Genomic DNA, 57,671 nt, shown 5'->3' on the forward strand with positions numbered 1-57,671 from the left:
CCAACAGCGCAGGAAGTGAGTTCTGAATTGCGACTAAAGATGGCTTTAGTCAAGTTTGGGTAAGTTTTACGAAGCAGCGCATTGAAGTACCCTAGTATGGAGCAATCCCAGCAACGGACAGATCCAACTTGATTTGGAATAGTTAAAGGGCAAATAATGGCAGGGTATGGAGCGTTCAAACTTAAACATAGGAAGGACTCAGAAAGTATACGCAATCTCAGCTTTAAGCTGTTTGAGTGAGTAGAGGGATACTTGAATGTCCCGTTGTCGCCTTGATTGGTGGGCAAGAATCCCCCGGCTTTAGACGTGGGGAGGTTCAATTCCTGGTAGAATTTTTAGTGTTTCTCAAACATTGGTCAATGGGATCGACACGCGCAAGAATTGCAATAGACGCTATGGGTGGGGATCATGCCCCCGCCGAAGTTGTAGCTGGAGCGCTTAAGGCACAAGAAGAATTAGGCGTAGAGATTTTGCTTGTGGGCGACCCACAGCAAATAGAAGACTCGCTCCGGCAACAAGACGCGATCGGCCGCGTCTGTACAGGTCAGCTAGAAATCGTTCCTTCTGAAGGAGCGGTGGAAATGCACGAAGAACCTTTGAGTGCCCTCAAACGCAAGCCCAACGCTTCGATTAACGTAGCGATGAACTTGGTAAAGCAGCAGCAAGCTGATGCTGTGGTGTCCGCCGGTCACTCCGGCGCGGCAATGGCTGCTGCCCTGCTCAGATTGGGCCGGCTCCCCGGAATCGATCGCCCTGCGATCGGTGCGGTTTTGCCGACAATGATACCGGGCAGCTCTGTACTTATTCTCGATGTTGGCGCTAATGTGGACTGCCGCCCCAAATTTTTGGAGCAGTTCGCTCTTATGGGAACTATTTACAGCCAGTGCGTTCTCGGCGTCGCCGAACCTAAAATCGGCCTGCTCAACATTGGCGAAGAACCTTCTAAAGGCAACGACGCCGCAGTGCGAACTCACCAGTTATTGGTGGACAACCCGAACATTCCTTTTGTGGGCAATGCCGAAGGCCGCGACGTGCTGTCGGGGAAATTCGACGTGATTGTCTGCGACGGGTTTGTCGGCAACGTGTTGTTGAAGTTTGCGGAAGCAGTGGGCGAAGTCGTAGTCCAGGTGCTTAAGGAAGAGTTGGTCAAAGGACTCCAACATCAAATTAACGACCCTATGCTGCAAAAAAGCTTGCAAGGATTCAAGCAGCGGGTAGACCACGTTGAACACGGCGGCGGTTTGCTGTTGGGCGTTGCTGGAGTTTGCATTATCAGCCACGGTTCGTCTCAAGCTGCTTCAATTTTCAATGCCATTCGTTTGGCGAAGGAGGCAGTTGACAACCAAGTGCTGGAGCGAATTCGATCGTCCAATCACCAAAGCGCTCTGGAACAAGAAGCTGTGAATTAGAGGCAGTAAGTAGAAATTAAAAATTAAAAATGTAAAATTAAAAATGTCAGCTTAAACAAGCGGTTTTGCTTTAAAAAAAGTAATCTCAGCAGTTTAAAAAATAATTTTAATTGGTAGTTTTTAATTTTTAATTTCTAGATCGAACAGCGAGTAAATGGAGAGGAATGTTGCAGCAATCAGGGTTCGGCATTGCCGTCACGGGTAGCGGTTCTTGTACACCGCAGGTTTCACTGGATAATAACGGTTTGAGTCAGATAGTAGAAACGAATGACGAGTGGATTGGGGCGCGGACGGGCATTCGTTCCCGCAGGCTGGCGGACGATCGCACTTCTTTGTGCGATTTAGCCACAGAGGCATCTCAAAAGGCGATCGCAATGGCAGAAATTTCGCCGACAGATATCGATTTAATTATTTTGGCGACTTCCAGTCCTGACGATTTGTTTGGCACGGCCAGTAAAATTCAATATCAGTTAGGCGCGACAAAAGCTGTGGCTTTTGATTTGACAGCAGCTTGTTCGGGCTTTATTTTTGGTTTAGTTACAGCCTCGCAGTTCATTCGGACAGGGGTTTATCAAAATGTTTTGCTAATCGGAGCAGATATTTTGTCTCGCTGGGTGAATTGGTCGGATCGGGGTACTTGCATTCTATTTGGAGACGGTGCAGGTGCGGTGGTATTACAAGCTTCAGAAGTCGATCGCTTTTTGGGATTTGAAATTCGCAGCGACGGCACACAAAATTCGTCTCTCAATTTGGCTTACAAAGCCGAGTCAAAAGAATTAATTGAGGGCGTCAGCGTCGGAGTTGGCGGATTTGAACCCATCACAATGAATGGTCAAGAAATCTATCGCTTTGCCGTGAGAAAAGTGCCGGAAGTCATAGAAAAAGCTATGTTTCGGGCAAATGTCAACGTCGCCGAAATTGACTGGCTGTTGTTGCACCAAGCCAATCAGCGGATTCTTGATGCAGTTGCCCAAAGGCTAAAGATTCCCCCCGAAAAAGTAATCAGCAATTTGGCGAATTACGGCAATACCTCAGCGGCTTCAATTCCCCTTGCCTTAGACGAAGCCGTGCGTATGGGTAAAGTTAAAGCGGGCGATACTATTGCTGCTGCTGGTTTCGGTGCAGGTTTGACTTGGGGGGCTGCGATTTTTCAATGGGGAAGGTAAAGCGATTTTCGATTTTCGATTGGCGATTTTCGATTGGGGAATCATGGTAATACCATTTTTGATTTTCGATTGGCGATTTTCGATTTTAGATGGGGAATTACTGAGGAACTATGGGTTTGGAGCTGGTAAAGCAGTTTCATTCTTTTTGGGAACTGGTATAATGTTTGGCGGCTTTAAACTTTGGCTAATGATTGTGGGGAGTGCGACCGTTGCATAATACAAATCCTTTAACAAGCCATACATAGGGCAAGGGGCGCAGCCGTACTCCCTCGGGACAGGAGTTCTTGACAAGCCCGCCCTGAGATTGAAAATCCTCTATTCTTCGATCGACTTTCCCCGGCTTGAAGGTTAAAAATTTTGTTACGGCTATTAATTAAATTAAAGTAGCAAAAAAAATATAAACCTGGTTAAAATCGCAATTATATGTTATAGTTGTGAGTCGCGAGTAGATAGTTCGTTAACCGAAAGATAGCGGATACCAGCGAGCGAAGTTAGAAGCGGGAAAGAAATAATTTTTGCAATCACCAATTAGCAACCACCAATTAGCAGATTACCGGAAAAATGACTAAAACAGCATGGGTATTTCCCGGACAAGGTTCCCAGGCGATCGGGATGGGTGCAGACTTATTAAACTTGCCAACAGCCAAAGCCAAATTTGAGCTCGCTAAAGAAATTTTAGGCTGGTCTGTCCCGGAAGTTTGCCAAAAAGAAGAAGCAAAACTATCTCGGACGCTCTACACTCAGCCTTGCTTGTTCGTAGTAGAAAGTATTTTGGCCGACTTAGTGCGAGAAAAAAGCGATCGACCAGCGGTAGTTGCCGGTCACAGTTTAGGAGAATACGTTGCCCTCTACGCAGCAGGCGTCTTTGACTTTGAAACCGGATTGCGCTTAGTCAAACGCCGCGCCGAACTCATGGACACTGCCTCCGGCGGTCAAATGGTGGCTTTGATCGGGTTCGACAGGCAGGAACTAGAACTGCAAATTCAATACAGCCGAGACGTAGTGCTGGCAAACGACAACAGCGAAGCACAAGTCGTGATTTCTGGAACGCCCGCAGCAGTAGAAGATTTGCTTGCCAAAATCAAAGTCAAACGCGCCGTTAAATTGAATGTTTCCGGTGCATTTCACTCTCCCCTGATGGCCGGAGTGGCAGCAGAGTTTCAACTAGCCTTAAAGTCTGCAAGGTTTTCCGATGCTAAAATGCTGGTGCTCTCGAACTCAGAACCGTCAGCCACTACCAGCGCAGCCACTTTAAAGCAGCGGTTGACTCAGCAGATGACCAAAGGCGTGCGCTGGCGAGAAATTTCCATGCAATTGCCCCAACAAGGAATCGATCGCGTAGTAGAAATTGGCCCCGGCAAAGTTCTCACAGGTTTGATCAAACGGACTTGTCCCGATTTAGCGCTGGTAAATGTGAGCAGTTTTGCAGATTTGCCCGCTTAATCTATTTTTAGCTAAACAGACGGGAATCCCCACACTATACCGAGCGAAGGTTAGTGTGGGATGAAAGGCGCGCAAGACTCCTGATTGCACCCGTTCATAACCTCAAAGCTATGCTTGCGATCTCATTTCCGGTAACACTCATACATGATGTTGACGGTTGACGGTTGACGGTTGACAGTCAACGCTGTCAACCGTCAACCGTCAAAGCCGTGAACTCGAATTTACTATTCCGATGCTAACGGATTTGATATGAGGTTATGAACGGGTGGATGACGACATCAAAGCACAAGAAGTCTCTTTATTCAGCAGGTCTATCTTGCTCATTAATGTATTTTTTCAATTGTTCAACAGTCACGCCACCACATGATATAATTTCCCGTAACACTCATACATGATATTGACTGTTGACCACGAATTTCAAAGGTGGTATCCGCCACGTGATTTATCCGTGGAATCAATCCCAAATCGCAAATCGAAAATCCTCAAGCCCCCCGCATTTATCTCGCGCAAGTCAATTCTTTAATCTAAAATCTAAAATCTAAAATCGATTGACGGTTGACAGTCAACGCCGTGAACAGTGAACTCGAATTTACTATTCCGATGCTAAAGGATTTGATATGAAGCGATGAAATAGCCATTTGTCCATAACACATCCTTCCAATAAAATTGGTTGATTTCAGGAGCGAAATATGTTCTCAAGTACCGACTAGACAAGGTTTTTAAATTGTTAATCAATTTACTTGGTTCGGTCTGTGCAGTGTACTGTAACAACAAATGAACACGATCGCTTTCCCCATTGAATTCTACCAGCCTTCCCTGTCATTTTTCCATCAAATCCCTAAATATCGCCTCAAGTCTTGTCAGCATTGGGTCTGGAAGCTTACAAAACCGATATGCAAAATATGAAAGATATGGCCGAGATTAACGAAGCCCTCTGAGCCATATCCAAAGTCAACAACGACCTCAGTATCGATTCAGCTCGATCGCAATTTGAGCAAGCCAAAAACGCCGTCCACGGCCGCAACCTCAAACAGCAAGCTTTAGCAGAAATATCTGAGAACCCCCAAGAAAGACTTCAGGCAGAATTAGAAAATATGACCTTAGACGATGAAGTTAATCGCAGGCTACAAATGTTAGACGACTCCAACAACAAAGAACTTCCCAGCTAAGGACAATTTTATGGCTAAGAGCGGGCCTCCCCCCATAGTTTTTATCCTGTTATTTCTCTTGCTAGCCGGTGGCGGCTGGTTCTTTTTTCTCAACAAACCAGCGTCGCAAGATGTTAGTAACAATCCCCCCACTCCCACACCCGCAGGCGATGTCGTCCCACTTCCCGTCGCGCCAGTAGTCGGCGGTGCTTCTTCGCCTGTTGCAGCTAGTTCCTTTGCACTTCCAGCTTCTGTTCCTGCGGGTACGACTGTCAGGATTCAAGGTTCTACCAGTATGGTGACAATCAACCTCAATCTTAAGAATGGCTTTCAAGCCAAGTTTCCTGGCACTAGAGTTGATTCCAAAGCTAACGGTTCTGCAAAGGGAATTCAAGATTTGGTGGCAGGAACAGCCGATATTGCTGCGGTATCGCAGCCTTTGACGGCTCAACAACAAGGTCAGGGTTTGGCAGCGGTGCCTGTTGCCCTAGATACGATCGCCCTTGTAGTCGGCATTAACAACCCCTTCAAAGGAGGTTTAACCTCGGCTCAAGTTCAAGATATTTTTAAGGGAAATACTCAAGACTGGTCGAAAGTCGGCGGCCCGGCGGGCCCGATGAAAGTAATTAACAGACCCGCAGTTAGTGGCACTCACCAAACGTTTAAAGAACAAGTGCTCGGAGGTGGCGAGTTTGGCACGACGGCAAATATTACCACGCTCGATCGAGATGCGACAACTCCTCTGCTGCAAGCTTTAGGCAATAACGGTATTGGCTATGCGACTTTCGCTCAAGTAGCCAATCAGAGAACAGTGCGCGTTGTTCCCGTCAACGGTGCGACGCCGGATGCGGGTAACTATCCTTACAAGCGGCAGTTATACTACGCCTACAAAAATCCTCCTAGCCAAACAGTTAAGGATTTCTTGGGCTACGCGACTGCTTCGGAAGGACAAAAAGCTATGCTGGCCGGAAATTGAGCCTTTGCAAAGAATTCGCCAGAATAAATTCGGGCGCTACAGAAGCTTGCAAAGCGGTTTCAACCGCCAAACCATCTAACAGCACGACACGCATAAACACGGATACAGTGATGATAGTCAACTTAGCCAATTAGCTAAACAGTCCGATCGCTCGACCTATCCGTGTATCCGTGTCAAAATCCGTGTAGTGCTACTTTTTTGATTGCTGAACTGATAGGCTAATATTCGATGTAATTTAAAATTTAAGGTTTTTCTGTGAGCAAAAGTCGCGAACCAGTCGAAAGTTTACTTCTCTACTATTTATTCAAATGGTCAATTGTCAGCCCGATGCTGCACCTTTACTTTCGGGGCCGCATCTACGGTGCAGAAAATGTTCCGACAGAAGGGCCTGTGGTAGTAGTCAGCAATCACGCCAGCGATTTTGACCCGCCGATTTTGTCTAATTGCATGAGGCGACCGGTCGCATTTATGGCAAAGGAAGAGTTATTTAAAGTTCCTATTTTGAAGCAGGCAATTACGCTTTACGGTGCTTATCCAGTCAAGCGGGAAAGTGCCGATCGCAGTGCAATTCGCTCGGCGATCAACTCTTTGGAAAATGGCTGGGCGACGGGTGTATTTTTGCAGGGAACTCGCACGCCAGACGGCAGAATTACTGAACCGAAATTAGGTGCGGCGCTGATAGCTGCTAAGGCAAAAGCGCCGCTCTTACCTGTTAGTTTGTGGGGAACTCACGCGATTTCGTCGAAAGGTTCGGCAGTGCCGCGTCCGGTGCCGCTGACGGTGCGAATTGGCAAGCTAATTGAAGCGCCCGGTTCCTCGGATCGCGAGGAGTTGCAAGCGCTGACTCAAAGATGTGCGATCGAGATCAATGCGATGCACGATTTGGGGCGCTGATTTGCTTGGAGGATGTTTTGTATAACTTACGAAGAAAGCTGGTTTGATAGATAAAAAACATCGTTACAGGTTTGTAGTGAGAACGAAGACTCCTCGTTACAAACCTATTTTATTGCGATTGTACGATGCCTCTGACATAAGCAACAGCTAAGGGGGAAATTTTTTCTGTAACCGCTGCGATAACTTGGCGATCGAAGTCAGTCCAAACTCTGGGGCGATCGAACATACAAGGCTGCAAAACCCCCCACAATAAGCCGTCAGCACAAAGGTGAGCGTGGATCAAAGCTCGATGTCCGAACTCTTTGGCTTCAAAATCTTTGTTGACAACTTCAGGATTCGCTGTTTCAACATCCTCAACAAAAATCGACGGTTCAGTTCGCAAAGCTGCTGCAAACAAAGGGTCTTCTTCCCCTAAAGATTCGGGTTCTTTTTTCCATTCCGCGTCGCCAATCTCAGGAAAGTTCGAGTTACGACGCCAGCAGTAAGGTACTCTGCCTCTTTGCGTTTCAGGATTGCGGAGGTAGAGAAAGACCCGATCGCAATTTAACACCTCGCCTAAAGCCGGCACCAAAGCGGAAAAAACAGCATCCGGCGTTTTGCTGTCACTCAAAATTTGCTCCAGAACTTGCGGCAGAATTTGGTCGGTCATTAACTTTAGCTTGTGAATTTCATCTATTAATTTTAAACTACTCCTTCTCTTCTCTTCTCTTCTCTTCTTTTACGCATTTGTCATCAGTGTCTTCGCGTTTCGTTAAATCGCTAGAGGAGACAAGTTTTAAAACCAGAGGGAATGGAAAAAATTTAAAACTTGCTCAATGCTTTCCTTTGTTTATTCCATTCTGGCTGGGCTGAAGTTAGCACCCGTATAACCGGTTGTCAGCCAAAGAATAGCCCTAGCGCCGTCGCGAACAGCTTTTTGCATCGGTTCGGGGGTTCGCCCAGACGGAACTGCCACAGGCTTAAAGGTAATGCCTCGACTACCGAGTACGATTTCGCCGATAATCTGAGCTCGCCGCATATGATCGTCAGAAGTGATCAGATACACGCTCTCAATCCCTCTAGCTTTCAATTCATCTACCAGGGTGGTAAAATTTGTTACCGTATCCACCGCTCTGTAGTCTAAGTGCAGGCGATCGGACTCAATTCCCGCTTCTGAAAATACCCATTCCGCGAACTCAGGATTGCTCCCAGACGACACCCAAATCGGCAATTCAGGGTGATCCTGAGCAAATTTGGCGGCAAACACCTCTCGCTCAGTAGCCCCACCTAGAACTAACAAAGCTTGGGGTCTCTGAAATTCGCTCTTAACCTGCTGATAGCCCAACCAACACGCCATCAAAAGTCCTACTAGGAACCAAAAACTGCGTGAAGTGTTCAAACGCTTGTAACGCTGCGTGTTTGAATTGATTCTTAACCACATCTAAACCTATAAAAATTTTATGTAACTGACAAAGGAACCATAACAAAAAATACCGCACCTATAGCCCACTAACAGGAATTAAAAATTAAAAATTAAAAAAGGGTCGGCGGATCATAGGATTTTAGATTTTAGATTTTAGATTTTAGATTTTAGATTTTAGATTTTAGATTTTAGATTGACTCTACGCTTGTGGTGCGGCTTCAATGGGGGATTTTAGATTTTAGCTTTCAGATTTTATACCAATCGCCTTGGCGGTTGGTATAAAATCTGGGAGCCAATTCCTTAGCGGATATGCAAAAAAGAGGGGCAAAACTTAAGCTTTCCCCTCCTGCTGTTAATTTTTCTTGATTTTTAACGGGACTGGCCGGGTTCGAACCGGCGACCTAGCGCTTCAGATTTGTGTGAGTTTCCCCACTCTCTGGACTATACCTTCACCATATGCTTGCAGCTTTTAGGTGGTGACCGTCTAGTCTCTAAACCTTCCTGATTTCCATATAGGCGATTGTTTAATCGCCCTGAACTCAGGCTTGGCTTGGTATTGCCTTAGAGTCATAGGAACCCATAAACTCTTTAGGTTTCACCAAATTTGACCACATTCACTCCTAGAGTTTCCTCGCAGGGTGCCCGATTCTTCAGGAGGCGCTTGCTCTATCCATCTGAGCCACAGCCCCAGTTGCTAAACCGTTTTGATTATAGCAGTTAATGTCGATTTTGATTTTTTTTTTCATGATTGCCGATCGCCAGTTGCGAGTTTCGCAGCGATGCGGGCCAAGTTTTCTGCTGCGGTGAGTTTACCAGCACCGTAACAGGCGCGCTGTCTCCATGCGGTGACAGGGAGATGTCCGGGGGGAGCATCTTCGTTGAAGGAGAGCTCGCTGTAATATTTCCAATTTTCCTTGACTCGCCAGCCGACTCGATCGCAAAATTCAGTATAGTTAGCCCCGGTACTTTCCCAAATCTGCTGCTGCACGCTCAACCCGAACCGCCCGCTGCTGTATTGTTGCCAAAGTCGGTCGATCGTGCGAAGGTCTGTAGGAGGAAAACTGTCAATATCGGCTGCACTCAGCCAACCTTCGTCTTCCCTGACAGCGATTTGCAGCAAGATTTCCCAAGTGTGTTCATCAGCTTTGCGCCATTTTCCAGTTTCTAATAGCTTTGTCAGTTGGCGGTAGTCCATCCCCACTTCCGAGATAGCCGCAGTTGACTCAGGTATGGCGCCGATTTTGTCTTCTAGTCGCAGTAGAGTGCTGACAATCAATTCGGGGTTTAGTTGTTCTAGGCGGTACAGAACCCATTCTAACTGAGATTGAATGTGTGTGCGGGCGATCGCACCTTGCTGCACTTCCCCCTGCAACTCATCAAATTTAGCTAACCAATTTTGTTGATTGCGGGCCAATTCCCACATTTGTTTGGCCCACTGCAATCTAACTTGTTCTTTTTTTAAATAAGTTTTGGAAGGCTTAGCACGTTGCGGGTAGGGAGTCAAATCCCAGCCGCAAATCGAGCAAAACTCTGCTTTTTCTTCTATGTATTCAGCACCGCACACTGGACAGTTAGACATATTGCCATCAATTCGGTTGCCAAGTCATTATATGACATCTGGTAAATTAACCATAATTCGATTAGGTACGCACTTCGCACCCTACAATTACAGTTTATCTGTACTAATGTTCGCTTTTCACACCCCAAAGTTAGACTTACAGCATATTCCATGTATATGCGGTACACACAATCTTGTCGTAAGCATCGGTGCGTCGCCACCAGTCAATCTGCAAGTTTCATTAAACATGAGCAGATCCGCACCCTACATAAAAATGTACCAACAATTAAGGCGGATACTGTACTTCATGAATCACCGAATCTGCTGTATTTATAAGCTGTTGCGGCCTTTAAATTGTATGTCAAAAAAAATCAAAGTCTTGTGGGGAGTAGGGGCCCTAGCGTCCCGCCCGCCCTGAATATACAATTTAAATGCGCGACAGCTTACCGCTCTAACAAGGCAAGCGAATAGTAAACAAACTGCCTTTGCCCAACTCGGATTTTACCTCGATCGTGCCGCGGTGAGCTTCGACTATTTGGCGGCAGAGGTGTAGTCCCAAACCTGTACTGGACTTCTTATGAGTTCCCGAGCTAAACCTTTCAAATAACTTTGCTTGTTCGGTGGGAGAAATGCCGGCACCGGTGTCTTTGATGTCTATAATTACCCATGCCAGCGGTTGGTTTTTGAAGCTAGTATAAGCAGGGGAATTAGCAGCTTTTAAGCTGACATCTATTGAGCCGTTGTCGGTGAATTTAATTGCATTTCCGATTAAATTTGTCAGCAAACGGTGTAGCTCCAGACGATCGCCCGGATACTTCGCAATCGGTGCACTTTCTGCACTTTCTGTCAAGTCTAAATTTACCGACAAACCTTTAGCATCCGCTAGGGGAGCTAGTTCTTCAGCTACCTCAGTAATAAGCTGGCGCAAGTCCACGGCCGCGAAACTTAGGGATTTGCGGCCTGCTTCGTACCGATATACTTCCAGCAACATATTTACCATCGCGATCAGGTTTTTGTTGCTGCGAACCATCGTCCCGAAAGCGTCGCGCATGGGAAGGGAAATTTCTCCCAAAGCTCCCTGCTGCATTAAAGTTAGCATTCGATCGGCTGCTACCAGGGGTGTTCGCAAGTCGTGAGCCAGTCGGGAGACAAAATCTTCGCGCTGGAGGGCGATCGAATTGCGCTCGTCTACGCTGTGTTTTAGCCGCAGGAGCGATCGAACCCTCGCCAGCAGTTCGTCCATTTCGACTGGTTTGCGGATGAAATCGTCTGCTCCCATGTCCAATCCCTGCACTACGCTGGCACTGTCGTGAGCAGTGATCAGCAAAATCGGCATAAAGGGCAATTCCTTATTTTCTCGGATTCGTTTAGTGACTTCGTAACCATCCATTCCCGGCATCATCACGTCTAGCAGTACCAAATCCGGGGGTGACTTGTCAATTTGACTCAAGGCCGAAAAGCCGTTTTCTGCCGTGCTAATTTCGTAACCTTCTTCTTCCAGGATTGTCTGCACCAACAAAACATTATCTGGTGCGTCATCTACAACCAGAATCCGATCGGCTTTTGTGGCATTGGGAACAGATAAATAACTCATTTAATTGCTAGCCTGGAAATATTTTTTCAACTTTAATATGGTATCCAACCTATGATTTCACATTTTTACACTTGTTAACTCTGTCATAAGGAATATCTCACAACTTTATCAAATCTTTTTACTTTTTATCAGTCGGATGTAATATAATCTACTACTTAGTTGTCATCGTATGCACACCGTCCCAATCATCGGGCGGGGGTACTTCCAAATAGCTCAGGGATCGGTCGAGGTGAACTTCCACAGGTCGATCGCTGGGTCGCATTGCTAAAGCCGCTTCAAAATAACTAATAGCTTTCTGAAAATTTCTAGCAATATAAGCATCCCTACCGTTACTATAAAGTTCCAAAAACCGAACGGTTTCCCCATCAATGGGTTCAGAACTATTTTGCAGCAACTCGTAAATACCAACTGGTTGATTTTTGCCCTTAACCCGCACCTTGTCTAACTCTCGCACCCAAATTCCTTCGCGACACAAACTGTATGTAAATTCGCTCAAAATTATATCGCATCCGTACTCCTTTGTAAGCTGTTCCAATCGCGAACTCAAATTCACCGCATCCCCAATTACCGTGTAATCCATGCGCTTTTGGGAACCAATATTTCCCGAAACCACCTCTCCGGAACTAATTCCAATTCCGAAGCGAAATGGATCTTCGCCGGGGCGAGAATCATTAAACTCTTTCAAACGCCGGCGCATATCTAAAGCCGACTGCACCGCCATCCAACCGTGGCTTTCCGGGGGATTCAGCGGCAGGGGCGCGCCGAACACGGCCATTAAAGCATCGCCGATAAACTTGTCTAAAGTGCCTTCGTAGTGGAAAACGGCCTCCACCATCGTCTCAAAATATTCGTTCAGCAGGGATACCACATCGGAGGCTCCCAAATTTTCGGTCAGCGTGGTGTAGCCGCGAATGTCGGAAAATAAAATAGTCACTTCTTTGCGTTCGCCCACCATCAGGGCGCCTTCACCCAAGGCCATCACTTTATCTACGACTCCAGGAGTCAGATAGCGGTACATCGTATTTTTCATCCGCTTTTCGCGGCTGATGTCTTCGAGTACCACTAAACCGCCGCGCACGCCGCCCTCTGGATTGATCAGCGGGTTGACAGTCAAATTCAAACTACGTTCAATTAGTTTAATTCGAGAGGCGGGGATGGGTAGCGGACAATAAGGGTGATACAGGGCAGAATTTCGCAGCGCAAATAGAGATTGGGCATTAGCTAATTCTGCCAGCGCTACTTCCTCAGTCCACGCGCGGTTTTCTCCCCAAGCGTAATATAAATTAGGGTCAGTGCGATCGGGCACGGCCAAAATATAACTTTCTTCTTGTTCTTCTTCTTCTTTTTGTTGGGAATTTAGCGTTTTTTCTACCAACAGTCCCACCGTTAAACTTTGTTCGGGAACGTAATGTCTGGCAGCATGGTTGAGACTGTCTTCGAGTCGAAATTGCAAATTTTCGATCGGCACAACTTCCCAAACATAGCGATTCACCAGTTTATCTTCCCAAATCTGGGGATTGTGTTTGCTTTTAGCTTGATTTACCGGACAGCCCAACAATTCTAGGGCTGCTTCGTTGATAGTTACAACTCGCCCCTGTAAATCGGTGGAAATTACTGCATCTGAAAGACTTTGCAGCATATCTTTTTGATACTGCTTTTCCACCATCACGTTTTGAAACAGTTGAGAATTTTGCAGCGCCATTCCCGCTTGGGAATTAAACGCTCGCAAAAACTCTTCGTCGGAAGGGGTGAAACTACCTTGGTTCTTATTAATTAGCTGAGTCACCCCGATCAGCTCACCTTTAGCGTTATGCACCGGCATACACAAGACAGTCCGAGTGCGGTATCCCGTTTGCCCGTCTGTAGAGGGGTCAAAGCGGGGATCGTCGTAAGCATCTGTAATATTTAGAGGTTGACCGGTCGAAGCCACGTAGCCAGCAATTCCCTTATTAGCAGGAATGCGGAGATCTACCATCGTTTTGCCGTCAGCCTTGGCGACTTTTGTCCAAAGTTCGTTGGTTTCCCGATTTAACAAAAATAGCGTGCTGCGATCGGCCTGCATCAAGTCGCGAGCTTGATCCATGACAGAGCGCAAAGTTGTTTCCAAGTCAAGACTTTGACCCAAAGTAGTGGTGGCTCTCAACAGTGCGGCAACCCCTCGCTGGTTGCGGGCGACGACGTAGAAAGACTGACAGCTTTCGAGAATAATCCCGATCGAATCTGCAAAAGCCTGGAACTGCTGTTCGTCTTCCTCGCTAAAGGGGGCATCTCCAGCTTTATTTAACAGTCTGACCACCGCCACGGGTTCCTGTTGGCTCTTGCTGCTAAAAATCGGCATACAGAGGATGGTCTCGATGTGGTAGCCCGGTGGTTCGTCTACTTCGGTATTAAAATACTCGTGGGATCGAGCTTCGGCGACATTGATCGATTTTCCGGTTGTTGCTACGTAGCCTAAAATGCCTGCATCCATCGGCAATCGCACTTCTACATCTTCGCCCGTAAGTGGATCGACTGTTTTGTGCCACAGTTGATTTTTGTTCGAGTCCACCAAAAAAATTGTTGTCCGGTCTGCTTGCAAAATTTGACCAATTTTCACAGTGAAGGCATCTAAAAGTTGCTCTAAGAGACTTTCGAGTGCTTCATTGTTAATCAGGTCCATCGCCCGGATAAATTGCTGAAATTCAGCCGTGATAAAGTCCAGCAGGCACACTAATTCAGGAACTGGCAAGCTCTTAACACGGGAGGTCAATGCCCCCATAAAATTGACTTGAGTCAGTGTAGCCAGAACGCTACCAGTATTGGAGAATGTCATGATTAACTGCTTGCTCAGATGGGTAGACTGACCGCAGGTCGATCTGCGCGAGATTCGGCGGCGGTGCAAACTCTTGAATTTGTTTGCAAGCGCATCGGCACTCGCTTGTCGCTTTGATGAATCGTGAGTTCAAAAGTGGCGCACGCAACTTCAGTTTGCTTGTTATGTATGCTCGATCGATCTTTTTTCCAACCTCGATACTGATGAGGGTTCGTCAATTCAAGCTGAACTTGAGTTCGCAAAACAGAAGGCCTGAAAATTAGGTTACAGGCTTTAGTTCGATCGACAGTGCAATGTAGATTTGACGTTCTGTGCTCGGCCCCAGCGCGCGGTGTTACTGTTTTAGCGCACTCGGCGACCGTATCCGGTCAGGTAAAGGGCGCTATGAAAGCAGCGCGCAAGGCATTCCTACAGAGCTTACTCATAGTTTAATGGTAAACGCAACAGCAGGATAGCGACGGTAATTTATGCAGCAAAAAAGTTCGATCGGTCTTTGAAAACATCCCTCCTCACTACCAACTGACGATCGAACAGGGAAGCTAAGCTGGCGGTGATGTTTAAAGGTGCTACAGATCCTGACATTTAGGCCGCTCTGGGCACAGACTGGGCAAACACCACTGATTGATAGTAGCGCTGCAGTTGTGCGGCAGCAGCGGCCCAACCCCAGCGTTCAGCTTCTCGGCGAGCGTTATGGCGTAGGGTTTCCCGTTCTTCAGGATTCGCAAACAGACGCTTGGTGGCGACGAGTGCTCCTTCTTCGTCGGCGGGGTCAAATAAATATCCGTTAACACCGTCAGTGACGATATCGGGAATTCCGCCGCTGCGCGCCGCCACTACAGGCGTCCCCGCAGCCATTGCTTCTAGGAGCACTAAGCCCAGGGTTTCGGTGCGGGAGGGAAAAATGAAGGCGTCGGCAGATGCGTAAGCTCTTGCGAGTTCTTGCCCCTTGAGGTAGCCGACAAAATTGGTGGGTGTACCGGCAAAATATTGTTCAAGGGTTTGCCGATGCGGGCCGTCTCCCACTAAGGCGAGGCGGGCATCGGGAATCGCTGCGAGGACTGGTTTGATGCGTTCGATTTCTTTTTCTGCACCGAGGCGGCCGACGTACAGCAGCAGGGGGCTGTCTGGGTTATTTGCAGAAAGGCGCGATCGCATTTCTCGACTTGCCAATTCCGGGACAAACATTTCAGTATCTACGCCCCGCTGCCACAAATCTACTCGCTCAATGCCGTGGGTTCTCAATTCTTCCACCATTGCTGTAGAAGTACACAGATTCAATTCTGCTTGGTTGTGGGCACCTTTGAGCAATTCCCACAATAAAGGTTCGAGGACTCCAAAACCGTAATGGTGCAAATATTTCGGCAAATGCGTGTGGTAAGAAGCCAAAATCGGAATGTTGAACTTTTTCCCGTAATATATACCCCCCAATCCCAAAATAGCGGGATTGACAACGTGAATAATATCCGGTTTAAACTGCTCTAATTGGCGACCGACAGCCGGAGAAGGAAGTGCCATTTTCAGTTCCGGGTACATCGGCAAAGGCAAGCCCTCCACACCGTAAACTCGGGCGCCTTTGTATTCTTTGATCCCGTAATCTGGAGAAAATATCAGAACTTGTTCGCCCGATCGCTGCAAGTGATCTACAGTGTGAATCAGGCGCGTCACAATGCCGTCTATTTTCGGCAAAAATGTTTCAGTGAACAGAGCAATTTTCATAAAAATAAGTTACTTAGGGAGCCGATAATCATAGCCAGAGGCCAAGGTCATCGGTAACAGGATACACTGTGTCGCGGGGAGTAAGTCATGGCGCGCGATCGGCTGCTTTTCTACACTTCTTCTTTCTGTTGCACTACCGCTAATTCCGAGCGAGAGGTTTTTGGGGTAAGATCCAAATTCCCTGAATGCGAATAGATAAAATTATCCCACCTAAAAGCAATCCCACACCTTTGGCAAAGCAATTAATTCTGTGAATTTCCTGTGCAGTTTTAGCAATTAACATTTCTTTTTCCGCAGCATAAGGCGCTTCGCTAACAGGCGCGGTAATTTTGATAACTCGCGGTTAGTGCAGCCCATTCCGGTATTAAATAATAATAACGAACTGCACTGGCTGAAAATCTCGGCAGAACAACGAAAAGCAACAGAATAATATTGCGAATTTCTACGACATTTTTTTCCAAAAAGCCAGCATTAAAAACCTTATGGATTTTTTTTAATTAACCGCAGAGGACACAGAGGACACAGAGAAAGAGATAAAAAAGATAGATTATCGTAATATACAGCAAACTCCATTCAGAACTTGCGAACCCTTCTCCTCTCTTCCCTTCTTTTCTCTTACTTCGCGCCCTTCGCGCCTTCGCGGTTCGTTAAAAAGCTCTTTCCCCGCAGGTAGAGGTCTGAACTTACTTCCAAGAAACCTTCGGCAAAATCTGGTTTTTATCGACACGGTGCTGATATTTTGTAGCAAAATTCAGCAGAGAATCGAGCAGGGAATCTGAGAGATAGTGCGGTTGCAAACCGAGGTCTAGCAAATTGGTGTTTTTGGCATTGAAATAATGTTCTTCTTTCTCGACTCTGGGATTTTCGATGTTGTTGATTTCTACTTTTAATCCCATTGCCATGCCTGCTTTTTGCACCAAGGAGGCTAAGTCGCCGACGCTGAATTGTTCGGTGAATTGGTTGAAGACGCGGAATTGTCCGGCTTCGGCGGGGTTGGCTAGAGCCAATTCCACGCACCGCACGGTATCCCGAATGTCTAAGAAGCTGCGGGTTTGTCCGCCACTGCCATAAACTGTCAGAGGATGACCGATCGCAGCTTGGATGCAAAATCTGTTCAATGCTGTCCCGAATACTCCGTCGTAGTCCAAACGGTTGATCAACAGTTCGTCCATGCCGGTTTCATCTGTGAGCACGCCGTAGACTACGCCCTGATTTAAGTCGGTGGCTCTTAAACCCCAGATTTTGCAAGCAAAATGGATGTTGTGGGAGTCGTGGACTTTTGACAGGTGGTAGAAACTGCCTGGTTGTTTGGGATAGGGTAGTGTATCCTTGCGACCGTTGTGTTCGATCGTGATGTAGCCTTCTTCAATGTCAATATTCGGCGTGCCGTATTCGCCCATTGTCCCTAATTTCACTAGGTGACAATCGGGGAAGTCTTCGCGGATGGCGTACAGCAGGTTGAGTGTCCCGACGACGTTATTGACTTGGGTGAGGACTGCGTGTTCGCGATCGATCATTGAGAAAGGTGCCGAACGCTGTTCGCCGAAATGGACGATCGCCTCTGGTGCAAATTTTCTCATGCTTTTGCTGAGAAAATCGTAGTTGGTGATGTCACCGACGAACAAGTCGATCGACTTGCCCGTTAAATCTTGCCATCGCTGGAGTCGTTGCTGAATCGGTGCGATGGGAGTGAGGGTGTCGCTGCACAGTTCCAGATCCCAGTGCCGCCTCACGAAGCTGTCGAGGATGCCAACTTCGTAACCTTTGTTAGAAAGGTAGAGTGCGGTTGCCCAACCGCAATAGCCATCGCCACCAATAACCAGGACTTTCATAAATCAACGGTGAATCTTGCTTGCCAATACTGGGTTAATGTACCAGGTATTGGTGCATTCTGAACCTTTAATAAGCGCGTGTTCGCCCAGGAAGGACTCTGTTTTTTTGGATTAACCCGGAATTTCGTCGGCGAAACTGGCCCGGCGGGTGAATTCAAAGGGGCCAGCCTGGGCTCCCCAGACGTGGGCGTCGGTTTCTGGGTCGCGCCCGCGATCGTGGCTAATAAATTTGTCTTGGTCAATCTCGAATTCGCTGTCTAGATAGGTTTTTTTGCCCTTTCTGACCACCATGCAGCCTTTTCCGGGTTCGACAGACCCTTTGAAGCTGTTGCCCGTCCACTGCGTAATAAAGGTGCAGCCAGGAAGTAGAGTCAGTTGTTCTTTTTTGATTTCTTGCAGCCGTTGCGGGTCGCGGGCCGCGCCGTAGAATTGTTCTTCGTTTTCTATGGCATAATTTTCGATGTCGATTCGATCGCCCACTGGGACTAATTTCAAAACTCGGACTCGGTACGGTACGTGCAGTTCAATATCGTAGGCTTGTTCTAGGTACAAGCTGATCCCATCCAGAACTTCGATCGGCAAAGGCCTCATGCAGACGCGGATGTGGGCGAAGAATGGCGGGTTTTCAAAGGCTTGGGCTTGGTTGCTGAAGTCGGCGGCCATCCAGCGGGCGAGGGTGACGATATCGGTGGAATGAGACATATCGATTTTCGATTTTAGATTTTAGATTTTGGATTGGGGGAGTAGAAGTTATTTTAGGGGATAGCGGGCGATCGGCTATAGAAGGTAGTTATATGCTTTACGAACCAGTAAAGAAAAGGTGGCGATAAGTACGGCATTAATCAACGTATCCCATTAGCGAGATCGTCCTTTTCTTCTACCAGCGCTGGAATTTTTAGTCTAACTCGCCCCATTGGTGCGCCTTCAATCTTCCAAAATCTCGACCAAATCTTCCATTGTCAAGTCGAAGGCGCGGGCAATTTTGTAGACAGCAGAAAGATCGACTGTATTCAAAGCATCGCGCCTCCCCTAGCTTCTGACAGTGTTGTAGTTGACTCCCGAGCGATCGGCAACTTCTTTGAACGTCCAACCCTTTTGCTCAGCTAGTTCTCGAATCCGCAATCTAACATATCCCATTAGCGCGAGCGCCCTTACTATTCCAAAAACTCGACCAAATCTTCAATCATGACATCAAAAGCAAGGGCGATCTTCTGAACGGCACTCAGATCGACCATACTCATCCCATCATCGCGTCTAGCGTACCCTTTAACCGTGTTGTAATTAACCCCTGAGCGATCTGCCACGTCTTGCAGCGTCCAGCCCTTTTCTTCTGCCAACTCTCGAATCTTTAGTCTAACTCGCCCCATTTTGCCCTTGACAACAGGTTAGATTTAACCTTAAACTGTAAAAAATTCAAAACGATCGCCCTCCTAGCCTCGAAAACTTAAGGGCGATCGCCTTTTCTATCACACCCCGCGTTTGCGGGGAACGATTACCCTATGATACCAACATCCAAGCCCAAATTAAACACTCATCCCTGGTGTATCGTGCGACAATTGCCAAATATGCAGCGATTGGTGGTTGCTCGGTTCCACCGTCGGGGCGATGCGGAGGGATATATCCAGATTTTACAGCGGTTGTTGCCGACGGCTAAACACGCGATCGTTTTTGATACGACTGGGGCTGAGAAATTGCCACAAGTGCGATCGACTCAATTAGAACGAATCTTGTAATTAATCAGGAGCGATCGTGTTTTATAGCAAGTGCGATCGCTCTTTCCTTAAATTCACTTAACAACGGATAAGCTACAATATTCCAAGAGTATCTGAGAGCTGTTATTCCTATGAATACTCAATTAATGGTAAAACCTTCTTCTTTGATACCCCAAGGCATCAAAATGGTAGAATTTGGGAATATTTACTTATTCAGATTTACCGACGATATCCAATCTCGCATGGAAGAACTGCTAGAGAGAAAAAGACTAGATTTGTTAACTGTCGATGAAATTCCCGAATTAGCTGGCATCATCGAACTATCCCGAATTTTTACCTTGATTAACGCCCAACTTTCCACTCAAGCTAAATGGTGTCCGATCGCACTCGACAATTTATACGACAACGAGCTAAATATCTCTGCGAATACTGCCACTCTCCAGAATATCTAAGCCCAGATCGCTTTACCATAGATCATCTCATGCCCAAATCTCTAGGCGGATCTGATGACAGTGAAAATTTAGCATTAGCTTGCCGTCGCTGCAACGAACGCCACTACAATTTTACCAACGGAATTGACCAGGAAACTCAGCAAGAATGTTTATTATTTAATCCTCGTCAGCAGCAGTGGTCAGAACATTTTATCTGGACAGCAGATGGCCTAAATATTGTCCCTAAAACTCCCATAGGTCGAGCAACTTGCAATCGGCTTGACCTTAATGATGAACGTTATGATGAAGAGGATTCGATTCGGCGATCGCGCAGGTTTTGGGTAGAAGGTGGTTGGCATCCACCTGCTGAAGATGCTCGTCAATTAGAATAAGCACGATCGTTCAATCCAAAAGTTTTATGAAATGAAGCATTTGCGCCGTCAATCTACAGATAAACCTAGAGATTTTTGGCGCAAATACGTTGTCGAACTGATACTTTTGCCAGAGATTAAATCCTCTGGTTGAAACATCTAAATTAGCAAATTAGATGAGTTTGACAGCCCGCAGACCAAACATCAGCACTGTCGCCAAGCCGATCATGCCGCCAAAGATCCCAAAATAAGTTATTGCTCCGCTAAGAGTCATGGCAATTTCTCCAAAACAATCAATAAAAAGACATATAAGAACTATAATCTAAAATCTAATATCTAAATTAGATAAATATGCAATCCATAATTAAAGTTGACTTGGGGCCACAATCTTACAATGTTTGCGTGCGATCGGGCGGTTTAGACGAACTCGGCAGTCTGATGGGCGATTTAAGTTTGGGCAAAAAAGTGCTGCTGGTGTCGAATCAGTCGATTTTTCGGCAGTACGGCGAAAGAGCAACAGCAGCCCTCGAATCAGCCGGTCTGGAAGTCAGTAGCTGCATTTTACCACCGGGAGAACAGTACAAAACTTTAAATTCGGTACAGAAAATTTACGGTGCGGCTTTGGAAAACCGCTTAGAACGTTCCTCGACAATGGTGGCTTTGGGCGGCGGGGTGGTTGGCGATATGACGGGTTTTGCGGCGGCGACTTGGCTGCGGGGAATTAATGTCGTGCAGGTTCCGACTTCGCTGCTGGCGATGGTTGATGCTTCTATCGGCGGCAAAACGGGGGTAAATCATCCTTTAGGGAAGAATTTAATCGGGGCTTTTCACCAGCCACGTTTGGTTTTGATTGACCCGGATGTACTCAAAACTCTGCCGGCGAGGGAGTTTCGGTCGGCGATGGCGGAAGTCATCAAGTACGGGGTGATTTGGGATGCTGAACTTTTCGGGAAGTTGGAGAATTGCAAGCGTTTGGATCAAATGCGCTATGTGAAGGCGGATTTGTTGGCAGAAATTTTGAGCAGGTCTTGCCAAGCTAAGGCTGAGGTGGTCAGCAAAGACGAGAAGGAATCGGGTTTGCGGGCGATTTTGAATTACGGACACACCATCGGTCATGCTGTGGAAAGTTTGACCAATTACAAGGTGATCAATCACGGGGAAGGAGTGGCTATCGGCATGGCTGCGTCAAGCCGGTTGGCTGTGGAGTTGGGAATGTGGGATGCTGAGTACGATCGCCGCCAGTCTGCTTTACTTGAAAAAGCGGGTTTACCTGCCAAATTGCCGGCGGGTGTGGATGTTGAGGAAATTTTGCATACTTTGCAACTGGACAAGAAGGTGCAGGATGGCAAGGTGCGGTTTGTGCTGCCGGTGCGCTTGGGTGAGGCTGCTGTGAGCGATCGGGTGGATGGGGATTTGATTATACAAGTTTTGAAGGAAATGCTTTAGATTCTCGTTTTTGGGGGTGTTTAACCGCCGCTGAACGCTGATTCACGCCGATCGCCCAAGATTTTTTTTCTTTCAATCGGCGATCGGCGGTTGAGTTTAGGATTCGCTGGATCGCGAATTAATTTCCTCCAAGATTTTCTCTACTCTGTTAGCAGCTTGAGTTCTACCTTGCTTGATAAATAACTCCTTAGCTTTTTTGAGGCTGGCTACCGCCTCCGCTTGGTTTTCCTTGTCTCCTTGCTGGTACAAACCGACTCCTAAATTGTTTAAAGCATCGGGATATCGATCGTTAATTTTAACGGCTTGTCTCCACTGAACAATTGCCTCGGGCAACTGCCCCTGACTTGCCATCGCCACGCCTAAATCGTTGTGAGCTTTGGCGTGCTTCGGGTTGACTTCAATTGCTTTTTGGAATAGAACGATCGCCTCGCTCATTTTACCTTGCCCCGACAGCATAGTTCCCAACTTGTAATAAGCATCCGCTTCTTTGGGATAGCGAGCGATTAGTTGTCGGTACAAAGCTTCGGCATTGACAGCGTTTCCTTGACCGTAAAGGTCGTTGGCAGTTCTCAAACCCACGGTGTAGCCTTTACCTACAACTTGGCACTTTTTCTCGGAGTTGCCTTCCTGCTTGCAAATCCTGAGTTCGTCTCCCTTCATCTCGTAGGACATAACTTCCCGAACAGCAGGGCCTCGGCGTGGGGGCTGCAAGTTCTGCGACTGCAAGTTTTGCGAGAGTTGCAGGGCGATTGTCTCAGCCCCGGCCGGTTCGGCCACTGCGACACTCCAGATTCCTGCACCCACCAAAATGCTTGGGGCAATCCACCTCAAAGGTTTTAACCAGGGAAACTCTCGATCGTTTTTCATGTCTTTTGTGGAAACGTGTTGTTGATATCCTGGGTTTCACTAGCGCCGTAAGAGTCGGAGCCGATGGGGCCCACCCGATGAAATAGTTAGTTATTAACAGATACATTTAACCCGGCAATTCCCGGAAGTCCGAGATTGCTGAGTATGGTAAGACTTGGAAATCAGCAAGAATTCCAGTCAAAGAGGTATCTCTCAAAGCTTTCAACAAAATGTTAAAAGCGCCATTGGTATCCCGGTCTAGTTTGTGACCGCAGGAGGGGCAAGCAAAATGCTTTTTGCCTCCTAGTTTTGTATGAATGTGACCGCACTTTGAACAGGTCTTAGATGTATACTCTTCTGTTACGTCTACTACAACACAACCATGTTTGGCTGCTTGATGCTTCAACGTTTGTTTGAATTTATAGTGACTCAAAGTCACCATCGCTCTAGCTGTTTTCGCAGTCAGGCGACGCTTGCCTTTCTTCACCATCTGCTGAGTCTCGAAAGTCGGCAGAAAGATTACCTTGTATTTGTCACACAGATATTTCGCCGTTTTTTTGTGCAATTCAGAAACCAAATTTTTAATTTGGTTTCTGATTTTAGATGCAGCTTTTCTCAAGCAATAGCGAAGTCGTTTAAAACTTCTCCCCTTGCTGTTGCCGATTCGACTCATTATTTTATCTAGATGCCTAGCAAGACGGTAGATTCTGCCAATATCATACTTGCCCACCTCTAGTACCTCCTGCCCGTCGAAACCCGTCATAAAAGTTCTTACACCGGGGTCGAGTGCCACAGCCAGTCTTGAGTCTGTCGCAGCAGGCTTGCTTTGCTTGACTGCATAACTTACAAACCACTGACCGTTAATTAAGCTTAGGCTTGGCTCGTGCTGCATGACATCCAAAATTGGTTCTGCTGACTTAAAGCTTAAGCCTTTGGTCCCTTGAGGGTAAAACGTACTTGATTTCCAGTTGTCAGTTTGAAATCTAATGGTTTGAGACGTATCTCGACAGGTTCTGAATTTAGCTGAACCTCCCGACTTTTTAGCAGCTTTGTGGGCTTCAAATGCTTGAAATACTGCTAGCTGTCTGGGATTGTAAGGTTGTAGTTTTACCCAATCTGGCGCGCTATCCATAATCTGCTTTCGCAGAGCGTATTTACCAATTTTCTGGGTTTTGAGGATAGCAATTGCTTGGTTGTAACACCACCGACTAGCAGCTATCCAAGTTCTCCAGGTTGCTGCTAATTTCGTTTCCGGGTAAACTCGGATCTTCTTTGATAGTAGATTTGTACTTGCGGAGTCCGTACAATCGGCAACTGAATACGTGGATGATGGCAAGGATATCTTCAATGATTTCTCTTTCTGGAGATAGTTCTGTGCGACCGAGAACCACGAGTTTGCAATCGTTTTGTTCGCACACCCCTCTGATGAGGTCACAACCAAACCTTGCGAGTCGGTCAAGGTGGAAGACCACAATTGGGCTGATAGTTCCTGACATGACTTGTCCCAAAAGGGCAAGAAGACTTTTTCTTTTGAAATTGAGTCCCCCTCCGATATCTTGGAAGACTTGGCCTTGCGGGTAGATTCCTTGGAGGTAGCTGATTTGTCGGTTGAGGTCTTCTTTTTGTGTGGCCCTGCTAACTCGGCAGTAGAGGGCGGTGATTCTTGGATGGAGTCCGTCACTGAACACTGAGTCAATGTCGTAACGTCGCTGGTTGGTAGGAGTTCTAATTGTCTTGATTTTTCCTGCTTCGTCCCAGTTTCTAAGGGTCTTTTGGGAAACCGAGAGGAGTTTACAGGCTTCTCGGGGGGTGACTCAAGCGAGTCATGATGGTTGTTTTTTGCTGGCATCTCCTATGGTATCCTGTTTGGTCGGGTTGTTCCGGGAATTTACAAAAAATAATTTACCTTGTCGCAACAGTCGAGATATTTTAGCACTGCGGGGCCGAGTTTGAGTTAAATTAGAGTAGAATTCCGATCGATTCTCAGTCAACCTTAGCAGGAAAATAGAAATGGGGCAGTCTATTCTTACCATGCTCTTTGCGCTCATCCTCGGCTACGCTGTTAACTCAAGCGTCAAAATAGTCAGCGGTGGCGACGAAGCTTTAGTGGAACGTTTGGGTCAATACAAGCGCACCCTCAAGCCAGGATTCCACTTTATCAGTCCCCTGGTCGAAAAAGTCGTCTGCGTGGACACAAGCCGTGAAAGAGTTTTAGACATTAAACCTCAGTCAGCAATCACGGGAGATAATGTGGCTCTCGAAGTCGATGCCGTTGTGTATTGGCGGGTTGTCAATTTACAGAAAGCTTATTATGGAATCGATCAAATTGAAAATGCGATCGCCAACTTAGTTTTAACGACGTTTCGCGCTGAAATTGGTCGATTGCCCATGCAAGACATCTTGGGTTCCCGAGATGACATGAATAAAAAGTTACTCAAAAAGTTGGACGAAGCTACCGAAACTTGGGGTGTCAAAGTAATTCGGGTGGAAATTCAAAGCATTACACCTCCGAAAAGGGTGCAAGAAGCTATGGAATTGGAGCGCGCTACCAAGAGCGAGTGGCAAGCAATGGTCAATAAGGCGATCGGTACTAAGGAGTACATGAGGCTCTTAGTTGAAGCTTTAGACTCCCATCCGAATAGCAAGCAAGTTTTGAATTACTTAGTAACGGAAAAATACTTAGACGCTCAACAAAAATTGGGCGAAAGCGACAATGCCAAAATTCTGTTTATGGACCCCAGAAGCATGAGCGAAGCTCTGGGCGAACTGATGGGTTCTATGCCCGATGTGATTCATTCTGAGGGCGGGGAAATGAAAGTTATTGATACTCCCACTTCTCAAGACTGATTTCTGAAGATAGCGTCGGCAACCAGACAAACATCGTGCATTTCTCTGACATCGTGAACTCGCAAGATATCTGCCAAATTTGCGATCGCACCTGTACAAGCCGCCGCTGTCCCCCAAACTCTTTGTTTCGCTTCTGGCTGATTCAAAATGTGACCGATGAAGCTTTTTCGCGATACTCCGACTAAAATCGGACAGTTTAAAACACGGAATTTTCGCAACTCTCGCAGAATTTCTAAGTTTTGACTGTAATTCTTAGCAAAGCCAATACCAGGGTCGAGAATTATTTGAGATTTGTCAATCCCCGCCGCAACTGCTGCCGCAATTCGACTCTCGAAAAATTCCCCAATTTCCCCGATTAAATCCCGATAATCTGTCATTTGTTGCATCGTCTGGGGAGTTCCCCGAATGTGCATCAAAATTATTGGCACTTTTAACTGAGCAACCGTTGACAGCATTTCCGAGTCAAAAGTCGCTCCCGAAATATCATTGATGATATCAGCTCCCGCCTCTACCGCAGCTTTCGCAACCTGCGCTCTGGTAGTATCGACTGAAATAGGAACTGAGCCAAAAATATCGGCTTTTTGTCGCAGTGTTTGTACTACAGGTATAACGCGATCGATCTCATCTCCTAATGATATTTCCACTGCACCGGGCCGAGTAGATTGACCGCCAATATCAATAATATCAACTCCACATTTTACCATGTTTTCCGCTTGCGCCAAAGCAGATTCTATGGTATAGAAATCTCCGCCGTCACTAAAACTGTCAGGGGTTACGTTCAAAACGCCCATTAAATAAGTGCGTTTTCCCCAATCAAAAACTTTATTTCTAATGGTAATTTTTTCTGGGTTATTTGTCATGGCGATCGTGGGATTTGATATCTGACTGAACGCACGGGTAGCCAGAAACCGGGTTTTTTCACGACAATATTTCGTTTCCACCCACAGATTCTGTAAAAAACCCGGTTTCTTTGAGTCTTAATGCGTCCAAGACTGTTCAACCAAAACTCAACCAGCTAAAAACAGTATCAACTGTCAATTCTAATTCAATTTTATCAATTATTGGCAACCGAGCTGCACCTTTGTACAGTTCTACTTTTTGTCCTGGAAATACTGCCAAAATACTCTCTTCTTCTGGATCTAGTAACCACCCCAACTCAGTGCCGTTTCGCGAACAGTGGAGTAAGTTACTCAGCACTTTTGTTTGGCTTTGGTTTGGAGACAGAATTTCTATCGACCAGTCAGGATTAATGTCAAAGCGGTTAGCAATTCTACCCGACGGCAAAAAAGGAATTCTTTCCCATAGGAATACTGCTACATCTGGCACGATTGATGCCTCGCCAAAAGTGCAGCGCAACTCGGGAAAAGCATTGGCAATTTTCCGAGTTTTCGCTACTTGATTGATAGTCTTGCAGAGTTCACCTTGAAGTACGCTGTGTTCACCTTGAGGCATCGGCTTCTGAATGATTTCTCCCTCAAGAAATTCTGAGGCCGGTTCAGTTTCAGGAAGTTTGAGGAACTCGTCTAAGGCGGGTTTGGGTTTAACGATCGCAGTCATAGGTTAATTCTCCCGATCCGAGAAACACTGAACGGCACATCACAATTGTAGGCGATCGCTGTTTAATTCCCGCTGCCTTGTTCCAATTACCAATTAACAATTACCAATTAGCAATTAGCAATTACCTAATTACTGATAATTGACAATTCGAGCAAAACTCGCAGCTTCCAAACTCGCACCGCCTACCAGAACCCCGTCAATCTCAGGCATCGCCATAACTTCATCAATATTCTCCGGTTTAACAGAGCCACCGTACTGAATTGGCACGTCAGGATTAGTCAATTTACTGCGAATCAAACCAATAACTCGGTTAGCTTCCTTCGTTTCGCAAGTATCGCCAGTGCCAATGGCCCAAATCGGTTCGTAAGCAATTACCAATTTCTGCTGGTCAACACCAACCAAATCTTTTGCCAACTGAGAAAAAATGTGAGATTCAGTTTCCCCTGCATCTCGCTGCTGCTTGGTTTCCCCAACGCACAGAATCGGAATTAAATCGTATTTCTGAGCAGCTTTCAGCCGCAAATTCACCGTTTCGTCAGTTTCCCCAAAATATTGGCGCCGTTCGCTGTGGCCGATGATGACATAACGGACACCAAGTTCACTAAGCATTGGCCCGGAAATTTCCCCAGTAAAAGCTCCAGACTCTTGCCAGTGAACGTTCTGAGCACCGAGTCTAATCCGGCTGCCGTGCAAATTTTTCGAGAGGACAGCCAAGGAAGTGAAGGGAACGCAAAGCACGACTTCCCGTTCCTCTGGGGTTTCCGTCAGGCAGGACATGAATCCTTGAAGAAATTCTAGGGATTCAGTCCTAGTTTTGTACATTTTCCAGTTGCCAGCAATAACTATTTTCCGCACGGGTGACTCAGTAGCTCTGTGAACATCAAAATCAGGCAAATTATAGTGTAAAGCTTTAGGGTACATTTCGAGCCCTTATTGCCCAAACTCAATACGAGCTTGCTCAACTAAGTCAACGGTGACGACTTCGGTTTCGGCTTCGCGGGCCAACTGCTCGATGCGGACGCGAGCTTGTCCCCGGACAAAATAGGGAATATTTTTCAGCTTCGCCTTGGCTTCTGGCGTCCATTTTAGATCATCGGAAAATTCGGAATCGGGCATGGCGTTTTGAGCGATCGACTACAAGCCTTCATGTATCAGGCTTTGATGGAAAGCCTGGATGTATTAAATTTACCACGAGTTGCGATCGCCCCACACCTTCTCACTTTGCCTTAAATTTGTTGCCTAAAATAGCCGACGCCTCTTGTAAAAGCTGATTCTGCTCTTGTCGAATTGCCTCCAACCTTGTCAAAATATTAGCAAGTCGTTCTTGAGACTCCAAACTGTTTGATTCAACTCCCCTCACTTGTAAAGCTGAATTATTGTTGTATTCTAGATTCTTTGAAACCAAGGAGTTTACAGCCACTCCACCGAAATTACTTACAGATTTAGAGCCGAAACTCAAAACCCCTTGCATAAATTTTACAGGGCTTTGCAGAATAAATAACCAGCCTTTTGCAAACAAGCTACCTAAAGCCTGAAAAAAACCTAAGATACTCAATATAAATAGCAGCAAAATTGCTAAAGATACCAAGGGGTGATTCACCAACCAGAAGACGAGAGGGTGAGAATAAATCCAATCTTTAATATTACCATTGATAGCACTTTGGATGGCATTGGAAGCGGCATCACTCATATTTCCCGCCTTGTTAATGCTATCTTCTAATGAAGCCTTAGCCTTTTCTGTAGCTTGATTTACACTCTCTACAGCTTGGCTAGTGCTTTGATTCAGAGTATTGACCGCAGAGTTAGTAGTTTGATTAATAGTTTCTTTCTTCTGTTGCCACAGAGTGAGAAACAGCATCAACAGCTTTGTTGGTACTTTCACTGACGCGACTAACTGCTTGATTCGCGACTTCCGATATAGAAATTCTAGTTTTTTCTGTTTTTTCCGCTACAGTACCTAAAGCATTGTTCGTAGCTTGATTAACAGTATTAACGGCAGAATTCGTAGTTTGAGTGAGAGCTTCTTTTGCCTGAGATTCAGTTTCGGAGAGAGAAGATTTGGGAGCATCTCATATTTGTAAAAATACTTCTTCTGGCTCCTTCCTTCTGCCTCTTTCCTTCTGCCTCCTGCCTCCTGCCTCCTGCCTCCTGCCTCCTGCCTCAAAACTCCAATTTCTAGCGGAGGGCTGCAAAGGTGAGATGCTCCCGAAGATTTAGCTTCTGCTGTTGCTTCGGAAACAGAATTCACTGCTTTTCCGACTTGTTCCGTCCAAACTTCTTTCGTTTTTTGAACGCTTTGAGAAAAATTTTGAGAAAAATCAGGGAGTGCTACTGCCATAGTAAGTGATCTCCATCAAGTTAATTGACTCTTTCCCAGTGATTATAGTATATAGCAATGCTTGCAGGAGTCATAAATTTTTTACCCCACTCCAACCCTCCCCGAACTCGCGGGGAGTCCGTAAGAAATTCACAAATGATGCGAGAATTGCTATAGTATAGCTTCCATACCCCCATGCTTTGAAAGATGGTGCCAACGCTTTGACGATGTGTTCCCTACTCAAGCCCAAAGACACGAGTTTATACACTATCTAGGGAATTATTGGGAGAAAAGAGACCAAAAACCTATCCCAGAGCGCGCAGAATGCTGTAAATGTTTCTTAACAAAGCTTACGCTTTTGTGCAGTCAGAGCTTCCTGGTGCGAACAAACGCTCAACCCAGGGCGAAGCTATACGTGAGAGTGTGACATCAGATGTATTTCCCAAAAATAGAGCGGACGATCGCTCAAAGATGAGGCCGGAATTTGATGCACCTGAAAAAGGCTGAATTAAGTTGAGAAATCTAGCATATTATGCCAGCGACGATCGCGCGATACCTGGCGATCGTTCGTCAAAGCTCGCTCGGCGTTGTAAAAACTGTTTAACGCCCCCAAAAATAATTACATATTTACAAAAATTAGCGCGAGTTACCAGACTTTCTCTCTCCCAAAAAAAGCGATAAATTTTAAGTAGACTGTGGTTGGTGGTTTAACAAACCCGACGCTGCCTAAGATGTTGTTGCGGAAGCTTAGCTGGTGTATAATTTATGACATATTTGCCCTATTTTCACTTTCTATCTCAAGCTCAAAATATGCTACGCTAAAATGTTTGCAGAGCTTAAGATACACCCTGACGTATGTATCAATCATTAGAAGACTCAGCCATTTCCACTAACCCATCTACGGCACCGTCCCCTCTAATTCTCATTGTGGATGACGATGCCTTGATTCGTTTGCAACTGCGACTGTATTTACAGAAGGAAAAATACCGAGTGGCCGAAGCTACTGATGGGTTGACAGGGCTAGTAGCTTATGAGGAAGTACATCCAGACCTGATCCTGCTAGATGCAGTGATGCCTACTATGGATGGTTTTGCTTGTTGTCAAAAATTATCTGAAGTGCCTCAGAGCGATCGCCCACCTATTTTGATGATTACTAGCTTAGAAGACAAAGAATCTGTCGATCGAGCGTTTGCAGCGGGAGCGGCTGACTATATCACTAAGCCGATTCACTGGGCTGTTTTGCGACAGAGAGTGCGAGGGTTGATTAAGCAATTCCATTTGCAACAGCAACAAACCCTACTTTACAACCAGCTAGAGGCCGCCAATCGACAATTAAAATACCTCGCGTCAATTGACGGTTTGACTCAGATTGCCAATCGCCGTCAGTTTGACCAACAGCTAGAGGAGGAGTGGCGACGCATGACGAGGCAGCAAACTCCTTTGTCACTAATTTTGTGTGATATCGATTTCTTCAAGCCTTACAACGATACTTATGGACACCAAGCAGGGGATCTATGTTTACAGCAAGTTGCGACAGCTCTCAATCGCAGTATTAATCGAGCGGGAGATTTAGTAGCACGTTATGGAGGTGAAGAATTTGTAGTGATTTTATCGGACACCGAGCTTGAGGGAGCCGTCCAAATCGTTAAGCAAATGCAGGATCGCATCCAAGATTTAGCAATAGTTCATAAGAGTTCTCCGCATCATTGTATTACGCTCAGTTTCGGTATTACCAGTGTTATTCCTAACCAAGAAAGCTTACCAGAAACTTTAATTGCTGCAGCCGATGCAGCACTTTATCAAGCAAAAGATAAAGGTCGTAATACTTTTTGTACCAACATTCATACAGTCAATGAATTTATCGGTTAAATTATAAGGGTAAAAACTATGTTTCTCGTCATTTGGAATGATTCGTTAACTATTGGTATTCCCGAAATTGACCGCCAGCATAAACAATGGATGGCTCTACTCAATACCTTAGTGGATGCCATGTTCGCAAACTGTGGAAAGGAAGAAATAAAAGGTATTGTAGATTTTTTAGACTTGTATGTAGCCCAACACTTCGGATTTGAAGAAACTTGTATGCAAAGATATAAATGCCCAGTTGCATCTAACAATGCAGCGGCGCATACCAAATTTATTAAAACACTGAGTGAAGTTAAGCAAGAGCTACAAACCAAAGGATCGAGCCTTTCGTTAGCGATTAAGCTTAATGAACAATTGCTAGATTGGTTCGTGAACCATATTAATAAAAAAGTCGATCGAGAACTCAAGTCCTGCATAAGTAAGCCTTAATTTTAGTCTTAGAGCCTAAATCATCGGTGGTGCGAGCTTCATGGAAACTGTCAGGTAAATAACAGATCGGCTCTATGGCGCTTTTTTTATTGGAATCAGGTCATATTCAGCAACTAGCGATTATAAAAGTTTATGGGAGGGGCTAGCTCAATGGGTAATAAAAGATGGTTAGGTGCGATCGCCCTTCTCATTGGTGCGGGTGTTCTGGGCAACTATTTCAGTTTGTCTCTTTTCTTTGGGGTTGATTTCCTCTTTGGCAGTATTCCCATACTGATTATTACTTACTACTTCGGCTTGGGCTGGGGAGGCTGGGCTGGTTTAATTGCAGGCAGCTATACTTATATCCTGTGGCATCATCCATACGCCACGATTATTTTGGTAATTGAGGCTCTGTTTGTAGGGTTTCTTTGCAAGAAGCGCAAACAGCCAAATATCCTTTTATTCGATGGGATTTACTGGTTCTTAATTGGAATGCCCCTCCTCTGGCTTTTCTACGGTCAAATGATGCACATGGAGGCGAATCAGACCATCCTCGTTATGTGCAAGCAAGCAGTCAACGGCATTTTTAATGCCTTAGTTGCCAGCTTAATCATTTCGTATGCGCCGATTTATAGGTGGATTGGTGCTTCAAAGCATCTCGCCCTCTCTTTACAACAAACTATTTTTCATCTGTTGGTAGCTTTTGTCTTTCTTCCAGGACTGATGCTATTAGTTTTTGATGGTAGATCCTTGGTAGGTCAAATCCAAACGACGGTGCAAACGGAGTTACGAACAAACGCAAAAAGTCTCACTAGCGCAATATCTAGATGGCATCAGCGACATCTCTTAGCTTTGAATACATTAGCTGAAAAATCGCTCATGCCTGAAGCCGGCACTGCTGCTAATACAGCGATTAAATCATCCGAGGAGCTACAACAAAACATTAGCCTGATCGAGCAGGTGTTGCCAGATTTCGACAAAATTTATGTTGCCGATTCATCGGGAACCATTTTAGCTACTTCTTCTCTTTTAAATCCAACCCGCCGGCGGTTGATGGAACAAAGCACGGAACATCAATCTCTAATTCCCCTGGCTCAAGAGCGGTTGAGACCTTGGATGACTCCTATCCACAAAGATATATTACTGGACGAACCTCATGTAGGATTGAATGTACCCCTGCAACTTCAAGGTAATTTTCTTGGGCTGGTCCACGGTTCATTAGGATTGAGCCAGATCAAAGCTCTCTACATTTTCCAGAGAAACAATCAGCAACTAGGCATTACATTGCTAGATCAAAACAACCGAGTCATTGCCAGTAATCAATCCGACCAAAAGCTTTTGACCAGTGTTCCGGGGTCAAAGGACGGCAGCACTCGCACCTTAGAGGGAACCTTGCAGCAGTGGCTTCCTAGCAAGGGCAAGAATCCGATGATCCGTTGGAAAAATTCTCTGTATATACAGGAATTTACCATTAGCCCCGCTCTGGACTGGAAATTACGCTTAGAAATTCCAGCCGATCCCTATGTAGAAAATTTACAAAATCGCTACAAGGCTGACTTGAGTATTCTACTCCTCGTCACAATGTTGGCATTTTTGTTTGCAACGCTGGTTAGCGAACGACTGGTCCAGCCATTATCCTATTTAGCTCGTGCGACTACTGACTTACCCAACAAGCTTTCAGAAGAAACATTTGAATGGAAACATAGCTCTGTTAGTGAAATCAATGAGCTTGCTGGCAATTTTCAATTGATGGCGATCGCGCTTTATCAAAAATTTAGGGAGATTAAACACGCCAACGCTACATTAGAACAGCGGGTTCAAGAACGAACGCAAAAATTATCCATAATCAATCGCTCTCTGAAAGCTGAAATTAAGAGACGTAAACAAGCCGAAACTGAACTAAGAACGAGAGAGGCGGCGATACGAGCTTTATATGAAGTCACTGCTACCCAAAATCTCAATTTTGAGCAGCGCATTCAAGCTTTGATTGACATGGGATGTCAGAATTTTGGGCTGGAAAGTGGCGTCTTGGCTCGTGTGCAAGATAACCGTTATGAGGTGATGGTTGTGCGATCGCCCGATGAAGTCCTGAAACCAGGTGATGTCTTTGATATTAAGCAAACTTTGTGCTGTGAAGCTTTAGACACAAATGAACCCCTAACCATCCAACATACAGGCACCTCAAAATGGCGTCACCATCCTGCCTATCTTGCCTTTGGCATGGAAGCTTATATTGGAACACGAGTTTTAGTTGCAGGCAAAGTCTACAGTACCCTCAGCTTTTCTAGTAAATCTCCCCGTGCAGACAGCTTTAAATCTGCCCATGTGGAATTACTGAAGCTGATGGCTCAGTGGATTGGTAGTGAAATCGAACGGCATCAGGCAGAAGTCGCTCTGCAAGCGAGTGAAGAGCGGTGGGAACTCGCCCTACGTGGTAGTAATGAAGGGGTATGGGATTGGAACGTCAACACTAATGAAGTATTCTTCTCGGCTCGCTGGAAAGAAATGTTGGGCTACGAAGACCATGAAATTTCCCATCACCTGGACGAATGGAGCAAGCGGGTGCATCCCGATGATCTCGGTTGCGTCTTGCAAATAATTCAAGATCACTTTGAGGGCAAAACTTCTTTTTATATTACAGAACATCGAGTTCTTTGTAAGGATGGGAGCTACAAGTGGATTCTGGCTCGAGGGCAGGCGCTTTCGGATGAAGCGGGCAAAGTTGTCCGTATGACTGGTTCTCAGAGCGATATTACCGATCGCAAAAACTTAGAGCAGGAAATTCAAGCCAGAGAGCAATTATTGAATGCTTTCTTTAAAGGAGCTTCCCTAGCAGGGGTGGGGCTGTGTATCCACGATCGGCAGTTTAAATTTTTACAAATCAATGAGGCACTAGCTGAATTTAATGGCCACTCTGTGGAGGCTCACTTAGGTAAGACAACCGAGGATATTTTGGGGGAATTTGCTCCTAGTGTAAATGCACTGTTACAACAGGTTTTAACGACAGGAAAACCTTCCATCAACTTGGAAATGAGCACAGCACTATCCAGTCAAACGGGTGTCAAGCGCCACTGGCTCGTTTCTCACTTTCCCATTTTCAAGGATGCAGAGCAGGGTATAGCAGTGGGTTGCATTCTAATTGAAATTAGCGATCGCAAACGAGCCGAAGCGGAACTGCAACAAATGAGTGCGGCGCTAGAAAATGCCGTGGCAGGGATTTCTCGGCTGAACCCTCAAGGACGCTATATCTCTGTCAATGTTACTTATGCTGCCATCTGTGGATATCAGCCCGAGGAAATGCTAGGGATGGAGTGGCAAAGAACCGTTCATCCTGAAGATGTTGAGAAGATGGGGGCTGCTTATGAGCAAATGTTGAGAGAGGGCAGAGTCGAAGCCGAAGCTAGGGGAATGCGAAAAAATGGCTCTAGCTTCTATAAACAAGTGGTGATGGTCTCTGCTTATGACGAGCAAAATGTGTTTGTTGGACATCATTGCTTCATGAAGGATATTAGCGATCGCAAGCAGGCAGAAGAAGCACTACAACGACAGTTGCAAAAAGCCCTACTGCTGAAGCAAATTACCCAAGAAATTCGTCAAAGCCTTAATGCTGAGCAGATATTTGCAACGGCTGCTATTCAGATTGGGCAAACTTTTGGGGTGAGTCGCTGTTTAATTAGCACATACCAGGACAATCCACTGCCTCAGTTTCCTGTCGTTGCAGAGTATCTAGCAGTGGGATGTGCCCCCAGCGGGGAGCATGACATTCTGGTGGCCAGTCCTGCTTATACAAAACGGTTGATGGCTCAAGATGAAGCGATCGCCTCCCCGGATGTCTACTGCGAATCATTGCTCACCTGTGCTCATTCAATTTGTACCAGTCTCAAATTGAGATCGACATTAGCAGTGCGAACCTCTTACCAAGGAGAACCGAATGGTGCCATTTGTTTGCACCAGTGCGATCGCTACCGTCATTGGACTACCGATCAAATCGAGTTGCTAGAATCAGTCGCGGCTCAAGTAGGAATTGCCCTAGCTCAAGCCCAATTACTAGAGCAAGAAACTCGACAACGAGAAGAATTAACTCTCAAAAACTTTGCCCTGGAGCAAACTAGACGGGAAGCAGAAGCTGCGAACCGAGCCAAAAGTGAGTTTCTGGCGATGATGAGCCATGAAATTCGCACTCCCATGAATGCGGTTATTGGTATGACGGGACTACTGCTGGATACAGAACTCAAGGCTCAACAGCGAGACTTTATCGAGACGATTCGCAATAGTGGGGATACGCTTCTGAGTATCATCAACGACATCCTGGACTTCTCCAAAATTGAGTCGGGCAAACTGGAGCTAGAAAAGCATCCCTTGAGCTTGAGAGATTGCATAGAAGGTGCGATCGACCAACTTGCAGTTAAAGCAGATGAGAAGGATATTGAGTTGGGCTACTTCATCCAGCCCCAGACTCCTAAGTTGATTTTGGGTGATGTCACCCGTCTGCGTCAGATTCTAGTTAACTTGCTCAACAATGCGATTAAGTTTACTGAAACTGGGGAAGTTACCATTTCCGTAGAAGCCTCTCTAGTTGATTCTGACAAAACAATTTCTGAGCCAGGGAACTTGTCAGAAAGCTTGTATGAAATCCAGTTTGCCATTCAAGATACAGGCATTGGTATTCCAGCCAATCGGCTCGATCGACTGTTCAAGTCTTTTAGTCAAGTAGATGCTTCGACGACTCGGCAGTATGGAGGGACTGGTTTAGGTTTGGCGATTAGTAAGCGACTTAGTGAAACGATGAACGGCACGATCTGGGTTGAAAGCCGAGGCAACATCGGAGGAACCCCTTCACAAAAATGGCAAGCCACTAACCTTAATCGAGTCACAATGGGTTCTACGTTCTACTTCACGATTGTGGCATCCTCTGTGGCTACTGAGTTAGCGGAACCGATGGAAATGGTACCAGAACTATCTGGCAAGCGTTTATTAATCGTGGATGACCAGCCCACTAACCGACAAATTCTGACGTTGCAAGCAGAGACTTGGGGGATGCAGAGTCTAGCTGCCCAATCGGCTGTCGAAGCGCTCAACTGGCTTGAGAGTGGAGAAACCTTTGATGTGGCTATTTTAGATATGCAAATGCCACAAATCGACGGTCTCACACTCGCCTCAGCCATCCACCAGCATCCTAAGTGCCACCGTTTACCCCTAGTGTTGCTGACTTCAATGGGCTACCCAGAAGCGAGTTCTTCAGCGCTTTCCACCCACTTTGCCGCTTTTTTAAGCAAACCTATCAAACAATCCCAGCTCTATCAAATACTGATCCATGTGCTACAAGCTCAACCGAAAAAAGTTCAACAACAACTTCCTATATCTGTTCAGGATGATATGAAACTGGCCCAGAGACTCCCACTGCGAATTCTTTTAGCAGAAGATCATCTGGTAAATCAGAAGGTGGCACTGCTGCTGTTAGAGCGTTTGGGATACCGGGCCGATGTTGCGGCCAATGGATTGGAAGTTTTGGAAGCCCTGAATCGCCAGCCTTATGATGTCGTGCTGATGGATGTACAAATGCCAGAGATGGATGGACTAGAAGCCACCCGTCGTATTTGCCAGGAGTGGCCGGCTCATACTCGTCCCAGGATTATTGCCATGACGGCGAATGCCATGCAGGGCGATCGCCAGGTTTGTCTTGATGCTGGCATGAATGACTATATCAGTAAACCAATTCGAGTAGAGGTTCTTCACCAAGCGCTGAGTCAGTGTCCACCCAGCCCGGAACCGCAGCAGGAGGCCCAAAAGGAGGAATCAGATAGCAACAAGCCAGAAATTGAGATGCCAGCGGTTAACCTCACAGAACTGCAAGCCTTCTGTAGCAGCATCGATCAAGATTCAAGCCAGATTTTGAGCTTGCTGGCGAATTGCTACTTTGAGGAATCTCTAAAGTTGCTACAAGCTATGAAATTAGCGATCGCTCAAGCGGATACTCAAACCCTAAAGCGAGTGGCTCATACCCTCAAAGGCAGTAGTGCAAATCTAAGCGCAGCTCCTCTCGCCGAGCTTTGTAGCAGGTTAGAAGTTATGAGTACCTCTGGTGAACTAGATCGAGCCTCAACCCTATTGGCTGAAATCGAGGATGAGTACGATCGTGTCAAGAATACTCTCCAACAAGAACTACAAAAGAGGGAAACTAATCTATGAAAGTCAATTAAATAGGCATCTTTTTGTACCAGGACTTAGGCAACTGTCATCCGCGATGCCGCAACCGGGCTATGCGATCGCATACGCACGATCGAGCCTGATTCCAAATCTTTTAGCATCGGAATTATTCATATCATTTTTGGTAACACTCATACATGATGTTGACTGTTGACGGTTGACAGTCAACGCCGTTAACAGTCAACGCCGTGAACAGTGAACTCGAATTTACTATTTCAATGCTAACGGATTGGATATCATATATCTCTTCTCTGCATCTGCGTGAATCAGCGTGCATCCCTTGTCCGGGGCGGTTCATAAATTCTCTTTTTTTTACCGCAGATGAGGGCAGATAAACACAGATGCACCCAGATGAATTATATCAATTCCGGCTGCACCCTGCGTGATTGTTGAGTGTTGACTGTTTGCTGGATTTTACAACAATAATGACTAATGACTAATGACTAATGACTAATGACTGCTGTCGAAGCGGAATCTCGATCGCAAACTCAGTACCTTTCCCCAATTCCGAATTGCATTTTAAAACACCGCCGTGTTTCTCTACCACAATTTGGTAACTAATTGACAGTCCCAATCCAGTACCTTTTCCCACTGCCTTAGTCGTGAAAAAAGGGTCAAATATGCGTTGTCTCATAGATTCCGAAATTCCCGTACCGTTATCAGAAATCCGAATCAGCGCGCTAGGAATAGTACCATTAAGTTGACCGACAGCAGTCGAGATTTTAATTTGAGGAGCTACAGATTGACCAGCGCGCAACTTGTGCGATTCCAAAGCATCGATCGCATTCCCAATTACATTCATGAATACCTGATTCAACTGTCCCGCATAACACTCAACTCGAGGCAAAATGCCGTATTCTTTCACTAGCACAATGTTTGAACTGTCCGCATTAGATTTCAGCCTGTGCTGTAAAATTAACAGCGTGCTGTCAATGCCCTCGTGAATATCAACCGCCTTCATTTGACTTTCGTCAAGACGAGAGAAATTCCTTAAAGACAGAACTATTTGACGGATGCGATCGGCTCCCACCTTCATTGACAATAGCAATTTTGGCAAATCTTCTAGCAGAAATTCCAAGTCAATATCTTCACTCAATTTGTCTATTTCAGGACTATAATCTGGATATTGCTGCTGGTAAAGTTCCAGCAAGCTCAGTAAGCTAGCAGTATATTCACTAGCGTGATTGAGATTGCCGTAAATAAAATTAACCGGATTGTTAATTTCGTGAGCAATCCCGGCTACCAGTTGCCCCAAACCAGACATTTTTTCAGTTTGAATCAATTGAGCTTGAGTCTGCTGCAAATCCTTTAAACTTTGAGCGATTTGTTCTGCTTGGCGTCGGGTTTGAGCGAGCAAATCGGCTTGTTGGATAGCTACGCCTAACTGATTGGCAATCTGAGCTAAAAAGTTAACTTCTGAACTTTCCCAACAGCGGGGCCCAGAATGTTGATAGGCTGTCAATAAACCCCAAAGTTCTTGTCCTACAAAAATCGGCGCGATCGCATAAGCCTTCACCTGAAATTGCTCTAAAATACGGACATTACACTCGGAGTGACAAGCTTGATAGATATCGTCAACGGCTATAGTTTCATTATTCAGATACTTGCCGCCTTGGTTTGACTGCAAATAAGTATCTTGCCAAGCCGTATTGATACCTTCCCCTACCCATTTCATCCAGCCATTTTTTACAAACTCGGCAATATATTGACCGCTAAAATCAGGATTTAAGCGATAAACCGCTATTCTATCGACTTGCATAAACTGACAAACTTCTTGAGTAGCAGTCTTAAAAATCGCGTTGATATCGAGAGATTCTCGAATCTTAGCCACCACTTCAAACAGTATCCGCTGTTGCTCGGATGCCCACTGCAAATCAACTGATTGCTGCCGCGTTTTAGCCAACAAATCTGCTTGTTCTAATCCTACACTCAACTGAATTCCAACTTGCGTAGCAAACTGAATTTCCGAAGTGTTCCAATGGCGCAAACCGCTGCACTGGTGCACGCACAGCAAACCCCAAAGTTCGCTGCCATTCATCAGCGGCATAATCACCTGAGCTCTAATTTGAAATTGAGCTAAAAGAGCAACATGGCAGTCTGAAAGTCCAGAATTTTCGATATCTTGTAGCACTTGTATCTGTCCCTGACTATATTTTTTGGCATATTTTTCGCTAAAAAAATGATCGCGAACTTTTACATTCATTGCCGAAGAAAAACCAGGCAAAACATCTTCGGTAATAAATTCGCCTTCATTAAAATTTAAACTAGGATCGAAGCGATAAATGCCAACTCTATCGGCCTTTAATACCCGTCGCAATTCTGTAGTTGTAGTACGAAAAATTGTATTTAAATCGAGAGATTGTCGAATCTTAGCAACTACCTCAAACAGTATTCGCTCCTGCTCTGCTACCCGCTGCAATTCAACTGCTTGCTGCTGAGTTTGAGCGAGCAAATCTGCTTGTTCTATGGCGATACTGAGCTGAGCGGCAATTTGGGTAGCAAACTTAATTTCGGAAGATTCCCAGTTGCGGGGAGCCGAACATTGGTGTACGCACAGCAACCCCCAAAGGTCGTTGCCTTTCATAATCGGTGCAACTAAAGTAGCTTTGATCTGAAATTGCTCCAAGACTTTGTGAAAGCAATCTTGCAGTCCGGCCTGTCTGATGTCAGACATGGCGTGAACTCGCCCCTGAGAATAGAGATTGGCGTAGTTTTCTCCAAAGCAGCGATCGTCCACTTTGACTGCCATTGCTGACACAAAATTTGGCAAAACATCTTCGGCAACGAATTCGCCGTCCTTAAATTCTGATGCGGAATCGAAGCGGTAAACTGCCACTCGATCGGCATTTAAAGCCCGTCGCACTTCCTGGGACATCGTGCTAAAAATCTTGTTCAAGTCGAGGGATTTCCGCATTTTAGCCACCACTTCAAACAGCACTTGCTGCTGTTGGGTCAACTGCTGTAGTTGAGCGGTGCGCTTTTGAACTTGATTTTCTAAGTTTGTGTTAAGTTCCTCTATTTGTTGATCGAGTTGGTAGTGGTTAATAGCATTAGAAAAGTGCGTGCCCAAAATTTGGAGCAATTCAATTTCTTCACCCTTCCATTCGCGAATTTGGGCAGTTTTTGATTCTTTCCACGCTTCAAAAGATATCCGAGATTGGGCGAGCCGCGCGTCGCTATCAAACTGTCTAGCCCAGAGAGTTTCGGTGTCAAATTCTTCTCGAAAAATGGTCAAGTAACCGAATATTTGCTGGCGGGCTCTGAGCGGTACGATTAAAATGCTGCGAATTTTGGTCGATCGAAATGCAGGTTGCAGGCTTCTCAAACTGCTAATTTGGTACAAGTCGGGAATTGCCCAAACCTGTTGCTGGCCGGATTTAAAATATTCGTGCCAGACGCTGTATTGCTCAACCTGCGGGTATTTTGCCGAAATTGGCATCTTCGGCCCTGAGCCGCAAGTGTAGACTGTGAGTTCGCCAGTGGAGTTATCCGAATAGGGAACTAGATTCGTAACCGGGCTGCTGTCGGAAACGAATGGTGTGGCGAAAATGCACAGCCTGCCGCCGGCTGCATCTAGTGCTGCTACCGATTCTGCCAAAGCTGTTTGGAGTTCAATCGCTGGCTGGGAGTTAAGGGCTGCGGCGACGCGGTTGACGGCAGCTTCCCGTTGAGCTTTCGCCATCGCTCGGGCCAGGAGGGTTGATTGGGTTATGGCGACGCCAAGCTGATCTGCTACCATCTGAACGCCTTGGAGTTCGTTTTCTGCCACACTCCGGGACTCGGAGTGGTGAGATACCAACAACCCCCAGAATTCTTCGCCGTGAAAAATTGGTACTACTAAGCAAGCCTTGACGCCCAGTGCAGTCAAGTATTCAGCGTGGCAGGGGTCAACTGCACGAAAGTACATTTCGTCGGGCAGTAGTTGGCCGGAAACCGCCTCGCGGCGCGGACTTTGGCCTAGCTGCCCGGAATCTATATCGACGATCGATCGCACCTGTAGTTGGGCGAACAGTTCGCGGGCGTGAGGGGGAATATCGTCTGCTGGAAAATGCAAACCCAATAGGGAGGGCAAGCGGTTGCCGTTAATTGATTCGGCAATCACTTCACCGCTACCGTCGCTATGAAATTTGTAGATTTTTACTCTGTCTGTTCCCAAGAAGGATTGAACTTCGGCTGCTGTTGCGCTGAGAATTTCGGGTAGTTCTAGAGAGTGGCGAATGCGGTTGGCGATGCGTTCGAGCAAATTTGCTCGATCGAACCTCACCTTGACATTTTCGATCTTTAATGAGTCCATTATTAATTTTTTGCTTTCCTAGCAATAATAGTAAGCGGCCCAAAAGTTTTGTGCCTGTTAAAAAATTCGGCAAGCACAGCCATTTAATAAAATATAAATATCCTGATGGCGATCGTCGATTAGTTTTGCACCTGTAGCGATCTGCCTTAAAATTGCAACTTTTCAGTGCAACTTTCCATTTGTGTGGGATTACAACTTTTCTACTTTAAATATAAACTTTGTAGAGCCTGCGTTGCAAGCTCTATACCCCAAAAGATTAAAATTGTCAAGTTTCAAGACTTGTAGAGTTATTCACCGCCAGCGATGAAAGTCGCACCGAAATATCTCAGTTCTGGATGCAAAACCTGGCTGAGGAACGAGCTGACGGAAAGAAACAGCATGGAATTCAACAGGTTAACTCAGAAACCGGGTTTGTAGGTCTAGGATTGTATCTGCAGCTAGCGGGTTCGGAGAACAGTCGATCGACAATCCGCAGCTTTTTGAGATATTTTTAGATCAAAAAAAAGCTCCTGCCGTTAAGCAGGAGCCTTTTTCAACTAGACAATCAAATCAGAAATAAATTCGATCGATTAGTCTAAGTCTGGCATAGCCAGCACTGGTTCATTTTCGCGATCGATACCCTTCTCAAAGCCAGCGACAGCCGCGCGAGCGCGACCAGCGTGCCACAAGTGGCCGACCAAGAAGAAGAAACCCATCACAAAGTGGAAACAGGCCAGCCAAGAACGAGGAGAAGTGAAGTTAAACGAGTTAACTTCAGTCGCCACACCGCCCACAGAGTTCAAAGAACCCAAAGGAGCGTGAGTCATGTACTCAGCAGCGCGGCGAGCTTGCCAAGGCTGAATGTCATTCTTGATTTTGTTCAAGTCCAAACCGTTAGTACCGCGCAAGGGTTCCAACCAAGGGCCTTGGAAATCCCAGAAACGCATCGTTTCACCGCCGAAAATGATTTCGCCAGTAGGAGAGCGCATCAGGTATTTACCCAGACCGGTGGGGCCTTGTGCAGAACCGACGTTAGCACCCAAGCGTTGGTCGCGGATCAGGAAGGTCAAAGCTTGCGCTTGAGAAGCTTCCGGGCCCGTCGGGCCGTAGAATTCGCTGGGGTAAGCAGTGTTGTTGAACCAGACAAAGCAGCAAGCGATGAAGCCCATCAGGGACAAAGCACCCAAGCTGTAAGACAGGTAAGCTTCGCCAGACCAGATTAAGGCACGGCGAGCCCAGCCGAAAGGCTTGGTCAAAATGTGCCAAACACCGCCAGCGATACAAATCAGGCCCAGCCAGATGTGACCGCCGATGATGTCTTCCATGTTGTTGACGCTGACAATCCAGCCTTCGCCACCAAAAGGAGAGCGAACCAAGTAGCCAAAAATCACAGCCGGGTTCAGAGTGGGGTTCGTGATAATACGCACGTCCCCGCCGCCTGGAGCCCAAGTGTCATAGACACCGCCGAAGAACATGGCCTTAGCAACCAGCAGCAAGCAACCGCCACCCAACAAAATTAGGTGATAGCCGATGATGTTGGTCATCTGGTTCTTATCTTTCCAGTCGTAGCCGAAGAACGAAGAGTATTCTTCGAGAACTTCCGGGCCGCGAACGGCGTGATAAATGCCGCCCAAACCGAGAACAGCAGATGAAATCAAGTGAAGAACGCCGACTACGAAGAACGGGAAGATATCAGTGACTTCACCGCCGGGGCCTACGCCCCAACCCAAAGTAGCGACGTGGGGCATCAAAATTAAGCCCTGTTCGTACATGGGCTTTTCTGGGATAAAGTGAGCGACTTCAAACAAAGTCATTGCACCGGCCCAGAACACGATCAAGCCAGCGTGAGCGACGTGGGCGCCCAGCAGTTTGCCGGAGAGATTGATCAAACGAGCGTTGCCAGACCACCAAGCGAACCCGGAGGATTCTTGGTCGCGACCGCTTGCGTAGGAATTAGAGAGCGTTACCACCCGGTAGAACCTCCAACGATTTTAGATTTTGGATTTTGGGTTTTTTGTTCCCTAGTAGGGCACGGGAGTACCGCGCCTGCGCCAGGGAGTAGGGATTTGGATTTCAGATTAATTTAAAAAAACTAAATGAATATGAAATCCAAATCCTGATTTTTTTAAAGTGCGTTACCGCGAGGCAGAACTTCTTCAGGGAAGATGAAGTTTTCGTGGGGTTGGTCAGTCGGAGCCATCCAAGCACGAATGCCTTCGTTAAGCAGAATGTTCTTAGTGTAGAACGTTTCAAACTCAGGATCTTCAGCAGCGCGTAATTCTTGTGATACGAAGTCATAGGCGCGCAGGTTTAATGCTAAACCGACGATGCCAATGGAGCTCATCCACAAGCCTGTGACAGGTACGAACAGCATGAAGAAGTGCAACCAGCGTTTGTTGGAGAAGGCAATTCCGAAGATTTGCGACCAAAAACGGTTGGCTGTAACCATCGAGTAGGTTTCTTCTGACTGAGTTGGGTTGAAGGCGCGGAAGGTGTTTGAGCCTTCGCCGTCTTCAAACAAGGTGTTTTCTACGGTTGCACCGTGGATGGCGCACAACAGCGCACCGCCCAAGATGCCTGCAACGCCCATCATGTGGAAGGGGTTGAGCGTCCAGTTGTGGAAGCCTTGCAGGAATAGCAAAAAGCGGAAAATTGCTGCGACGCCGAAACTGGGGGCGAAGAACCAGCCTGATTGACCCAAGGGGTAAAGCAGGAACACCGAAACAAACACGGCGATGGGGCCGGTGAATGCTAGGGCGTTGTAGGGACGGATGCCGACTAAACGGGCGATTTCAATCTGACGCAGGCAAAAGCCGATCAGTGCGAAGGCGCCGTGGAGGGCGACAAATGTCCACAGCCCGCCGAGTTGGAACCAGCGGGTGAAGTCCCACTGTGCTTCGGGGCCCCACAGGAACAGCAGGGAGTGTCCGAGGCTGTTGGCTGGGGTGGAGACTGCTACGGTGAGGAAGTTGGCTCCTTCGAGGTAGGAGCTTGCCAAACCGTGGGTGTACCAGGATGTGACGAAGGTGGTGCCTGTTAGCCAGCCACCGATGGCTAGGTAGGCGCAGGGGAATAGCAGGATGCCAGACCAGCCTACGAAGACGAAGCGATCGCGTTTGAGCCAGTCGTCGAGGACATCAAATATGCCTCTTTCGTTCTGGGCGCGTCCGACTGCGATTGTCATTGGGGTAAAATCCTTTTGCTTGTTAAAAGACCAAGGTTTCTAATTAAAGTTAACATAACTATATATTAGAAGTTCATAATTTTTCAACTAGAACAGCAGAGTTCCCCCACTAGAGGCGTACTCGATGAAAGGGTGGTTGAGAGGAAGGCCATCTTGGTTGACGATGCTCAGCAACTATCGAACTGACCCTTCGTCGCCCAGGGGCGAGGTGGCGGTGGTTGAGGACAATCCCGATCGATCGCGATCTCGTAGCCGAAGGGTGACGCTCGGTGGGCTAATTGAATTAAGATTTGGCTTTAAGGCTGTTTAATTTTATGACTGCAAAAACAATGACCTCGATCGATCCTGTCCTGCGCTACCCGGTTTTGGGCTCCCGCCGCTTCAGCAATTACTGGTGGGCGACGGTGGTCAGCATTGGAGGGACTGGTTTCCTGCTGTCGGGCATTTCCAGCTACTTGCACGTTAACCTGCTGCCTTTTGCTGACCCGACTCAGCTCATTTTCATCCCCCAAGGCATTGCGATGGGTTTCTACGGTGTCTGTGGCGTGCTGTTGGCGCTCTACCTGTGGCTGACTATTCTCTGGGATGTCGGTGGCGGTTACAACGAGTTCGATCGCCAAACTGGTAACATTCGGATCTTTCGCTGGGGTTTTCCCGGCAAAAACCGCAAAGTTGATTTTAATTGCAAGACATCGGAGGTGCAATCTGTGCGGGTAGACATTAAAGAAGGTCTCAATCCCCGCCGCAGTATTTATCTTAAGCTCAAAGACCGCCGTCAGTTTCCCCTGACTAGAGTCGGACAGCCGATTGCTTTGTCTGAAGTGGAAAATCAAGCGGCCGAATTGGCTCGATTTTTGCAAGTTCCCCTAGAAGGACTTTAGGGATTTGCGATTGGCGATTTGATATCTGAGATTGGTAATGTCTCGTAGGGTGCGCCGGGCCGCGCACCTTACCTACCTGGTAAGTGAAAAAGATTTATCTGCGAGTAAGCCTGTTACCAGTTTTTGAATCTATCAATTAACAATACTTCCGACAGTTTTTGATAGCCAACCGTAGAATAAGGCTTTCAAGGCTCCAAGGCAAGTTCGCTACCAAAGGAAAATCGCGGGTTTCAGACTGCGAACTAAAAACACTCCGGACTATTGAATTAAAATCTTTAGTTGCAAAGTCCGTAATTGACTCAAAGTGAAATACAAATGCAAATGCAAATCAAAATTCAGCGGTGGTTGTTCTCACTTTTAATAATTGGCGCGTTGTTTGTCGGAGGATGCGGTAGTTCCCCTGTGGCAAACTCGACTCCGACATCGAATCCGGTGTCGGGTGAAAATATTTCTTTGTCTCCGTCTCCGTCTCCTTCTCCTGCTGCTGCTGTAGCGGCGAGTTCGCAATTTAGCAATTTGCCACGCTTGGACGGAAAAGCAACGGTGGTGATGACGGTTAAAGGTGCTCCTATTACGATCGAACTCGACGGCACAAATGCGCCAATTACTGCGGGCAATTTTGTCGATTTGGTTCAGAAAGGTGTCTACGACGGGCTGGTTTTTCACCGAGTCGTGCGGGAACCTCAGCCTTTTGTAGTTCAGGGTGGCGATCCCCAGGGTAAAGACCCTAAATTCCCTACGGCGCGGCTGGGAACTGGCGGTTTTATTGACCCGAAAACTACTGTAGAACGCAGGATTCCTCTGGAAATTAAAGCTCAAGGTGCTGCCAATCCGACTTACAGCGCGACGCTACAAGAAGCTGGGGTTAAGGAGAAACCCGTGTTGATGCACAGTCGCGGGGCTGTGGCTATGGCTCGATCGCAGAGTCCTGATTCGGCTTCTTCTCAGTTTTACTTTACTTTGACGGATGTACCGTTTTTGGACGGTAGCTATGCAGTTTTTGGGTACGTGAAGCAAGGGATGGATGTTGTTGATAAGATTGAAGCGGGCGATCGCATTGATAAGGCTACTGTTACTCAGGGTTTGGAAAATTTTAAGCCTGTTAGCTGAAGTTAGTCATTAGTGATTAGTCATTAGTGATTAGTCATTAGTCATATCAAATCCGGTAGCATCGGAATTAATCTTACCCACAGTCAGGACACGGCACTGCCGTGTCCCTACAATTAATCTGGCGCGCAAGAAACGGCTCTGCCGTGTCCTCTATAGCATTCCGGTGTTACCGGAATAGATATCATTAGTCATCAGTCATTAGTCATTAGTGAATGGATGTTGTTGTTACTGGAATTGGTCTAGTTTCGAGTTTAGGCAGTCTGGAAACTAGCTGGATAAGACTGCTGTCTGGAGAGTCGGGAATTCGGGAACATCAACCTTTTCTGAAAATTGAGCCGCAACCTTTGGCTTTAATTCGCACAAAACCTGCGGATTTAATAACTTTAATTCGGCAGGTTTTAGCAGATGCTTTGCAAGATGCTAATTTGACTTTGCCTTTGCCAGATTGCGGGATTGCGATCGGTTCTAGCCGAGGTTTCCAGGCAAATTTGGAACTGTTGGCTAGCGAAGGAAGTTCGGCAACGGATTGTGTAACGGATGTAACGGATGGAAGAAAGACGGAAGTTGAAAGAAGTCTGAGGGAATTCGGAAGAGGGAAGTCGCAAGAAGCAAAGGAATTCCCAATTATCGATTCCCAATTCCCAATCCCCAATTCCCAATTACCGATTACTAATTGTCAATTTGTGAATTTTTTGCCTCACATGGGGGCGATCGCAGGGGCGAGGGCAATTGGCTCAACGGGGCCGGTGCTGGCGCCGATGGCTGCTTGTGCGACGGGCATACAGTCGATCGCCCGTGCTGTTGATTTAATCCGCACTGGTGAGTGTCAGCGGGCGATCGCAGGTGCTGTGGAAGCGCCTATCACACCGCTGACTCTGGCTGGATTTAGCCGGATGGGTGCTTTGGCAAACAATGGGTGCTATCCCTTTGATGAAAATCGGGAAGGCTTTGTGCTCGGTGAAGGCGGGGCTTTATTTGTATTAGAATCGGCCGAGTTGGCAAGGCGTCGTGGTGCTAAAATTTACGGTCGAGTTTCTGGTTTTGGCTTGACAAATGATGCTTGCCATGCTAATGCGCCGGAGCTGGGGGGGAAAAGTGCGATCGCGGCGGTAAATCAATGTTTGAAACGCAGTAATTTAGCTGCGATTGATATAGATTTTATTCATGCTCACGGTACTGCAACTGAGTTAAATGACCGACACGAAGCACTGTTAATTGAGAAGTTATTTCACCCAGGAGTTGCTGTTAGTTCGACTAAGGGGGCGACGGGTCATACTTTGGGAGCTTCGGGAGCTTTGGGCGTGGCTTTTTGTTTGATGAGTATTAAATATCAGATGTTGCCGCCTTGCGTGGGAATGAAAAAACCGGGGTTTGAATTAGATTTTGTTCGCTGTGCGCGATCGGCTATTGTCAGAAATGCGGTTTGTTTAAGTTTTGGCTTTGGCGGGCAGAATGCTGCGATCGTTTTATCGGGCGATCGTTAATTTTTGTAAACTTGGTCGATCGGCATTTAAATTACACGATCTCTCTACAGTTAAAATCTTCTGAGGTGGCCGGAGAACCCCCCCACATCGAATTTAAATCTCAAAAATAGTACAATTTATGTATTTTAGTCAATTAACTGAGAATTTTGGTGAGATTGCTGGTGCTGCTATGCTAGTCTGGCTCTCCATCCCGACGCTAATCCTTGCGTCAAAGCCTCGGAGGCTAGAAAAGAGAGCCAGATTAAAGCAGTATTGTATTTTAGTGAACAAACCTGACGGTCAACTGAGTACAGTTAGACCGCAGGCTTCTTTTTCCTTTTTTTCAAAGGCTTTTTATAGTGAGGTAGTTCCACCCCCACTTGCTAATATAGTATCAGAGTATTTCCCGATCATCAATGGGTATAAAAGAAATAATTGTCGGTTTCCGTACCTACACCCGACGCTTCTTTCCATCACGCGGGCGTAATTTATTCGGGGTACTTCGCGCAGCGCTCAAATTAATCCCCTCTAAATATACCGAGGGACTTCCCGGCTGGTAGTTAAATTAAGTCTCAGGTATTTTCACATGGATCTGGCCTCTCATCGATTTATGTCTTATTTTGAACCAGAGCAAGCTGCTCACCTTTGCCAAATAGCTGTTTTGGAGAGTTTTGCTGAGGAAACGCTGGTTTTTGAAGAAGGAGAAACAGCGGATTTTTTATATCTAGTTTTAGAAGGTAAAGTCGAGTTTAGCAAGCGGATTGAAAATCATAAATATCAAACTGTTGCTGTCGCTAACCCAGACGATTATTTTGGCGAACTCGGAGTTTTAGACGGAGAGCCTCGCAGTGCTAGAGCTGTTGCAGTTGCAGGATCGACTTTGGCCAAAATAGCCCGTGAAGAACTAATAACAACTCTCCAGTTTGCTAAAGGCAGTTCGGTGATGCAAATGTTTAGTTTCATTACTAAAAATTTACGGGATACCACGGATCAATATGTTAGCCAATTGGTACACAAACAAAAAATGGTATTGGTTGGAGAAATGGTGAGTACAATTATTCACGATTTCAAAAGTCCTTTTACCGGAATAAAACTCTCTAGTGAAATGCTCAAAGAAATGCACCCGGATGAGGAAACTCAGGAGTGGTGTGAACTTATTCAATTGCAGGTTCATCGAATGTTGGGGATGGCTGAAGAAGTATTAGAATTTTCGCGTGGGAATTCTGTATTAAATAAAAAACCAGTTAATCTAATTCAGACCTTGCAGCAGTTTGAAAAGTTGAACCGAGTTTATTTTGAAGCAGCAAAAGTAGATTTGGTAGTACGGGTGACAGAAGTGATAGTGGAAGCGGACGAGAATAAGATTTTGCGCGTTTTACAAAATTTAGTTGGGAATGCTGTTGAGGCTTTTGGCGGAAGAGGGGGGCGGGTGGAGATTGCGGTGACACAAACTGAGGAGTGGGCAGAAATTAGCATTTACGATAACGGCCCCGGCATTCCGCCGACAATTAAGGACAAGTTATTTGAACCGTTTGTGACTTATGGTAAACGGACTGGTACTGGGTTGGGAACGGCAATTGTTAAGTCGATCGTTGAGGCTCACAAAGGGCAAATTACTTATGAGTCAGAGGACGAAAAAGGAACAACTTTTTACATTCGCTTGCCGAAAAATATGGTTTTAGCAGAGCAAAAATAAGTAGGTAGGAAGATATATACTTAGGAGTTTCTCACTAAGCGTCAGAGACTTGGTTGATGAGTAGATATCTTGGTATCCCACAAGATTTTTCTAATGAACCGGGTTGAAAAGCTTAAGTCCTAATACTGTATAGCGACTTGCAGGATCTAGTAGAATTGAATTAACGAAATGCTAAAAATCTGATGCCAGTTACTATTCAAACCTTACCCACAGAAGTTATCAATTTAATTGCCGCCGGCGAAGTGATTGACTCGATCGCCTCCGCGGTACGAGAATTAGTTGAAAATTCTCTGGATGCTGGCGCAACTCGCATCGTTGTTTCTGTCTGGCCCGAACAGTGGCGGGTGCAAGTTGCAGATAATGGTACGGGAATGGATCTGGAAAATTTGCAGCAGGCGGCTTCGCCTCACAGTACGAGCAAAATTACCACGGAAGCTGACCTTTACAAAATTGCTACTTTGGGATTTCGTGGGGAAGCTTTGCACAGTTTAGCTCAGTTGGGCTGTTTGGAGGTTTTGAGCCGATCGAATGATTTGGGATTGGGGGATTTTTCGGAAAATCAAGATTCGGCGCCAACCCCCGCCAAATCTTCCTTTAACAAGGGGGGAATGGAAAATGCTCGATCGGGCTGGCGGGTGGTTTACAATAACGCAGGCGTTGCTGTAGAGGTGGAAACAGCGGCGATCGCTCCTGGTACGGTGGTGACTGTTGATAATTTGTTTGGCAATTGGCCTGTGCGCCGCAGTTTTTTGTCGCCGGCACAGCAAATGCGATCGATCCAATTAACTCTTCAGCAAATTGCTATTTGTCACCCGCACGTTAATTGGCAGTTGCGTCAAGGAAATACGCCTTGTTTGCACGTAACTCCTGGTAGCACAGCGGAACAACTTTTACCTCAATTCGTGCGCGGTGTGCGATCGAGCGATTTGCAGTATTTAAAGTTAGATTTGCCTGCGAGTCCTCAAAATCAGAAAGCAGCAAATTTCTTGCTAGAAACTCAACTTGTGGGCGCTACAGTTAAACCTAATTACCAATTCCCAGTTGCTACTTCTCAATTCCAAATGCCTAATTCCCAGTGTTTGGAGTTAGTAATTGGTTTGCCCGATCGCTGTCACCGCAGGCGGCCGGATTGGGTGAAAGTTGGGGTGAACCGGCGAGTTGTGCGATCGCCCGAATTAGAGCAAACTATTCTCAGCGCCTTTGCCCGCACTTGTCCGCGCGATCGCTATCCCGTGTGTTTTGTCCACCTGCAAATCTCCCCTTCGGAAATCGACTGGAACCGCCACCCGGCTAAGGTTGAAATTTATCTGCACGATCCGAGTTTTTGGCAAGCGCAAGTTAGCGCGGCAATTACTCGTGCTTTGCACCTGAATGATGATGTTTTGCCGCCTGTCCCTATTCCCGATCGAGTGGGACAATTGCTGAAGGCGTCGGAACAAAAAAGTGCTTACAGTGTCGGGATTTCGGCTAGGGAGAATGATGACGGCGGCGAACAGGAAAAAGCTAATAAAATAGGATTGATGGAATTGAGGGCGATCGCTCAAGTTCACAATACTTACATTGTTGCCGAACATTCCAGCGGAATGTGGTTGGTGGAACAACACATCGCTCACGAGCGCGTTTTGTACGAGCAATTGTGCGCGGCTTGGCAGCTAAAATGTCTCGAAAAACCAGTGATTCTCAGTCAATTATCTGCACTGCAAATTGAGAATTTATCTCGCTTGGGTTTGGAAGTAGAAAGTTTTGGGGAACAGCTATGGGCTGCCCGCGAAGTTCCTGAATTGTTAGCCGATCGAGATGACTGTGCGGATGCGCTTTTTGAACTCAGTAAAGTCGCAGATTTACAAGCGGCTCAAGTTGCGACTGCTTGCCGTAGTGCTATGCGAAACGGTACTCCTTTGAGTCTTTCCCAAATGCAAAATTTGTTGGATGAATGGCAGCAAACTCGCAATCCGCGCACTTGTCCTCACGGCCGCCCTATCTATTTTGCTTTGGAAGAATCGACTCTGGCTCGGATTTTTCGCCGCAGTTGGGTGATTGGTAAAAGTCACGGGATTTGAAGGTTAAAAGTTAAGCTGTAAGGTGCGCGTTACATACAAGACTGTTTTTTTTGAACCGCAGAGGGCGCAGAGAACGCAGAGAGGAAGAGAAGAGAGATGTTTTTAATATTTTTTTGGGCAACTGGATATTCGTATAAAATGTCAATTAAAATCAAATAAATCATAAATATGGATTTTCCGATCGCCCGACAACTATTTTATCGAGAAATAAATCAGCCTGATGGCTCGATCGACCTGGCGAAAGCTGCTCTTTATATGGCTTTGGAAGAATACCCAAATTTAGAGCCAGAGGAGTATCTCAACGCTCTTGACACGATCGCAGATGAAGTGCGCGATCGCCTGCCGACACAGAATTATCCGCTGCGGATTATTCAAACTATTAACGCCTATTTATACGGGGAGTTGCTGTTTGCGGGCAATGATGTTGATTATTACGACCCGCGCAATAGCTTTTTGAATGAAGTTCTCGATCGGCGTACTGGCATTCCAATCTCTTTATCTTTGGTTTATTTGGAGGTTGCTAAGCGGATTGATTTTCCGATGGTGGGAATTGGGATGCCAGGACATTTTTTAATTAGACCGGATTTTGAAGATGCTGGTATTTTTGTTGATGCGTTTAACGGCGGCGAAATCTTATTTCCTGAAGATTGTCAAGCCCGACTTTCTCAAATTTATGGGCAACCTATGGAGTTGCAGACGACTTTTCTCGCCCCGGTAAGTCGCCGACATTTGTTGGGACGAATGCTGGGAAATCTGAAGGCTATTTACTTGCAACAGGGAGATGCTGTGAGGGTACTCTTGGCGATTGAACGGATTTTGCTGCTGTTTCCCGATGCGCTGGGGGAACGGCGCGATCGCGGAATTCTCTATTATCAACTGGGACGCTTGGTAGAAGCGCGCCACGATCTGGAATTATACCTGAGAAATGCTCCGAATGCTCCTGATGCTGCTAGAATTCGCCAATTGGTCGATCGGCTCGATCGGGATCTTTGAAGTTAGGAATGAGAATTAAATAACTTCCACTCTTGAAAGTGGGATGGGCTCTTATAGCCCGTCCACTCATGACGGGCTATAAGAGCCCATCCCACAATAACAATTAAAATTGTAAGTTATTTAATTCGCTATCCTTAAATTCGCTATATGTCGCACAGCACACTATAAGACATAAAAGTGACACTCAATAAACTGCTGCCTGACGACCAAATTTCGCTTTTATCATTTTTGCCATGGGATCTAAAATTTGGCAAAAAATTAACTATAACATATTAATTGTCAATTAAAACCTATCTTTTGATAGGTTGAATTTCCTTGACTTGACTGTAATATCATAGGTCATTTACGCAAATCCCGATTCGACTTTCCCGACTGATATCCGCACAGATATCCGCACAGAAGAGCGATCTAAAAAGTATTTTGACCTAAAGAGGCACAAACTCATGAACTTTCAGTTTCAACAAGGTTATCTCAACGGAATGCAATCGCTGTCAGTCCATTTAACCAAAAGAATGTCAAAGTCTTTATCATTAGGTTTGGCGCTTTTGCTGGGAACAAGTGCAGTATTCCTAAGCAGCGGCAAAGCCTTTGCATTAGATAATGTTACCGTAAAATACGGTGCTGTTGACGTAACACTACCGATGAGCGATTTGCAAAGCTTTGTACAAACTGGCAAGGCTTCCTCTCAACTGCAAAGCGTTCTGAGTCTGGCGAAACAAACTCCCGAGTCGGTGCGCGAAATATTAACGCGAGAAGTGCCTTTAGATTCCCAATTAGTAGCGCGGCTAGCAAGCACTTATTTTGGGGAAATAGTTTTCAAACAATTGGGGGAGGTTGCTTATGCGCCGACTGCTCGGCTTCAAAGCGTGCCCGCACTGCGCGATGCTTTAGTCGCAGCTTCCAAAGATGGCAAAATATCGCTGATTGAAGTAATGCAAAATTACAGCCCTGCGGCTTTAGAAGTTGACGGCAATCAAGCGATGGCTATCTACGAACGAGTGATTAAAGATGTGCAAGATTTGCAAGCTTTGTATCAAAATTCCCCGGCTTTGCAAAATACGGCTAACCAAGCCGTGAATTCGGCGAGAGAAATGATTTGTCAGCCCAATCCAGCGGGAAGTGCGAAGTAAATAACTGAAGTTGGAGGGAAGGGGGAGTCGGGAATTGGAAATTGGGAATGGGTGCTTTTTTTCGTATTAGCTGTAGCTTTCAGCTATTAGCAATTACTCATCATCCATTCCCAATTCTTCGGCTACGCGAGGGTAAAAGTTCCCAATTACCCATTATTCATTACCCCTTACCCATTCTTTGAGATAGTTGCTCGGCTACCCGCTTTAGTCGGCGGAGTTGGTCTTTCATATCTTTTTCTGTCCAAGGGGCTGCAAAACGATTGAAACCAAATCTAATTAAACGATTGGGAATTTGAAATTCAAAGCGGTTAATCAAGAGAGTACCTTGGATTTGCGGCTGGCATTCCCAACGATCGCATCCTTTGAAAAATCCGTCAAACCCCCAAACAATTAAACCTGGTTGTCGCTCCAACACAACACTTTCTAAAGAGGGTTGCAAAACAGGAATTTTTATGATAAATAAGCTGCGACTTCCTACGGCAGTATCCCATTCGCCCTGGGGATCGCAGCGTAGCAGGGGATTGAGCCACTTGTGCATTAAAGTGCGATCGACTATACATTGCTCCACCAAGGTAGCAGCAGCGCGAATTTCAATGGATTGCTCGAAAACTTGACGAATTGACATGAGAACCTGCAACAAGGAGGGTATTACAAAACTTTGCTTACTTGATAGTCCTTTATTTACTTGTAACGTCAATTTTTCCAGAAATTAAAAGATTGACACACTCATAAATACAGTGTATCATCTTGAATTAAAGTATATATACCGATTATGGAGTTAGTCGAAAGGCACATCATTAAACCAAATCATAGGTTTTATCGAGAAGCCGATAGACTGTCTTGGCTGTGCAAAAATTTTTACAATAACGCTAATTACATCTACCGTCAAAAGTTTTTCGCTAGCCAAGAAAGAAACGCTCTGGCTGTCGATCGCGCGCTCAAAACAAGTCCTGATTACAAAGCACTGCCCGCAAAAGTAGCACAAAGCACGATCGGCTTAGCGATCAAATTAGTGATAAAAGCATGGACTAGCTATTATATGGCGGTGCGAAACGATCGGGAAGACCAAACTAAGTTTAAAACCGCACCGAAAATCCCTCATGACAAAGGTTCAAGAGAGCTAAAAAGAGAGGACGGGCACTATGTAGTTGTATTTAATTGTCAAGCTGTCAGCAAAAGAGCCTTAAAAAAAGGATACGATCGTCCCTCTGGGACTAATATTTGGTTGCCCTCAAAAGTGACATCGATTCTGGAAATCCGGATTGTTCCCAAAGTAGGTTGTTATGTTGTCGAGGTGCTATATGAAAAGTTAGAACAGCCTTTACAAGTTAATCGGAGAGTCGCTGCCATAGATTTAGGATTAAACAATATGGCAACATTAACCTACAATGTTCGTGGGTTAGTACCGACAATCTACGAGGGACGGGGTGTTAAGTCCAGAAACCAATACTGCAATCAAGTTTCATCGGCATTGAAATTATTGCTGCCCGTAGCGCAAAAAAACAGTAAAAAACTAGCCCGATTGTGGCACAATCGTAACTGTAAAGTCGATTACTACCTCCATACGACGAGTTCCGCAATTATTAAAGAACTCGTTAATCATCAAATTGGCTTGCTGGCTATAGGCCAATACGCTTGGCTTAAGGAAAATTGTAGCGAAAATGTTGGGTTTCGTTCCTCAACCCAACCTACGCACTACGCACGATCTGTTTTTTTAGAACTAACTGAACCGTATTGGGCTATAGGCTGGAACGAGGATTTTAAAGATGGGATTAATACTGGTAAAGTTGACAATCTAAATTTTTCCCGTATTCCCCATCGCCGATTTGTGCAAATGTTGCAGTACAAAGGACAACTTGCGGGAATTCAAGTTGGGTTAGTTGAGGAGAGTTACACATCCAAATGTTCAGCTTGGGATTTGGAACCAATTCACCAACATTCCGACTACATTGGCAGTAGGGTAAAAAGAGGATTGTTCAGAACCCAAACTGGACGATTCATAAATGCCGATGTCAAGGGTTCTTTGAATATTGGCCCCAAAGCAGTCGGAGATGGGTTGATCCCAAATTCGCTAGAGGGTTTTGTAGTTAACCCAGTACATTAAAAGTGTACAAACATTAAATTTAGGCGATGTCTAGATTTTTTGGAACTATTATTAAAGTTTCGTCTTCTCCTTGTCAAATGTGACGTTAACCTGAGAAAAAAATGAATGAAACTTGGCAAGAAACAACTCAACCCATATCGGGCCCCATAGCGGCTTTGTCCGATCGCCTTTTGGCCCAGGCCCAGCCCGCAAATCCCCTGACAGATGCGGAACGCGGAATTAACAATTTCCTTCAGGGCTCAAACATTGAAAATCTCCTCTGGGCCGTCGGTATCCTGCTCATTGGCTTGATAGTATCAGCCCTCGTCTCATCTTTAGTGGGGGGATTGCTCAAGAAAACTACGCTCGACAACCGGCTGGCTACTTGGATTACCGGCCGCCCGGAAGGATCTGGAGCCCCGCAAGTGGAAAAATGGATTTCCGCAGCGGTTTTCTGGATCATTTTTGTCTTTTTCCTAATTGCCTTTTTCAACCGGCTGAATCTCACGGCTGTCTCGCAACCGCTCAATACTTTTCTCAATCAAATTACCGGTTTCTTGCCGAAGTTAGCCGGCGCGCTAATTTGGTTGGGGATTGCTTGGGTGTTGGCGACAGTCGCCAAAATGGCAGTATCGCGGGCAATGCGCGCTTTTAACGTGGACGAGCGCTTGAATCAAGAGGTGGGCGCAGCGCCCACTGAGCGCCCTTTGCTGCTGAGCGATACTGTGGCGAATGCGCTGTACTGGTTCATTTTTCTGCTGTTTTTGCCACTGATTCTCGACTCACTGGAAATGCAGCAGGCTCTGCTGCCGGTTAATAATTTACTCAACCAAATTCTGG

General features: G+C 46.2%; 49 protein-coding genes and 1 pseudogene (1 of these 50 running past the window's edge). 23 read left to right on the forward strand and 27 right to left on the reverse strand.

Translation table 11 applies throughout. The features are described from left to right. Nucleotides 1-359 precede the first annotated feature (359 nt). The 3 genes from plsX to fabD all read left to right on the forward strand — a co-directional run bounded on the left by plsX (nt 360) and on the right by fabD (nt 4,018). Nucleotides 360-1,409 (forward strand): phosphate acyltransferase PlsX, encoded by a 1,050-nt coding sequence (gene plsX, locus QUA88_RS19740; RefSeq protein WP_333273313.1) that lies wholly within the window; start codon nt 360-362, stop codon nt 1,407-1,409. Nucleotides 1,410-1,573: 164 nt separating this feature from the next. Next, on the forward strand, nt 1,574-2,575 hold the full coding sequence (locus tag QUA88_RS19745; protein ID WP_333273317.1) for a beta-ketoacyl-ACP synthase III: 1,002 nt from the start codon (nt 1,574-1,576) through the stop codon (nt 2,573-2,575). Nucleotides 2,576-3,136: 561 nt separating this feature from the next. Continuing rightward, nucleotides 3,137-4,018, forward strand: coding sequence for an ACP S-malonyltransferase (fabD, locus tag QUA88_RS19750; RefSeq protein WP_333057395.1), 882 nt, complete (start codon nt 3,137-3,139; stop codon nt 4,016-4,018). A gap of 603 nt (nt 4,019-4,621) precedes the next feature. Here the strand turns inward: fabD and QUA88_RS19755 are convergent. Further along, nucleotides 4,622-4,828 carry a transposase gene (locus QUA88_RS19755; RefSeq protein ID WP_445243118.1) on the reverse strand — a complete coding sequence of 69 codons (207 nt, stop codon included), beginning with the start codon at nt 4,826-4,828 and terminating at the stop codon, nt 4,622-4,624. A gap of 369 nt (nt 4,829-5,197) precedes the next feature. Here QUA88_RS19755 and QUA88_RS19760 point away from each other — a divergent pair, with 369 nt between their 5' ends. Further along, nucleotides 5,198-6,142: a phosphate ABC transporter substrate-binding protein gene (locus QUA88_RS19760; RefSeq protein ID WP_333057394.1), complete on the forward strand. Its 945-nt coding sequence runs from the start codon at nt 5,198-5,200 to the stop codon at nt 6,140-6,142. Here QUA88_RS19760 and QUA88_RS19765 read toward each other — a convergent pair. Continuing rightward, nucleotides 6,123-6,263, reverse strand: coding sequence for a hypothetical protein (locus QUA88_RS19765; protein ID WP_333057392.1), 141 nt, complete (start codon nt 6,261-6,263; stop codon nt 6,123-6,125). The two genes, QUA88_RS19760 and QUA88_RS19765, sit on opposite strands and share 20 nt — an antisense overlap. A gap of 134 nt (nt 6,264-6,397) precedes the next feature. Here QUA88_RS19765 and QUA88_RS19770 point away from each other — a divergent pair, with 134 nt between their 5' ends. Next, nucleotides 6,398-7,036, forward strand: a complete 639-nt coding sequence (locus tag QUA88_RS19770) for a lysophospholipid acyltransferase family protein (protein WP_333039474.1) — start codon at nt 6,398-6,400, stop codon at nt 7,034-7,036. 109 nt (nt 7,037-7,145) lie between these two features. On the opposite strand, the gene QUA88_RS19775 is transcribed toward QUA88_RS19770, so the two are convergent. From QUA88_RS19775 to QUA88_RS19825, 11 genes are all read right to left on the reverse strand, one after another. Next, on the reverse strand, nt 7,146-7,685 hold the full coding sequence (locus QUA88_RS19775) for a GAF domain-containing protein (RefSeq protein ID WP_333057391.1): 540 nt from the start codon (nt 7,683-7,685) through the stop codon (nt 7,146-7,148). Between the two features lie 180 nt (nt 7,686-7,865). Then, a complete protein-coding gene (locus QUA88_RS19780; protein ID WP_333057390.1) occupies nt 7,866-8,456 on the reverse strand; it encodes a YdcF family protein in 591 nt (196 codons plus the stop codon). A gap of 724 nt (nt 8,457-9,180) precedes the next feature. Then, a complete protein-coding gene (locus QUA88_RS19785) occupies nt 9,181-10,017 on the reverse strand; it encodes a GUN4 domain-containing protein (RefSeq protein WP_333057389.1) in 837 nt (278 codons plus the stop codon). 430 nt (nt 10,018-10,447) lie between these two features. Further along, nucleotides 10,448-11,590: a hybrid sensor histidine kinase/response regulator gene (locus tag QUA88_RS19790; RefSeq protein ID WP_333057388.1), complete on the reverse strand. Its 1,143-nt coding sequence runs from the start codon at nt 11,588-11,590 to the stop codon at nt 10,448-10,450. 151 nt (nt 11,591-11,741) lie between these two features. Next, on the reverse strand, nt 11,742-14,402 hold the full coding sequence (locus QUA88_RS19795; protein WP_333273323.1) for a GAF domain-containing protein: 2,661 nt from the start codon (nt 14,400-14,402) through the stop codon (nt 11,742-11,744). A 14-nt stretch (nt 14,403-14,416) separates the two neighbouring features. After that, nucleotides 14,417-14,644: a hypothetical protein gene (locus QUA88_RS19800; RefSeq protein ID WP_333273325.1), complete on the reverse strand. Its 228-nt coding sequence runs from the start codon at nt 14,642-14,644 to the stop codon at nt 14,417-14,419. 340 nt (nt 14,645-14,984) lie between these two features. After that, nucleotides 14,985-16,118 (reverse strand): glycosyltransferase, encoded by a 1,134-nt coding sequence (locus QUA88_RS19805; RefSeq protein ID WP_333057385.1) that lies wholly within the window; start codon nt 16,116-16,118, stop codon nt 14,985-14,987. A gap of 683 nt (nt 16,119-16,801) precedes the next feature. Next, the gene (locus QUA88_RS19810; protein ID WP_333057384.1) at nt 16,802-17,950 is read right to left on the reverse strand and encodes an NAD-dependent epimerase/dehydratase family protein; all 1,149 of its coding nucleotides are present in this window, start codon (nt 17,948-17,950) and stop codon (nt 16,802-16,804) included. A gap of 111 nt (nt 17,951-18,061) precedes the next feature. After that, nucleotides 18,062-18,652 carry a chromophore lyase CpcT/CpeT gene (locus QUA88_RS19815; protein WP_333057383.1) on the reverse strand — a complete coding sequence of 197 codons (591 nt, stop codon included), beginning with the start codon at nt 18,650-18,652 and terminating at the stop codon, nt 18,062-18,064. Nucleotides 18,653-18,979: 327 nt separating this feature from the next. Further along, complete coding sequence (locus QUA88_RS29550) at nt 18,980-19,087, reverse strand: helix-turn-helix domain-containing protein (RefSeq protein ID WP_445300600.1); 108 nt, start codon at nt 19,085-19,087, stop codon at nt 18,980-18,982. Between the two features lie 17 nt (nt 19,088-19,104). Next, a complete protein-coding gene (locus QUA88_RS19825) occupies nt 19,105-19,317 on the reverse strand; it encodes a helix-turn-helix transcriptional regulator (RefSeq protein ID WP_333150720.1) in 213 nt (70 codons plus the stop codon). Between the two features lie 132 nt (nt 19,318-19,449). On the opposite strand from QUA88_RS19825, the gene QUA88_RS19830 reads away from it, so the two are divergent. The 3 genes from QUA88_RS19830 to QUA88_RS19840 all read left to right on the forward strand — a co-directional run bounded on the left by QUA88_RS19830 (nt 19,450) and on the right by QUA88_RS19840 (nt 20,485). Continuing rightward, the gene (locus QUA88_RS19830; protein ID WP_333057381.1) at nt 19,450-19,683 is read left to right on the forward strand and encodes a hypothetical protein; all 234 of its coding nucleotides are present in this window, start codon (nt 19,450-19,452) and stop codon (nt 19,681-19,683) included. Between the two features lie 110 nt (nt 19,684-19,793). Continuing rightward, entirely contained in the window at nt 19,794-20,114 is a 321-nt protein-coding gene (locus tag QUA88_RS19835) for a hypothetical protein (RefSeq protein WP_333057380.1), read from the forward strand. Between the two features lie 29 nt (nt 20,115-20,143). Beyond that, on the forward strand, nt 20,144-20,485 hold the full coding sequence (locus QUA88_RS19840) for an HNH endonuclease (RefSeq protein ID WP_333057379.1): 342 nt from the start codon (nt 20,144-20,146) through the stop codon (nt 20,483-20,485). A gap of 151 nt (nt 20,486-20,636) precedes the next feature. On the opposite strand, the gene petL is transcribed toward QUA88_RS19840, so the two are convergent. Next, a complete protein-coding gene (gene petL / locus QUA88_RS19845) occupies nt 20,637-20,738 on the reverse strand; it encodes a cytochrome b6-f complex subunit PetL (RefSeq protein ID WP_006633742.1) in 102 nt (33 codons plus the stop codon). 77 nt (nt 20,739-20,815) lie between these two features. Here petL and aroB point away from each other — a divergent pair, with 77 nt between their 5' ends. Beyond that, nucleotides 20,816-21,910: a 3-dehydroquinate synthase gene (aroB, locus tag QUA88_RS19850; RefSeq protein WP_333233912.1), complete on the forward strand. Its 1,095-nt coding sequence runs from the start codon at nt 20,816-20,818 to the stop codon at nt 21,908-21,910. 96 nt (nt 21,911-22,006) lie between these two features. Here the strand turns inward: aroB and QUA88_RS19855 are convergent, their stop codons facing one another. The 3 genes and pseudogenes from QUA88_RS19855 to QUA88_RS19865 all read right to left on the reverse strand — a co-directional run. Next, complete coding sequence (locus tag QUA88_RS19855; RefSeq protein WP_333057377.1) at nt 22,007-22,777, reverse strand: tetratricopeptide repeat protein; 771 nt, start codon at nt 22,775-22,777, stop codon at nt 22,007-22,009. Nucleotides 22,778-22,883: 106 nt separating this feature from the next. Next, nucleotides 22,884-24,023: a transposase gene (locus tag QUA88_RS19860; RefSeq protein ID WP_333211475.1), complete on the reverse strand. Its 1,140-nt coding sequence runs from the start codon at nt 24,021-24,023 to the stop codon at nt 22,884-22,886. Next, a pseudogene (locus tag QUA88_RS19865) lies at nt 23,965-24,570 on the reverse strand (IS607 family transposase); the annotation flags it as partial. The gene QUA88_RS19860 and the pseudogene QUA88_RS19865, both read right to left, overlap by 59 nt. A 196-nt stretch (nt 24,571-24,766) precedes the next feature. Here QUA88_RS19865 and QUA88_RS19870 point away from each other — a divergent pair. Further along, nucleotides 24,767-25,603 (forward strand): stomatin-like protein, encoded by an 837-nt coding sequence (locus QUA88_RS19870; RefSeq protein ID WP_333273332.1) that lies wholly within the window; start codon nt 24,767-24,769, stop codon nt 25,601-25,603. Here the strand turns inward: QUA88_RS19870 and folP are convergent. From folP to QUA88_RS19900, 6 genes are all read right to left on the reverse strand, one after another. After that, nucleotides 25,594-26,463 carry a dihydropteroate synthase gene (gene folP / locus QUA88_RS19875; protein ID WP_333273335.1) on the reverse strand — a complete coding sequence of 290 codons (870 nt, stop codon included), beginning with the start codon at nt 26,461-26,463 and terminating at the stop codon, nt 25,594-25,596. The two genes, QUA88_RS19870 and folP, sit on opposite strands and share 10 nt — an antisense overlap. A gap of 136 nt (nt 26,464-26,599) precedes the next feature. Beyond that, the gene (locus QUA88_RS19880; RefSeq protein WP_333057375.1) at nt 26,600-27,160 is read right to left on the reverse strand and encodes a Uma2 family endonuclease; all 561 of its coding nucleotides are present in this window, start codon (nt 27,158-27,160) and stop codon (nt 26,600-26,602) included. A 129-nt stretch (nt 27,161-27,289) separates the two neighbouring features. Then, entirely contained in the window at nt 27,290-28,015 is a 726-nt protein-coding gene (gene tpiA / locus QUA88_RS19885) for a triose-phosphate isomerase (protein WP_333057405.1), read from the reverse strand. Nucleotides 28,016-28,090: 75 nt separating this feature from the next. Continuing rightward, a complete protein-coding gene (locus tag QUA88_RS19890; protein ID WP_006633749.1) occupies nt 28,091-28,276 on the reverse strand; it encodes a PCP reductase family protein in 186 nt (61 codons plus the stop codon). 100 nt (nt 28,277-28,376) lie between these two features. Continuing rightward, nucleotides 28,377-29,042, reverse strand: coding sequence for a hypothetical protein (locus QUA88_RS19895; protein ID WP_333273338.1), 666 nt, complete (start codon nt 29,040-29,042; stop codon nt 28,377-28,379). Between the two features lie 75 nt (nt 29,043-29,117). Beyond that, nucleotides 29,118-29,498 carry a hypothetical protein gene (locus tag QUA88_RS19900; protein ID WP_333273341.1) on the reverse strand — a complete coding sequence of 127 codons (381 nt, stop codon included), beginning with the start codon at nt 29,496-29,498 and terminating at the stop codon, nt 29,118-29,120. Nucleotides 29,499-30,332: 834 nt separating this feature from the next. Here QUA88_RS19900 and QUA88_RS19905 point away from each other — a divergent pair. The 3 genes from QUA88_RS19905 to QUA88_RS19915 all read left to right on the forward strand — a co-directional run bounded on the left by QUA88_RS19905 (nt 30,333) and on the right by QUA88_RS19915 (nt 37,940). Continuing rightward, nucleotides 30,333-31,346, forward strand: a complete 1,014-nt coding sequence (locus tag QUA88_RS19905) for a PleD family two-component system response regulator (RefSeq protein WP_333273344.1) — start codon at nt 30,333-30,335, stop codon at nt 31,344-31,346. An 18-nt stretch (nt 31,347-31,364) separates the two neighbouring features. Next, complete coding sequence (locus QUA88_RS19910; protein WP_333273347.1) at nt 31,365-31,772, forward strand: hemerythrin family protein; 408 nt, start codon at nt 31,365-31,367, stop codon at nt 31,770-31,772. Nucleotides 31,773-31,922: 150 nt separating this feature from the next. Further along, the gene (locus QUA88_RS19915; RefSeq protein ID WP_333273350.1) at nt 31,923-37,940 is read left to right on the forward strand and encodes a response regulator; all 6,018 of its coding nucleotides are present in this window, start codon (nt 31,923-31,925) and stop codon (nt 37,938-37,940) included. 454 nt (nt 37,941-38,394) lie between these two features. Here the strand turns inward: QUA88_RS19915 and QUA88_RS19920 are convergent, their stop codons facing one another. The 3 genes from QUA88_RS19920 to psbD all read right to left on the reverse strand — a co-directional run bounded on the left by QUA88_RS19920 (nt 38,395) and on the right by psbD (nt 45,415). After that, nucleotides 38,395-42,252 carry a GAF domain-containing protein gene (locus tag QUA88_RS19920; protein WP_333211446.1) on the reverse strand — a complete coding sequence of 1,286 codons (3,858 nt, stop codon included), beginning with the start codon at nt 42,250-42,252 and terminating at the stop codon, nt 38,395-38,397. A 569-nt stretch (nt 42,253-42,821) separates the two neighbouring features. After that, nucleotides 42,822-44,201, reverse strand: a complete 1,380-nt coding sequence (gene psbC, locus QUA88_RS19925) for a photosystem II reaction center protein CP43 (RefSeq protein WP_333057369.1) — start codon at nt 44,199-44,201, stop codon at nt 42,822-42,824. Between the two features lie 155 nt (nt 44,202-44,356). Beyond that, on the reverse strand, nt 44,357-45,415 hold the full coding sequence (gene psbD, locus QUA88_RS19930; RefSeq protein WP_333080069.1) for a photosystem II D2 protein (photosystem q(a) protein): 1,059 nt from the start codon (nt 45,413-45,415) through the stop codon (nt 44,357-44,359). A gap of 124 nt (nt 45,416-45,539) precedes the next feature. Between psbD and QUA88_RS19935 the strand changes: the two genes are divergently transcribed. The 8 genes from QUA88_RS19935 (at nt 45,540) to QUA88_RS19970 (ending at nt 54,748) form a co-directional block, all read left to right on the forward strand. After that, nucleotides 45,540-45,725: a hypothetical protein gene (locus QUA88_RS19935; RefSeq protein WP_333211577.1), complete on the forward strand. Its 186-nt coding sequence runs from the start codon at nt 45,540-45,542 to the stop codon at nt 45,723-45,725. A gap of 4 nt (nt 45,726-45,729) precedes the next feature. Beyond that, nucleotides 45,730-46,296: a photosystem I assembly protein Ycf4 gene (locus tag QUA88_RS19940; protein WP_333057558.1), complete on the forward strand. Its 567-nt coding sequence runs from the start codon at nt 45,730-45,732 to the stop codon at nt 46,294-46,296. Nucleotides 46,297-46,611: 315 nt separating this feature from the next. Further along, entirely contained in the window at nt 46,612-47,406 is a 795-nt protein-coding gene (locus QUA88_RS19945; RefSeq protein ID WP_333211575.1) for a peptidylprolyl isomerase, read from the forward strand. 212 nt (nt 47,407-47,618) lie between these two features. Beyond that, nucleotides 47,619-48,890: a beta-ketoacyl synthase N-terminal-like domain-containing protein gene (locus QUA88_RS19950; protein ID WP_333263557.1), complete on the forward strand. Its 1,272-nt coding sequence runs from the start codon at nt 47,619-47,621 to the stop codon at nt 48,888-48,890. Between the two features lie 565 nt (nt 48,891-49,455). Then, a complete protein-coding gene (locus QUA88_RS19955; RefSeq protein WP_333231702.1) occupies nt 49,456-50,565 on the forward strand; it encodes an ATP-binding protein in 1,110 nt (369 codons plus the stop codon). A gap of 182 nt (nt 50,566-50,747) precedes the next feature. Beyond that, nucleotides 50,748-52,625: a DNA mismatch repair endonuclease MutL gene (gene mutL / locus QUA88_RS19960; RefSeq protein WP_333057566.1), complete on the forward strand. Its 1,878-nt coding sequence runs from the start codon at nt 50,748-50,750 to the stop codon at nt 52,623-52,625. Between the two features lie 168 nt (nt 52,626-52,793). Beyond that, nucleotides 52,794-53,618, forward strand: coding sequence for a transglutaminase family protein (locus tag QUA88_RS19965; RefSeq protein WP_333211570.1), 825 nt, complete (start codon nt 52,794-52,796; stop codon nt 53,616-53,618). A gap of 443 nt (nt 53,619-54,061) precedes the next feature. Then, entirely contained in the window at nt 54,062-54,748 is a 687-nt protein-coding gene (locus QUA88_RS19970; RefSeq protein ID WP_333057570.1) for an alpha/beta hydrolase, read from the forward strand. Nucleotides 54,749-54,908: 160 nt separating this feature from the next. On the opposite strand, the gene QUA88_RS19975 is transcribed toward QUA88_RS19970, so the two are convergent. Beyond that, nucleotides 54,909-55,373 carry an SRPBCC family protein gene (locus tag QUA88_RS19975; protein ID WP_333057572.1) on the reverse strand — a complete coding sequence of 155 codons (465 nt, stop codon included), beginning with the start codon at nt 55,371-55,373 and terminating at the stop codon, nt 54,909-54,911. Between the two features lie 147 nt (nt 55,374-55,520). Between QUA88_RS19975 and QUA88_RS19980 the strand changes: the two genes are divergently transcribed. Beyond that, nucleotides 55,521-56,852, forward strand: a complete 1,332-nt coding sequence (locus QUA88_RS19980) for a transposase (protein ID WP_333057573.1) — start codon at nt 55,521-55,523, stop codon at nt 56,850-56,852. A gap of 101 nt (nt 56,853-56,953) precedes the next feature. Further along, on the forward strand, nt 56,954-57,671 hold the 5' end (the start) of the coding sequence (locus QUA88_RS19985; RefSeq protein ID WP_333057574.1) for a mechanosensitive ion channel. The gene runs 959 nt beyond the window's last position; 718 of the gene's 1,677 nt are visible here — the first part of the coding sequence; the start codon lies at nt 56,954-56,956; the stop codon falls past the right edge of the window.

Origin of the sequence: Microcoleus sp. D3_18_C2, from assembly GCF_036702395.1 — a bacterium.
In the GTDB taxonomy this organism is placed as follows: Bacteria; Cyanobacteriota; Cyanobacteriia; order Cyanobacteriales; family Microcoleaceae; genus Microcoleus.

Excerpts from the sequence above, each read along its gene's own strand:
- plsX (WP_333273313.1), top strand. The coding sequence starts at position 360 with ATGGGATCGACACGCGCAAGAATTGCAATAGACGCTATGGGTGGGGAT.
- QUA88_RS19745 (WP_333273317.1), top strand. The coding sequence starts at position 1,574 with ATGTTGCAGCAATCAGGGTTCGGCATTGCCGTCACGGGTAGCGGTTCT.
- fabD (WP_333057395.1), top strand. The coding sequence starts at position 3,137 with ATGACTAAAACAGCATGGGTATTTCCCGGACAAGGTTCCCAGGCGATC.
- QUA88_RS19760 (WP_333057394.1), top strand. The coding sequence starts at position 5,198 with ATGGCTAAGAGCGGGCCTCCCCCCATAGTTTTTATCCTGTTATTTCTC.
- QUA88_RS19775 (WP_333057391.1), bottom strand. The coding sequence starts at position 7,685 with ATGACCGACCAAATTCTGCCGCAAGTTCTGGAGCAAATTTTGAGTGAC.
- QUA88_RS19780 (WP_333057390.1), bottom strand. The coding sequence starts at position 8,456 with ATGTGGTTAAGAATCAATTCAAACACGCAGCGTTACAAGCGTTTGAAC.
- QUA88_RS19785 (WP_333057389.1), bottom strand. The coding sequence starts at position 10,017 with ATGTCTAACTGTCCAGTGTGCGGTGCTGAATACATAGAAGAAAAAGCA.
- QUA88_RS19790 (WP_333057388.1), bottom strand. The coding sequence starts at position 11,590 with ATGAGTTATTTATCTGTTCCCAATGCCACAAAAGCCGATCGGATTCTG.
- QUA88_RS19795 (WP_333273323.1), bottom strand. The coding sequence starts at position 14,402 with ATGACATTCTCCAATACTGGTAGCGTTCTGGCTACACTGACTCAAGTC.
- QUA88_RS19805 (WP_333057385.1), bottom strand. The coding sequence starts at position 16,118 with ATGAAAATTGCTCTGTTCACTGAAACATTTTTGCCGAAAATAGACGGC.
- QUA88_RS19810 (WP_333057384.1), bottom strand. The coding sequence starts at position 17,950 with ATGAAAGTCCTGGTTATTGGTGGCGATGGCTATTGCGGTTGGGCAACC.
- QUA88_RS19815 (WP_333057383.1), bottom strand. The coding sequence starts at position 18,652 with ATGTCTCATTCCACCGATATCGTCACCCTCGCCCGCTGGATGGCCGCC.
- QUA88_RS29550 (WP_445300600.1), bottom strand. The coding sequence starts at position 19,087 with ATGGGATATGTTAGATTGCGGATTCGAGAACTAGCTGAGCAAAAGGGT.
- QUA88_RS19825 (WP_333150720.1), bottom strand. The coding sequence starts at position 19,317 with ATGGGGCGAGTTAGACTAAAGATTCGAGAGTTGGCAGAAGAAAAGGGC.
- QUA88_RS19830 (WP_333057381.1), top strand. The coding sequence starts at position 19,450 with ATGATACCAACATCCAAGCCCAAATTAAACACTCATCCCTGGTGTATC.
- QUA88_RS19835 (WP_333057380.1), top strand. The coding sequence starts at position 19,794 with ATGAATACTCAATTAATGGTAAAACCTTCTTCTTTGATACCCCAAGGC.
- QUA88_RS19840 (WP_333057379.1), top strand. The coding sequence starts at position 20,144 with ATGCCCAAATCTCTAGGCGGATCTGATGACAGTGAAAATTTAGCATTA.
- petL (WP_006633742.1), bottom strand. The coding sequence starts at position 20,738 with ATGACTCTTAGCGGAGCAATAACTTATTTTGGGATCTTTGGCGGCATG.
- aroB (WP_333233912.1), top strand. The coding sequence starts at position 20,816 with ATGCAATCCATAATTAAAGTTGACTTGGGGCCACAATCTTACAATGTT.
- QUA88_RS19855 (WP_333057377.1), bottom strand. The coding sequence starts at position 22,777 with ATGAAAAACGATCGAGAGTTTCCCTGGTTAAAACCTTTGAGGTGGATT.
- QUA88_RS19870 (WP_333273332.1), top strand. The coding sequence starts at position 24,767 with ATGGGGCAGTCTATTCTTACCATGCTCTTTGCGCTCATCCTCGGCTAC.
- folP (WP_333273335.1), bottom strand. The coding sequence starts at position 26,463 with ATGACAAATAACCCAGAAAAAATTACCATTAGAAATAAAGTTTTTGAT.
- QUA88_RS19880 (WP_333057375.1), bottom strand. The coding sequence starts at position 27,160 with ATGACTGCGATCGTTAAACCCAAACCCGCCTTAGACGAGTTCCTCAAA.
- QUA88_RS19890 (WP_006633749.1), bottom strand. The coding sequence starts at position 28,276 with ATGCCCGATTCCGAATTTTCCGATGATCTAAAATGGACGCCAGAAGCC.
- QUA88_RS19900 (WP_333273341.1), bottom strand. The coding sequence starts at position 29,498 with ATGGCAGTAGCACTCCCTGATTTTTCTCAAAATTTTTCTCAAAGCGTT.
- QUA88_RS19905 (WP_333273344.1), top strand. The coding sequence starts at position 30,333 with ATGTATCAATCATTAGAAGACTCAGCCATTTCCACTAACCCATCTACG.
- QUA88_RS19910 (WP_333273347.1), top strand. The coding sequence starts at position 31,365 with ATGTTTCTCGTCATTTGGAATGATTCGTTAACTATTGGTATTCCCGAA.
- QUA88_RS19915 (WP_333273350.1), top strand. The coding sequence starts at position 31,923 with ATGGGTAATAAAAGATGGTTAGGTGCGATCGCCCTTCTCATTGGTGCG.
- QUA88_RS19920 (WP_333211446.1), bottom strand. The coding sequence starts at position 42,252 with ATGGACTCATTAAAGATCGAAAATGTCAAGGTGAGGTTCGATCGAGCA.
- psbD (WP_333080069.1), bottom strand. The coding sequence starts at position 45,415 with ATGACAATCGCAGTCGGACGCGCCCAGAACGAAAGAGGCATATTTGAT.
- QUA88_RS19935 (WP_333211577.1), top strand. The coding sequence starts at position 45,540 with ATGAAAGGGTGGTTGAGAGGAAGGCCATCTTGGTTGACGATGCTCAGC.
- QUA88_RS19940 (WP_333057558.1), top strand. The coding sequence starts at position 45,730 with ATGACTGCAAAAACAATGACCTCGATCGATCCTGTCCTGCGCTACCCG.
- QUA88_RS19945 (WP_333211575.1), top strand. The coding sequence starts at position 46,612 with ATGCAAATGCAAATCAAAATTCAGCGGTGGTTGTTCTCACTTTTAATA.
- QUA88_RS19950 (WP_333263557.1), top strand. The coding sequence starts at position 47,619 with ATGGATGTTGTTGTTACTGGAATTGGTCTAGTTTCGAGTTTAGGCAGT.
- QUA88_RS19955 (WP_333231702.1), top strand. The coding sequence starts at position 49,456 with ATGGATCTGGCCTCTCATCGATTTATGTCTTATTTTGAACCAGAGCAA.
- mutL (WP_333057566.1), top strand. The coding sequence starts at position 50,748 with ATGCCAGTTACTATTCAAACCTTACCCACAGAAGTTATCAATTTAATT.
- QUA88_RS19965 (WP_333211570.1), top strand. The coding sequence starts at position 52,794 with ATGGATTTTCCGATCGCCCGACAACTATTTTATCGAGAAATAAATCAG.
- QUA88_RS19970 (WP_333057570.1), top strand. The coding sequence starts at position 54,062 with ATGAACTTTCAGTTTCAACAAGGTTATCTCAACGGAATGCAATCGCTG.
- QUA88_RS19975 (WP_333057572.1), bottom strand. The coding sequence starts at position 55,373 with ATGTCAATTCGTCAAGTTTTCGAGCAATCCATTGAAATTCGCGCTGCT.
- QUA88_RS19980 (WP_333057573.1), top strand. The coding sequence starts at position 55,521 with ATGGAGTTAGTCGAAAGGCACATCATTAAACCAAATCATAGGTTTTAT.